General features: G+C 62.8%; 54 protein-coding genes and 1 pseudogene (2 of these 55 cut by a window edge). 25 read left to right on the top strand and 30 right to left on the bottom strand.

What is annotated here, in order from left to right:
• The 5 genes from ACPWR9_RS03760 to ACPWR9_RS03740 all read left to right on the top strand — a co-directional run.
• Window positions 1-740, top strand: partial view of an ABC transporter ATP-binding protein gene (locus tag ACPWR9_RS03760; RefSeq protein ID WP_426296401.1) — the 3' portion only. Its footprint begins 292 nt before the window's first position; only the last 740 of its 1,032 coding nucleotides appear in the window; the start codon falls outside the window, past its left edge; its stop codon occupies window positions 738-740.
• Window positions 737-1,783, top strand: coding sequence for a peptide ABC transporter ATP-binding protein (locus ACPWR9_RS03755; RefSeq protein ID WP_426296402.1), 1,047 nt, complete (start codon window positions 737-739; stop codon window positions 1,781-1,783). Before ACPWR9_RS03760 ends, ACPWR9_RS03755 begins: the two co-directional genes overlap by 4 nt.
• 50 nt (window positions 1,784-1,833) lie before the next feature.
• Complete coding sequence (locus tag ACPWR9_RS03750; protein ID WP_426296403.1) at window positions 1,834-2,781, top strand: TraB/GumN family protein; 948 nt, start codon at window positions 1,834-1,836, stop codon at window positions 2,779-2,781.
• A 145-nt stretch (window positions 2,782-2,926) separates the two neighbouring features.
• The gene (locus ACPWR9_RS03745; RefSeq protein ID WP_426296404.1) at window positions 2,927-3,208 is read left to right on the top strand and encodes a hypothetical protein; all 282 of its coding nucleotides are present in this window, start codon (window positions 2,927-2,929) and stop codon (window positions 3,206-3,208) included.
• On the top strand, window positions 3,205-3,492 hold the full coding sequence (locus ACPWR9_RS03740; protein ID WP_426296405.1) for a type II toxin-antitoxin system RelE/ParE family toxin: 288 nt from the start codon (window positions 3,205-3,207) through the stop codon (window positions 3,490-3,492). The genes ACPWR9_RS03745 and ACPWR9_RS03740 overlap by 4 nt, the downstream gene beginning before the upstream one ends.
• 112 nt (window positions 3,493-3,604) lie before the next feature.
• Here the strand turns inward: ACPWR9_RS03740 and ureG are convergent, their stop codons facing one another.
• From ureG to urtA, 17 genes and pseudogenes are all read right to left on the bottom strand, one after another.
• Window positions 3,605-4,243 (bottom strand): urease accessory protein UreG, encoded by a 639-nt coding sequence (gene ureG, locus ACPWR9_RS03735; RefSeq protein WP_426296406.1) that lies wholly within the window; start codon window positions 4,241-4,243, stop codon window positions 3,605-3,607.
• A 75-nt stretch (window positions 4,244-4,318) separates the two neighbouring features.
• Entirely contained in the window at window positions 4,319-5,044 is a 726-nt protein-coding gene (locus tag ACPWR9_RS03730; RefSeq protein ID WP_426296407.1) for an urease accessory protein UreF, read from the bottom strand.
• Complete coding sequence (gene ureE / locus ACPWR9_RS03725; protein WP_426296632.1) at window positions 5,013-5,834, bottom strand: urease accessory protein UreE; 822 nt, start codon at window positions 5,832-5,834, stop codon at window positions 5,013-5,015. Before ureE ends, ACPWR9_RS03730 begins: the two co-directional genes overlap by 32 nt.
• Before the next feature lie 111 nt (window positions 5,835-5,945).
• A complete protein-coding gene (gene ureC, locus ACPWR9_RS03720; protein ID WP_426296408.1) occupies window positions 5,946-7,646 on the bottom strand; it encodes an urease subunit alpha in 1,701 nt (566 codons plus the stop codon).
• Window positions 7,643-7,948 (bottom strand): urease subunit beta, encoded by a 306-nt coding sequence (locus ACPWR9_RS03715; RefSeq protein ID WP_150679699.1) that lies wholly within the window; start codon window positions 7,946-7,948, stop codon window positions 7,643-7,645. Before ACPWR9_RS03715 ends, ureC begins: the two co-directional genes overlap by 4 nt.
• 35 nt (window positions 7,949-7,983) lie before the next feature.
• The gene (locus tag ACPWR9_RS03710) at window positions 7,984-8,619 is read right to left on the bottom strand and encodes a HupE/UreJ family protein (RefSeq protein WP_426296409.1); all 636 of its coding nucleotides are present in this window, start codon (window positions 8,617-8,619) and stop codon (window positions 7,984-7,986) included.
• 88 nt (window positions 8,620-8,707) lie between these two features.
• The gene (locus tag ACPWR9_RS03705; protein WP_426296410.1) at window positions 8,708-9,010 is read right to left on the bottom strand and encodes an urease subunit gamma; all 303 of its coding nucleotides are present in this window, start codon (window positions 9,008-9,010) and stop codon (window positions 8,708-8,710) included.
• Window positions 9,011-9,196: 186 nt separating this feature from the next.
• Window positions 9,197-9,919 carry an amino acid ABC transporter ATP-binding protein gene (locus tag ACPWR9_RS03700; RefSeq protein ID WP_426296411.1) on the bottom strand — a complete coding sequence of 241 codons (723 nt, stop codon included), beginning with the start codon at window positions 9,917-9,919 and terminating at the stop codon, window positions 9,197-9,199.
• Window positions 9,906-10,556 (bottom strand): amino acid ABC transporter permease, encoded by a 651-nt coding sequence (locus tag ACPWR9_RS03695; protein ID WP_426296412.1) that lies wholly within the window; start codon window positions 10,554-10,556, stop codon window positions 9,906-9,908. The genes ACPWR9_RS03700 and ACPWR9_RS03695 overlap by 14 nt, the downstream gene beginning before the upstream one ends.
• Window positions 10,553-11,233, bottom strand: a complete 681-nt coding sequence (locus ACPWR9_RS03690) for an amino acid ABC transporter permease (protein ID WP_426296413.1) — start codon at window positions 11,231-11,233, stop codon at window positions 10,553-10,555. Before ACPWR9_RS03690 ends, ACPWR9_RS03695 begins: the two co-directional genes overlap by 4 nt.
• An 82-nt stretch (window positions 11,234-11,315) precedes the next feature.
• Window positions 11,316-12,086, bottom strand: a complete 771-nt coding sequence (locus tag ACPWR9_RS03685; protein ID WP_426296633.1) for a transporter substrate-binding domain-containing protein — start codon at window positions 12,084-12,086, stop codon at window positions 11,316-11,318.
• A 402-nt stretch (window positions 12,087-12,488) separates the two neighbouring features.
• A complete protein-coding gene (locus ACPWR9_RS03680) occupies window positions 12,489-13,355 on the bottom strand; it encodes an urease accessory protein UreD (protein WP_426296414.1) in 867 nt (288 codons plus the stop codon).
• Window positions 13,356-13,428: 73 nt separating this feature from the next.
• Complete coding sequence (gene urtE / locus ACPWR9_RS03675) at window positions 13,429-14,130, bottom strand: urea ABC transporter ATP-binding subunit UrtE (RefSeq protein WP_426296415.1); 702 nt, start codon at window positions 14,128-14,130, stop codon at window positions 13,429-13,431.
• 2 nt (window positions 14,131-14,132) lie between these two features.
• Window positions 14,133-15,011: an urea ABC transporter ATP-binding protein UrtD gene (gene urtD, locus ACPWR9_RS03670; RefSeq protein ID WP_426296416.1), complete on the bottom strand. Its 879-nt coding sequence runs from the start codon at window positions 15,009-15,011 to the stop codon at window positions 14,133-14,135.
• The gene (urtC, locus tag ACPWR9_RS03665) at window positions 15,008-16,216 is read right to left on the bottom strand and encodes an urea ABC transporter permease subunit UrtC (protein ID WP_426296417.1); all 1,209 of its coding nucleotides are present in this window, start codon (window positions 16,214-16,216) and stop codon (window positions 15,008-15,010) included. Before urtC ends, urtD begins: the two co-directional genes overlap by 4 nt.
• The gene (gene urtB / locus ACPWR9_RS03660; RefSeq protein ID WP_426296418.1) at window positions 16,217-17,848 is read right to left on the bottom strand and encodes an urea ABC transporter permease subunit UrtB; all 1,632 of its coding nucleotides are present in this window, start codon (window positions 17,846-17,848) and stop codon (window positions 16,217-16,219) included.
• 97 nt (window positions 17,849-17,945) lie between these two features.
• A pseudogene (gene urtA / locus ACPWR9_RS03655) lies at window positions 17,946-19,112 on the bottom strand (urea ABC transporter substrate-binding protein); the annotation flags it as partial.
• A 485-nt stretch (window positions 19,113-19,597) separates the two neighbouring features.
• Between urtA and ACPWR9_RS03650 the strand changes: the two are divergent.
• From ACPWR9_RS03650 to ACPWR9_RS03615, 8 genes are all read left to right on the top strand, one after another.
• Window positions 19,598-20,878, top strand: coding sequence for an MFS transporter (locus ACPWR9_RS03650; protein WP_426296419.1), 1,281 nt, complete (start codon window positions 19,598-19,600; stop codon window positions 20,876-20,878).
• A gap of 13 nt (window positions 20,879-20,891) precedes the next feature.
• Complete coding sequence (locus ACPWR9_RS03645) at window positions 20,892-21,887, top strand: GlxA family transcriptional regulator (RefSeq protein WP_426296420.1); 996 nt, start codon at window positions 20,892-20,894, stop codon at window positions 21,885-21,887.
• A 245-nt stretch (window positions 21,888-22,132) separates the two neighbouring features.
• Window positions 22,133-22,291, top strand: coding sequence for a hypothetical protein (locus tag ACPWR9_RS03640; protein ID WP_426296421.1), 159 nt, complete (start codon window positions 22,133-22,135; stop codon window positions 22,289-22,291).
• Between the two features lie 82 nt (window positions 22,292-22,373).
• Window positions 22,374-23,543, top strand: coding sequence for a radical SAM protein (locus tag ACPWR9_RS03635; protein WP_426296422.1), 1,170 nt, complete (start codon window positions 22,374-22,376; stop codon window positions 23,541-23,543).
• On the top strand, window positions 23,544-24,533 hold the full coding sequence (locus tag ACPWR9_RS03630; protein WP_426296423.1) for a hypothetical protein: 990 nt from the start codon (window positions 23,544-23,546) through the stop codon (window positions 24,531-24,533). It abuts the gene before it with no gap.
• Between the two features lie 23 nt (window positions 24,534-24,556).
• On the top strand, window positions 24,557-25,810 hold the full coding sequence (locus ACPWR9_RS03625) for an HlyD family secretion protein (protein ID WP_426296424.1): 1,254 nt from the start codon (window positions 24,557-24,559) through the stop codon (window positions 25,808-25,810).
• Between the two features lie 15 nt (window positions 25,811-25,825).
• Window positions 25,826-27,982: a peptidase domain-containing ABC transporter gene (locus tag ACPWR9_RS03620; protein WP_426296425.1), complete on the top strand. Its 2,157-nt coding sequence runs from the start codon at window positions 25,826-25,828 to the stop codon at window positions 27,980-27,982.
• The gene (locus ACPWR9_RS03615) at window positions 27,982-29,541 is read left to right on the top strand and encodes a TolC family protein (RefSeq protein ID WP_426296426.1); all 1,560 of its coding nucleotides are present in this window, start codon (window positions 27,982-27,984) and stop codon (window positions 29,539-29,541) included. Before ACPWR9_RS03620 ends, ACPWR9_RS03615 begins: the two co-directional genes overlap by 1 nt.
• Here the strand turns inward: ACPWR9_RS03615 and ACPWR9_RS03610 are convergent.
• Complete coding sequence (locus ACPWR9_RS03610; protein ID WP_426296427.1) at window positions 29,465-30,913, bottom strand: PLP-dependent aminotransferase family protein; 1,449 nt, start codon at window positions 30,911-30,913, stop codon at window positions 29,465-29,467. The genes ACPWR9_RS03615 and ACPWR9_RS03610 overlap by 77 nt on opposite strands.
• Window positions 30,914-31,136: 223 nt before the next feature.
• On the opposite strand from ACPWR9_RS03610, the gene ACPWR9_RS03605 reads away from it, so the two are divergent.
• Together ACPWR9_RS03605 and ACPWR9_RS03600 are read left to right on the top strand one after the other, a co-directional pair.
• Window positions 31,137-32,465: an aspartate aminotransferase family protein gene (locus ACPWR9_RS03605; RefSeq protein WP_426296428.1), complete on the top strand. Its 1,329-nt coding sequence runs from the start codon at window positions 31,137-31,139 to the stop codon at window positions 32,463-32,465.
• An 84-nt stretch (window positions 32,466-32,549) separates the two neighbouring features.
• Window positions 32,550-34,076, top strand: coding sequence for a CoA-acylating methylmalonate-semialdehyde dehydrogenase (locus tag ACPWR9_RS03600; protein ID WP_426296429.1), 1,527 nt, complete (start codon window positions 32,550-32,552; stop codon window positions 34,074-34,076).
• A 140-nt stretch (window positions 34,077-34,216) separates the two neighbouring features.
• Here ACPWR9_RS03600 and ACPWR9_RS03595 read toward each other — a convergent pair whose 3' ends face one another.
• The 6 genes from ACPWR9_RS03595 to ACPWR9_RS03570 form a co-directional block, all read right to left on the bottom strand.
• Window positions 34,217-35,017 carry a CmcJ/NvfI family oxidoreductase gene (locus ACPWR9_RS03595; RefSeq protein ID WP_426296430.1) on the bottom strand — a complete coding sequence of 267 codons (801 nt, stop codon included), beginning with the start codon at window positions 35,015-35,017 and terminating at the stop codon, window positions 34,217-34,219.
• 11 nt (window positions 35,018-35,028) lie between these two features.
• Entirely contained in the window at window positions 35,029-35,421 is a 393-nt protein-coding gene (locus ACPWR9_RS03590; protein ID WP_426296431.1) for a VOC family protein, read from the bottom strand.
• 187 nt (window positions 35,422-35,608) lie between these two features.
• Window positions 35,609-36,349, bottom strand: coding sequence for a 5-oxoprolinase subunit PxpA (pxpA, locus tag ACPWR9_RS03585; RefSeq protein ID WP_426296432.1), 741 nt, complete (start codon window positions 36,347-36,349; stop codon window positions 35,609-35,611).
• A 36-nt stretch (window positions 36,350-36,385) separates the two neighbouring features.
• Window positions 36,386-37,396, bottom strand: a complete 1,011-nt coding sequence (locus tag ACPWR9_RS03580; RefSeq protein ID WP_426296433.1) for a biotin-dependent carboxyltransferase family protein — start codon at window positions 37,394-37,396, stop codon at window positions 36,386-36,388.
• Window positions 37,393-38,046: a 5-oxoprolinase subunit PxpB gene (pxpB, locus tag ACPWR9_RS03575; RefSeq protein WP_426296434.1), complete on the bottom strand. Its 654-nt coding sequence runs from the start codon at window positions 38,044-38,046 to the stop codon at window positions 37,393-37,395. Before pxpB ends, ACPWR9_RS03580 begins: the two co-directional genes overlap by 4 nt.
• 3 nt (window positions 38,047-38,049) lie before the next feature.
• Window positions 38,050-38,754 (bottom strand): 5-formyltetrahydrofolate cyclo-ligase, encoded by a 705-nt coding sequence (locus ACPWR9_RS03570; RefSeq protein ID WP_426296435.1) that lies wholly within the window; start codon window positions 38,752-38,754, stop codon window positions 38,050-38,052.
• Window positions 38,755-38,778: 24 nt separating this feature from the next.
• Here ACPWR9_RS03570 and ACPWR9_RS03565 point away from each other — a divergent pair, with 24 nt between their 5' ends.
• The 4 genes from ACPWR9_RS03565 to ACPWR9_RS03550 all read left to right on the top strand — a co-directional run bounded on the left by ACPWR9_RS03565 (window position 38,779) and on the right by ACPWR9_RS03550 (window position 43,783).
• Entirely contained in the window at window positions 38,779-40,794 is a 2,016-nt protein-coding gene (locus tag ACPWR9_RS03565; RefSeq protein ID WP_426296436.1) for a transglycosylase SLT domain-containing protein, read from the top strand.
• 51 nt (window positions 40,795-40,845) lie between these two features.
• Window positions 40,846-41,796 (top strand): complex I NDUFA9 subunit family protein, encoded by a 951-nt coding sequence (locus tag ACPWR9_RS03560; RefSeq protein ID WP_426296437.1) that lies wholly within the window; start codon window positions 40,846-40,848, stop codon window positions 41,794-41,796.
• A gap of 92 nt (window positions 41,797-41,888) precedes the next feature.
• Complete coding sequence (locus tag ACPWR9_RS03555) at window positions 41,889-42,533, top strand: glutathione S-transferase family protein (protein ID WP_426296438.1); 645 nt, start codon at window positions 41,889-41,891, stop codon at window positions 42,531-42,533.
• On the top strand, window positions 42,530-43,783 hold the full coding sequence (locus ACPWR9_RS03550; RefSeq protein ID WP_426296439.1) for a multifunctional CCA addition/repair protein: 1,254 nt from the start codon (window positions 42,530-42,532) through the stop codon (window positions 43,781-43,783). Before ACPWR9_RS03555 ends, ACPWR9_RS03550 begins: the two co-directional genes overlap by 4 nt.
• Window positions 43,784-43,796: 13 nt before the next feature.
• Here ACPWR9_RS03550 and ACPWR9_RS03545 read toward each other — a convergent pair whose 3' ends face one another.
• The 4 genes from ACPWR9_RS03545 to ACPWR9_RS03530 all read right to left on the bottom strand — a co-directional run bounded on the left by ACPWR9_RS03545 (window position 43,797) and on the right by ACPWR9_RS03530 (window position 47,623).
• On the bottom strand, window positions 43,797-44,897 hold the full coding sequence (locus ACPWR9_RS03545) for a YopJ family acetyltransferase (protein ID WP_426296634.1): 1,101 nt from the start codon (window positions 44,895-44,897) through the stop codon (window positions 43,797-43,799).
• A 129-nt stretch (window positions 44,898-45,026) separates the two neighbouring features.
• Window positions 45,027-45,932: a glutamate/aspartate ABC transporter substrate-binding protein gene (locus ACPWR9_RS03540; protein ID WP_426296635.1), complete on the bottom strand. Its 906-nt coding sequence runs from the start codon at window positions 45,930-45,932 to the stop codon at window positions 45,027-45,029.
• 251 nt (window positions 45,933-46,183) lie between these two features.
• On the bottom strand, window positions 46,184-46,378 hold the full coding sequence (locus tag ACPWR9_RS03535) for a DUF2905 domain-containing protein (RefSeq protein ID WP_426296440.1): 195 nt from the start codon (window positions 46,376-46,378) through the stop codon (window positions 46,184-46,186).
• Window positions 46,379-46,408: 30 nt separating this feature from the next.
• Complete coding sequence (locus tag ACPWR9_RS03530) at window positions 46,409-47,623, bottom strand: class I SAM-dependent methyltransferase (protein ID WP_426296441.1); 1,215 nt, start codon at window positions 47,621-47,623, stop codon at window positions 46,409-46,411.
• 227 nt (window positions 47,624-47,850) lie between these two features.
• On the opposite strand from ACPWR9_RS03530, the gene ACPWR9_RS03525 reads away from it, so the two are divergent.
• The 6 genes from ACPWR9_RS03525 (at window position 47,851) to ACPWR9_RS03500 (ending at window position 54,306) form a co-directional block, all read left to right on the top strand.
• Window positions 47,851-48,696: an SDR family oxidoreductase gene (locus ACPWR9_RS03525; protein ID WP_426296442.1), complete on the top strand. Its 846-nt coding sequence runs from the start codon at window positions 47,851-47,853 to the stop codon at window positions 48,694-48,696.
• Between the two features lie 21 nt (window positions 48,697-48,717).
• Complete coding sequence (locus ACPWR9_RS03520) at window positions 48,718-49,113, top strand: dihydroneopterin aldolase (RefSeq protein ID WP_150679726.1); 396 nt, start codon at window positions 48,718-48,720, stop codon at window positions 49,111-49,113.
• Window position 49,114: 1 nt separating this feature from the next.
• Window positions 49,115-50,089 carry a tRNA 2-thiocytidine(32) synthetase TtcA gene (gene ttcA, locus ACPWR9_RS03515; protein ID WP_426296443.1) on the top strand — a complete coding sequence of 325 codons (975 nt, stop codon included), beginning with the start codon at window positions 49,115-49,117 and terminating at the stop codon, window positions 50,087-50,089.
• A gap of 111 nt (window positions 50,090-50,200) precedes the next feature.
• The gene (glmU, locus tag ACPWR9_RS03510; protein ID WP_426296444.1) at window positions 50,201-51,562 is read left to right on the top strand and encodes a bifunctional UDP-N-acetylglucosamine diphosphorylase/glucosamine-1-phosphate N-acetyltransferase GlmU; all 1,362 of its coding nucleotides are present in this window, start codon (window positions 50,201-50,203) and stop codon (window positions 51,560-51,562) included.
• A 97-nt stretch (window positions 51,563-51,659) separates the two neighbouring features.
• Entirely contained in the window at window positions 51,660-53,489 is a 1,830-nt protein-coding gene (glmS, locus tag ACPWR9_RS03505; RefSeq protein WP_426296445.1) for a glutamine--fructose-6-phosphate transaminase (isomerizing), read from the top strand.
• A gap of 235 nt (window positions 53,490-53,724) precedes the next feature.
• Complete coding sequence (locus ACPWR9_RS03500; protein WP_426296446.1) at window positions 53,725-54,306, top strand: hypothetical protein; 582 nt, start codon at window positions 53,725-53,727, stop codon at window positions 54,304-54,306.
• A 217-nt stretch (window positions 54,307-54,523) separates the two neighbouring features.
• On the opposite strand, the gene ACPWR9_RS03495 is transcribed toward ACPWR9_RS03500, so the two are convergent.
• Together ACPWR9_RS03495 and ACPWR9_RS03490 are read right to left on the bottom strand one after the other, a co-directional pair.
• Window positions 54,524-55,282: a hypothetical protein gene (locus tag ACPWR9_RS03495; RefSeq protein ID WP_426296447.1), complete on the bottom strand. Its 759-nt coding sequence runs from the start codon at window positions 55,280-55,282 to the stop codon at window positions 54,524-54,526.
• 202 nt (window positions 55,283-55,484) lie between these two features.
• Window positions 55,485-56,321: the 3' portion of an asparaginase gene (locus tag ACPWR9_RS03490; RefSeq protein ID WP_426296448.1), read on the bottom strand. Its footprint extends 261 nt past the window's final position; 837 of the gene's 1,098 nt are visible here — the last part of the coding sequence; its start codon lies off the right edge, out of view; it ends in the stop codon at window positions 55,485-55,487.

Raw genomic sequence — 56,321 nt, 5'->3', positions numbered from 1 at the left:
TGAACCCGAGCTATTCCATCGGCTATCAAATTGGCGAAGTGCTGCGTCGCCACATGGGGCTGCGCGGCCGTGCGCTGCGCGAGCGCATTGTCGAGTTGCTCGAGCAGGTGGAAATTCCCGACGCGGCGAACCGGCTCGACGCGTATCCGCATCAACTCTCGGGCGGCATGAACCAGCGCGTGATGATCGCGATGGCGATTGCCTGCCAGCCGAAGTTGCTGATCGCCGACGAACCGACGACGGCGCTCGACGTGACGATTCAGGCGCAGATCATGGCGCTGTTGCTGCGCTTGCAGCGCGATCACGGCATGTCGCTGGTGCTGATTTCACACGATCTGGCCGTGGTGGCCGAGGTCGCGCATCGCGTGGCGGTCATGTACGCGGGGCAGGTGATTGAAGTGCAACAGGTGCCAGCGCTGTTCGACGCGCCGCATCATCCCTATACCGAGGCACTGCTCGCCGCGATTCCCGAACACAACCGTGGTGTGCGGCGACTGTACACCTTGCCCGGCGTCGTGCCGGGGCGCGACGACCGCCCGGCCGGGTGTTTGCTGTCGCCGCGTTGTCCGTATGCCGATGACCATTGCCGCACGGTGCAGCCGGCGCTTGAGCCCTACACGGGCCCGAGTGCTGTCGGGACGCCGTGGGTACGTTGCTTCAAGCCGTTGCCGCACGGGGTAGGCGGCGCGGCAGGCGTGATGGGTAAGGCAGGTGATCTGGCTTCGGGAGGTGCGCAATGAGTGAAACCGTTTTCGCGACGCCGCCCGGTGGCCCGGACGCGCCGCAGGCCACGCCGCAAGCGCATGAGCCGAACCGCACGGTGCTTGCCGCGCGCGATCTGAAGCGTTTCTATGCCGTGAACCGCGGATTATTCCGTGGCGAAGCGACCGTCAAGGCACTCAATGGGGTGTCGTTCGAGCTGTCGGCGGGCCGCACGCTTGCTGTGGTTGGCGAGTCGGGGTGCGGCAAATCGACGCTGGCCCGGGTGCTGACATTGATCGAGCAGCCGACGTCCGGCACACTCGCCATCGACGCGACCGAGACTACGGGGGCGTCGGCGGGCGATCTGGCGCCGCTGCGCACGCGGGTGCAGATGGTGTTCCAGAACCCGTATGCGTCGCTCAATCCGCGCAAGACGGTCGGTCAGGCGCTCGACGAGCCGCTGGCCATCAATACGGCGCTCACCCGCGCGGAGCGGGGCGAGAAGATCGCCGCGATGATGCGCACGGTGGGGTTGCGCCCCGAGCATGTGGCGCGGTATCCGCATATGTTCTCGGGCGGGCAGCGGCAGCGGGTGGCGATTGCCCGGGCGATGATCTTGTCACCGGCGATCGTGGTGGCGGACGAGCCGGTCTCGGCGCTGGATGTCTCAATTCAGGCACAGATCCTGAATCTTTTCATGGATTTGCAGGACCGGTACGCGACGAGTTACGTATTCGTGTCGCATAATCTCGCCGTGGTCGAGCATGTGGCCGACGACGTGATGGTGATGTATCTCGGCCGCGCGGTCGAACACGGTCCTAAGGCCGCCGTGTTCGGCAAGCCGCTGCATCCGTACACCAAGGCGTTGATGTCGGCGACGCCGGCGATCAAGGCGAGCGAGCGGCGCGTGAAGATTCCGCTGATCGGCGAGTTGCCGTCGCCGCTGCGCCCGCCGCCGGGGTGTGCGTTTGCACCGCGCTGCCCGTATGCCGTCGACCATTGCCGTGAGGAAGTGCCGCAATTGCGCAAGCTCGAGGGACGTCTGGTGGCGTGCCATCGGGTTGAAGACATTGAGGGATGACGAGATTGGGTGGACCACCACGCGCGACGCATGTCCGTCGGGGCGTCGCTTTGACCGGTTGGCTGCTGGGCTGCCTGCTGATGACGCTCGCCGTCACGCTCGATGCGGCATCGACGGTGACGCCGCGCGTCGTGGCGCCGCGTGCGATGCCGCTGGTGGTGCCCGAACCCGGCGAATCGCCGCCGGGTGCGAATCTCCCGTTCTACGAAGCCCGCAAGGGCGACATGACGATCTACGTCATGGGCACGCTGCACGTCGGCAAGCCCGACGATTACCCCTTCCGCAAAGTCGTGGTCGATGCGCTGCGCGTATCGAAGGTGGTGGCTTTCGAGCTGTCGCCCGACGATCTGACGATGTCGCAGGACGACGTGCAGAAGTACGGCATGTGTACGCGCGCGTGTCTGCCGAGGATGATTCCGGCGCCGTTGTGGCGTAAGTTGCGCGATCGCCTGAAGGGCAATCCGGCGATGCTCACCGAGATTCGCCATATGCGGCCGTGGCTGGCGGCGCTGCTCGTGGAGACGCTCGACTCGATGGGTGCCGACCTGCAAACGGAGTACGGCACCGAGAATCAGTTGGAGAACATCTACCGGGGGCGCATTGTCGGGCTGGAGTCGCTGGCTGAGCAGATGGATGCGTTCACGGGGCTGTCGGCGGCGCAGCAGAACGAGTTGCTGGCGCAGGAGTTGGTGCTGACGCCGAAGAAGGCCACGGCGCAGGTGGAAGAGTTGCACCGGTTGTGGCGTGCGGGCGATGCGGAGTTGGTGTTCGACTGGTCGCAGGGCAAGGCGGCGCAAGTCCGTCGTAATGTGGCGTTGGCCGATGCTATCGACGAGCGCATTCTCTATTCACGCAACCGACGCTTTTTAGCGCGGATGTTGTTCCTCGCGGACCCGGGCAAGCCGGTGTTCGTCGCCATCGGCACGCTGCATCTTGGCGGCCCGCACGGCGTGCTGCAATTGCTTCGGGAACACGGCTTCTCGGTCGCGCAGCGATAGTCTGAAGCTTGCTTTGGACTTGCGGGCGGTTCATTTGGGAATCGCCCGAGATATCCCCGACCTGCATTGACTCGACCTATCGCGGACGTTAATTTGTGATGACTCGCTTGAGTGGCCCCCCAGCCAACGGAACGCCGTAATCACGATGCAAACCTCGACACAATTCCCCGCTCAGCCGCTAACGCAGATTCCCTCGCAATTACCAGCGCCATACCCCGACGACCACCACCACGAAGATCCGTCGATCGACGACGATTTTCTCTCTCCGGAAATTCTTGAATCACTTGCAGTGCTCGAAGATGAGCGAATTCTTCGAGAGAAAGTGATGCGTGGCCTCGCGAATATCGCGGCGGGACGCTTTAAGTACGGTGAAGCTGTCGAGGCAGAGTGTGATGCCCTGTTTACAGCCGAAGAGAGGGTGGAATGAATTGTCGGTCGATTCTGTGGGACGTTGACGCGGTACACGAACGAATCCGCATCTTGCGCAATATCGCCGAGAAAAATCGATCGGCCGCTTGGCGCATGAACTTGCTGTTCAAAAAATCTGTTGAACGACTGCAAACATTTCCTGCGTTTGGCCGCCCAGGTTTAGTCAAGGGAACGCGTGACCTGAGCGTCCACAAGAACTACCGCATCGTCTATACGATTGAAGACGAGTATCTGGAGGTGCTCGCGATCGATCATGTCAAACGACAGTCGGCATTCGCCTAATAACTGATCTCAAAGGGCGGGGGCGTTTTGCAGCTATCGAGACGCCCCTTGCCCGCAACTCGCTTCGCCGGTGCCCGTAACGGGTAGGCCATTCGGCTACCGACAATCCCCCTCAAGCCAACATCCCTCGCGCTTCAATAAACTGGATGATTTCCTGAAGACCTTTGCCTTCCTTCATGTTGCCCATGACGAAGGGGCGCATGCCGCGCATCTTCTGGGTGTCTGCGCGCATGATGTCGAGCGACGCGCCAACGTACGGTGCGAGATCCGTTTTGTTGATGATCAGCAGATCCGACTTGGTGATGCCGGGGCCACCCTTGCGTGGAATCTTCTCGCCACCGGCCACATCGATCACGTAAATCGTCAGATCGGATAGCTCGGGGCTGAACGTCGCCGCAAGATTGTCGCCACCCGACTCGATGAAGACGACATCCGCATCCGGGAAGCGCTCCAACATGCGATCGACCGCTTCGAGATTGATCGACGCGTCTTCGCGAATCGCCGTATGCGGGCAACCCCCGGTCTCCACACCTAGAATCCGTTCGGGTTCCAGCGCACCGGCTACCGTCAGCAGCCGCTGATCTTCCTTCGTATAGATGTCGTTGGTAATGACGACGAGATCGTAACGCTCGCGCATCGCTTTGCAGAGCATCTCGGTCAGCGTGGTTTTGCCGGAGCCGACCGGGCCTCCGATACCGACACGCAGCGGCGGATTCTTCTTGGTACGACGGGCGTTGGAAGATGTCGTCATAGCGAATGTGGTGAGTGGCGCAGAGTGATGAGGGTCCAATTGGGGGGCGAAGGTGTGCCGCTTAGCGGTGGCACCTCACGAACGGAATAGCCTTGAGTACTGCGTCTCGTGGCGCGACGCGAGGATCGCGAGCGCCGGGGAAAACGTATTGATTCGGTCGTCGGGCAACGCGGCCGCGCGATGCGCTGCATCGATAATGCGAGGCCGCAGTGCCACGATCACGCGTTGCGCAGCGAGTTGCCCCAGCGGCACGGCTTTGAGTGCGCCTGCGACCTGATTCTCAAGCCAGCTAAACGCGTAAGCGACGAGCATGTCGGCGAGCGGTGCACCGTGCGTGAGTGCAGCAAAGGCGAACGCCGTCGGCAACGCAATCGGGCGAATCGACGCCAACTGCTCGCGTTGCACCGCCGTTCCCCATTCGAGCGACATCGCCAGTTGCGTGAGCGACCAGCCCATTTGCTCAGTTTCGGCACGCAACTCGGCGGCTTCCCGCGTCGCCAACAACCAGTCGTTGACGCGGACCAGCGCCGTGAAATCATTCGCCTGCCAGTGTCGCCATTGCCTCGCGAGCAATGCCATCTCGCCGGTGGTGAACACCCCGTCGAGCTGACTCGCGATCCACCGCTGCGCGCTGGGGGCATCCGTGATGATGCCGTGCTCGACCGCGGCTTCCAGTCCTTGCGAATAGCTGAACGCCCCGATGGGCAGCGCAGGCGACGCCAGGTGAAGCAGCGCCGCAAGCGATTGCAGCGACGCTACCGCAACGGGTTCAGTGAGAGGACTGGCCAGACTTGCCGTCATCGGAGGGACTCGGAGGTGTGGCGGGTTGAATCAACGCGGCACCGTCATCGCTGGACGGTTGCGTCGAATGTGAGTGATCGTGTCCGCAACCCGGGCCATGAACATGTCCGTGATCGTGATCGTGATCGTGGACGCACTCAGCCGTGTGCACGTGCCCATGCGAGTGGTCATGTCCGCAATTCGGCCCATGCACGTGTCCATGGCTGTGATCGTGCCCGTGGTCATGACCATGCGAATGCCCATGGTCATGCGAGTGCCCATGGTCATGCGAGTGCCCGTGATGCTCGTGGAACACCTGCTGCGCGAGCGCATAGTCTTCGTCGAAGGTGGCGTCGTGCCCGTGCTTGTGACCACCACCATAAGCCCCGGCTTCCGGTTCGAACGGCATCAACGCTTCGGCCACATCGACATCGAGTCGCAGCAGCATATCGCGCAGCACCGAATCGAACTCGAGCTTGAGATACCCGTCGCCGACTTCCACCGGCGTATGACGATTGCCAAGGTGGTACGCCGCACGCGTGAGCGCGAGCGGCGTGGCGGCCGTCACCAGCAGCACCGTTTCCGGGGCGGCTTCCACGCGAATCATGCCGCCGTCGTCCGCGACCAGCACGTCGCCGCCGCGCAGTACCGTGCCGCGTGGCAGAAACAGGGCGACTTCTTCGCCGGTCTCCAACGTCGCGCGCAGACGGCTTTTGCCGCGTGCATCGAAAGGCAATACCAGCGCAGGGGCTCGGCGCGCGAGCGTGGCCGCAATGCGTCCCGCTTCGAAGCGCTTCTCGACGCGGCGCAGCGATGCCGACGCAGAGGTCGTCGCGCCCCCAGACTGATCCGAAGGAGAAGCGGAATCCGCCGCAGGGGCTGCGTGCGAATGGGAAGAAGAATCGGCGTCGTGCGACATGGTCTAGAAAAGAAAATAACGTTGCGCCATCGGCAGCACGGTCGCTGGCTCGCACGTCAGCAGTTGCCCGTCGGCGATGACCTGATAGGTCTCGGGGTCGACGCTGATCTGCGGCAGCCAGTCGTTGTTGATCATGTTGGCCTTGGTCACCTGCCGGATATTGCGCACCGGCACGATGCGCTTGGACAGGCCGTAACGGCCCGCCACGTCGCCATCGTACGCCGCTTGCGACACGAACGTCAGCGAGGTGCGCGCCATCGCGCCAGCACGTGCCCCGAACATCTCGCGGTAATGCACCGGCTGCGGCGTCGGGATCGACGCATTCGGGTCGCCCATCAGCGCCGACGTAATCATGCCGCCCTTGAGAATCAACGACGGCTTCACACCGAAAAACGCCGGTTCCCACAACACCAGATCCGCCCACTTACCCACTTCGACGGAGCCAATTTCATGCGCCATGCCGTGCGTAATGGCGGGATTGATCGTGTACTTCGCCACGTAGCGCTTCACCCGGAAGTTATCGGCTTGCGACGTGTCCGTGCCGAGCGCGCCGCGCTGCACCTTCATCTTGTGCGCCGTCTGCCACGTGCGCAGCACCACTTCGCCCACGCGCCCCATCGCCTGCGAGTCCGACGAAATCATCGAGAGCGCGCCGAGGTCATGCAGGATGTCTTCCGCGGCAATCGTCTCGCGCCGAATCCGCGACTCGGCGAACGCGATGTCTTCCGCGATGGCGGGGTCGAGGTGATGACACACCATCAACATGTCGAGATGTTCGTCGAGCGTATTGATCGTGTAGGGCCGCGTCGGGTTGGTCGACGACGGCAGCACGTTCGGCTCGCCGCACACCTTGAGGATGTCGGGCGCATGACCGCCACCGGCACCCTCCGTGTGATACGTGTGAATCGTTCGCCCGCCAATGGCCGCGACTGTCGCCTCGACGAAACCGCCTTCGTTGAGCGTGTCGGTGTGAATGGCGACCTGCGTATCGGTGGCATCGGCGACCGACAAGCACGCATCGATGGCCGCCGGTGTCGAACCCCAGTCCTCGTGCAGCTTCAACCCGATGGCACCGGCTTCGATCTGTTCGGTCAGCGGCTCGGGCTGACTGACATTGCCCTTGCCGAGAAAGCCGAGGTTGATCGGCCAACCGTCCGCCGCTTGCAGCATGCGTTCGATATGCCACGGCCCCGGCGTGCAGGTGGTGGCGTTGGTTCCCGTTGCCGGGCCGGTACCGCCGCCGAGCAGCGTGGTGACACCCGACGAGAGCGCCTCCTCGATCTGTTGCGGACAGATGAAATGGATATGCGAATCGATGCCGCCCGCCGTGACGATCATGCCTTCCCCGGCGATGACTTCAGTCGCCGCACCCAGAGGTATCGTCACGCCCGGCTGAATGTCGGGATTACCGGCCTTACCGATCCCCCAGATGCGCCCATCTTTCAGCCCGATATCCGCTTTGACGATCCCCCAGTGATCGACGATCACGGCATTGGTAATCACCGTATCGACGACATCGGCGCGCACGCGTTGCGACTGCCCCATGCCGTCGCGAATCACCTTGCCGCCGCCGAACTTCACTTCCTCGCCGTAGATCGTGTAATCGCGTTCGATCTCGATGATGAGTTCCGTATCGGCCAGCCGCAGCCGATCGCCCGTGGTGGGGCCGAACATCTCCGCATAAGCGCGGCGCGAAATCTTCATAAGGCCCCCATGACACGCCCGGCGAAGCCGAACACTCGGCGATCGCCCGCCAGCGCAACCAACTCGACCGTACGCTGCTGACCCGGCTCGAACCGCACCGCCGTACCGGCGGCGATGTTTAAGCGAAAGCCGCGTGCGGCCTCGCGATCGAAGTGCAGCGCATCGTTGACTTCATAGAAATGGAAATGCGAGCCGATCTGAATCGGCCGGTCGCCGGTGTTGGCGACCGTCACGCTGATCGTGGGGCGTCCCACGTTCAGTTCGATCTCGCCCGCGGCGGGAAGCAGCTCTCCGGGAATCATGCGTGTCTCCTCAATGGGCAATGGCTGACCTGCGATCAGGCCGCCACGGCCAGCAACGACACGCCATAGGCCAGCACACCAGCGCCCAGCAGACGCGGCACCCACACCGTGCGCTCACGAAGCGCAACCCCCGCTGCGATGCCAATGCAATGCAGCGTGCCTGTGGCGAGCAGGAAACCGGCCATGTAGTGCATGGCGCTGGCCTCGTCCGGCAGTTCGGCACCGTGCGCGAAACCGTGGAAGATGGCGAAGGCACCCACCACTGCCGCACCGGCCCAGCCCGGCAGCTTTGCACGCGTGGCGAGCATCAGGCCGAGGACGAGCAGCGAGACGGCGATCATCGGCTCAACACCTGGCAGCGAAAATGAGTGCGACATCCCGAGCAAGCCTCCTGCGGCGAGCATCGCAACGAAGGCGATAGGCGCGAGCCAGACACGGCGCGAGGTCAACGCGCTCCAGAGGCCAACGACGATCATGGCGCACAAGTGGTCGGCGCCCGTGAGCGGATGCACGAAGCCTGCGACGAAGCTGCTGGCGGCGTCATGGCCGGGATGGCCCGGGTGCGCCAACGCGGCACTTGAAGCGGCGAGCAACGCGAGGCCGGTGGCTGCGCGTGCCCAACGACGTGCGTGGGAAGAACCGGAGACGGAGAGAGTGCGATCGGCTGACATGGTGCGTCCTTCGGGGCTGTTATTGGCTTTATGGGCGTTATCGACGTTTCTGACAGGTGAAACAAATACGATGTACGGCGCGTGTTCGTTACGGAATCGGGTGATGCACGGTCACGAGCTTCGTGCCGTCCGGGAATGTGGCTTCCACCTGAATATCGGGAATCATTTCTGGCACGCCGTCCATGACGTCGTCGCGCGTGAGCAGCGTCGTGCCGTAGTGCATGAGTTCGGCGACGGTCTGTCCATCGCGGGCGCCTTCCATGAGTGCAGCGCTGATGAAGGCCACCGCCTCCGGGTAGTTCAGCTTCAAGCCGCGTGCGCGCCGGCGTTCAGCGAGCAGGGCGGCAGTGAAGATGAGTAGCTTGTCTTTTTCGCGAGGAGTGAGCTTCATCTTGATGAGTGAATGTCAGTGCGAAGTGTGCGAAAGGTGCGAAAGGTGCGAAAGTGGGCGGCGCTGCGCGCCGTTGCCGCTCATCATAAGCAGGACGATAACGCCGCGCCACTGCTCTTTGAGACGATTAGAGTGCGCACCAAAATCGTGCGAATGAGCGTTCATTCGAGCCTTTTTACGAGTGTCTTATTGGCAGATAAAACGCTGCAATTCCGGCGTCGTCGGATTCGTGAACAGCGCCTCGGGTTCGCCCGATTCCCAGATCTTCCCTTGATGCATGAACACCACCCGGTCCGACACGTGACGGGCAAAGCGCATCTCGTGCGTAACCAGAATCAGCGTCATACCTTCGGCGGCGAGATCTTCCAAGACCTTGAGAACCTCCGCGACCAATTCCGGGTCGAGCGCCGAGGTGATTTCATCGCACAGCAACACCGACGGTGACATCGCGAGCGATCGTGCAATCGCCACACGCTGCTGCTGCCCGCCTGAGAGTTGCGACGGATAGCTGTCGAACTTGTCGGCCAACCCGACCTTGGCAAGCATCGCGCGAGCGACTTCACGCGCTTCGCCGGAGGCGGTCTTCTTCACGACCTTCTGCGCGAGCATCACGTTCTCGCCAGCGGACAGATGCGGGAACAGGTTGTACTGCTGGAACACCATGCCGACCTTCAGGCGCAGCGCGCGCAAATCGGTATCGCGCGCGCCGACGTGCACGCCGTCGACGGCCACGCTGCCCGCATCGAACGATTCCAGGCCGTTGAGCGTGCGCAGCAACGTGCTCTTGCCCGAGCCGCTTTTGCCGATGATCGACACCACCTGACCGCGCTCGACATCCATGTCGATCCCCTTGAGCACGGGGTTTTCGCCGAAGCGCTTTTGCATGCCCCTGACTTCAATGAGCGACATGGAGTTTCCTTTCGAGATTACGCGCCCATAACGACAGCGGATAGCAGGCAGCGAAGTAGAACAGCGCGACCAGACCGTAGACCGTGAACGGTTGGAAGGTCGCATTCGTGAGCATGGTGCCGGTCTTGGTCAGCTCGTCGAAACCGATGATCGACGCGAGCGCCGTGCTCTTGACCACCTGCACCGAGAAGCCGACCGTCGGCGCGATAGCGATGCGCAGCGCCTGCGGCAGAATCACGTGACGAAGTTGCTCGCCGAAACGCATGGCGAGACTGGAGGAGGCTTCCCATTGCCCATGCGGAATGGCGTCGACACAGCCACGCCAGATTTCCGTGAGATACGCGCTGGTGTACAGCGTCAGACACACTGCCGCAGCCACCCATGGTGAAACTTCGAGACCGAGTAACGGCAACCCGAAGAAGACCAGAAACAACTGCATGAGCAGCGGCGTGCCTTGGAACACTTCGATGTACAGCGCGACAGCGCGCGCGGCCCATTGCACGCGGCCCACGCGTATCACGAGCAGCACCAGCGCCACGAGCCCGCCGCAAACGAAGGCGATGGCCGAGAGGGCGAGCGTCCAGCGTCCGGCCAGTAGCAGGCCGCGCAGCATGTCCCAGATCGAGAATTCGATCATCGCGCGCCTCCCTTGACCGTGCCGCGAAACAGACGTCGTGCGCAACGCATCAACACGCGCCGCAACACAATCGCCAGCACGAGATAAACGGCGGTGACGATCAGATAACTCTCGAACGCGCGGAACGTGCGCGACTGTACGAAGTTAGCCGCATACGAGAGATCAGGTACTGAAATCTGCGACACAACGGCCGAGCCGAGCATCACGATGACGATCTGACTGGCGAGGGCGGGGAACACCTTCGCGAACGCTTGCGGGAGAACCACGTGACGCAGAATCTGCGCGCGCGTCATCGCGAGCGACTGCCCGGCTTCCGACAGGCCACGCGGCACAGCACGCATCCCCGCGCGGATGATCTCGGTCGCATAGGCGCCGAGGTTCACGCTCATGGCGATGACGGCCGCCGTGGTTTCGTCGATATGAATGCCCAGACTTGGCAGCCCGAAGAAGATGAAAAACAACTGCACGATGAAGGGCGTGTTGCGAATCAGTTCGACGTAGAGACCCGCAATGGCTTTGAGCCAACGCGGGCCTTCTTCGCGAGCGACGGCGCACAGCGCGCCGACGACGACACCGATCACCGTGGCGACGGCGGTCAGCGCCACCGTCAACGCGGCACCCTTCACGAACAGCATCAGGTATTGCCGCAGGTCGGCAAAGTCGAGAACGTAGTGCATCAGAAGTGCATCAGAAGTGCATCAGAAGCGCAGCACAAGCAAAGCGAGGGGTGAGCGAGTCATACGATCGCTCACGGACAAATCAAAGATCGGCGGGCAGCGGTGCGCTCAGCCACTTCTGCGAGATCTTGTTCAGCGAGCCGTCTTTCTTCGAGGCCGTCAGAATGTCGTTGACCTTGGCGAGCAGGCGCGGCTCGTTCTTGTTCAGGCCGACGAAGCACGGCGAGTTCTTGATGAGGAACTTCGGCTCCGGCAGCTTCGGCGGATGCTTGGCAAGAATGGCCGCCGCGACGACATTGCCCGTGGCCACCAATTGCACCTGACCCGAGAGGAAGGCCGAGATCGTGCCGTTGTTGTCTTCGAAGCGCTTGATGGTCACATCTGCCGGGGCGACTTTCGAGAGTTCGAGGTCTTCCACTGCGCCGCGCGTCACACCGATGGTCTTGCCCGAGAGATCGGCGGGCTTAGCGACAGCGATGTCTTTCGGACCGAACACGCCGTTGTAGAACGGCGCATAGGCTTCGGAGAAGTCGATGACCTTCTCTCGCTCGGCGTTCTTGCCAAGACTCGAAATCACCAGGTCGGCCTTGTTCGTCGTGAGGTAAGGCACGCGATTGGCGCTGGTCACCGGCACGAGTTCGAGCTTCACGCCCATGCCTTTGGCGAGCAGAGCGGCCGTGTCGATGTCATAGCCGACCGGCTTCATGTCGGTACCGATCGAGCCGAACGGCGGGAAGTCGGCGGGCACGGCAACACGCAGCGTGCCGCGCTTGGTGATGTCGTCCAAGCCGTCGGCATGGGCCGCACGCGGCATGGCGACGGCGAGCGCAGCAATGGCGCTCATCGAGAGCATCAAGGCAGTGAAGGCACGACGGGCGCGAGCGCGCGCGCCGACGGTAGCAACGACGGCATGGTGCGGGACGGCAGTACGGGTGAACGGCAGCATAGCGGCAACCTCGGTTCGGTGTATCGGGGGCGAGTGATCCGGCGACAGGAGCGTCCCGGCGGCCGGATCATCTGGTCTGACCGGTCGATACAGTGAGGAAGCAGGAATCGTGCCCGAGGCGGGCATAAGGCGGGCGTGAGGCGGCGAGGCCGTGCCGACACGGGGTGCCGGCCAGCGTATGACCGCACGCGCCCCGATGTGGTGCGCGCGCGTCGTGGTTAGCAGAGGGGTGTCACCAAGTTGGTGCTTCGAACTGACGGCGTGAGCGGTGGCACTGGTGAATGCCGCAGCACGCCGTCATGCAGAGGTTCACGTCGCCCAGAGCCGCAGCGGTTCGGCCGCGACGCCGTGCACGAGCGGACGCAGCGCCAGCCAGTGCCGGATCATCAACTGACGCACGGTTTCCATGTCGTGTCCGAGCACGCGCAACACGAGCACGTTGCCGGGCAGGCAGGTTACGCCCGCACGCAAATCGTCTTGAAACGGCAGATCGGCGGCGAGCGTTTCGGCAAGTTCGCGCGTGCACGCCGGACCGACGGCCCACAGCGTCGCAAATACCGGAAAGCCCGCAAGACCTGTCGCCCCTGTGCGCTGCGCGTCGTCGGCCCCGAGGACAGCTTGCTCTGCCCATAGCAGACGATCCTGCGCGTCCCGGAGTTCAAACGTGGCGCGCCACTGTCCTTGCGTCCACTGCTCGCCCGCCGCCTGACGGCCGAGCAACGTGGCATCCCAGCCAATGACGGTGGCATCGGCAGCCAGCTTCACGCGGATGCTCTGCCGTGCGTCGGCTTGCTCGAACACGATGTTCTCGAGCGGCAGCCAGTCGAGTTTGGCGCCTGCGCCGAGCGTGAGCGCGATAGCTTGCGTGCCGACGCGGCCCTGCGACTTGTACCACTTCGTGGCGCCCGGCGTGGTTAGCACCGCGTGCGTCTGCGCTTCGAGGTTCACGTCGATGTCGAGACTGTCGCCGCCCGCGATGCCGCCGGGCGGATGCACGATCACCGCATGGCAAATGCCCGGCCCTTCGGGATGCAGCGATTTCTGAACGACGAGCGGACCGTGGTGACGGCGCGTCGCCAGCACCGTGCGCTCGCCGGTATGTGCGAAGCCTAGCGTCAGCGACGCGTGCCAGCCAGTCGCGCTAGTGGGGGAAGAAGACGGGGCGTTCATAACCATCGGCGAAATCGGATTGCTCGCAATCTAGCACGCGCAATACCGTTTCTCTTCATCCGTTGTTCGCACGCTGACGTCAAACCGCCACCATATGGCGCACACCATCCGCTTCCATGTCTTTGCCAAGGCCGCTGGCCACGATCGCACCGCGGCTCATCACGCGATAGTGATCGGCGAGTGCGAGGGCGAAGTCGTAGTACTGCTCGACGAGCAACACTGTCATGCCGCGCTCATCGACCAGACGTCGAAGCGTCGCGCCGATGTCTTTGATGATCGACGGCTGAATGCCTTCGGTCGGCTCATCGAGAATCAACAGTTGCGGATCGCTCATGAGCGCACGGCCGATAGCGAGTTGCTGTTGTTGTCCGCCTGATAAGTCGCCGCCGCGCCGTTGCTTCATGTCGCGTAATACGGGGAACAGATCGTAGATGTGGTCGGGCACGCCACGCTTGGCTTCCTTTGCGGGCTTGCTTGCCGCGCCGATCAGCAGGTTCTCCTCGACCGTCAGACGCGGGAAAATCTCACGCCCCTGCGGCACGTAGGCGAGCCCGTTGGCTACGCGTGCATAGGAGGGTGCTGACGTCAGCGCCTTGCCGCGCCACGCGATGGTGCCGGACTTCACCGGCACGACGCCCATCAGACATTTGAGCAAGGTGGTTTTGCCGACACCGTTGCGACCGAGCAGCACGGTGAGTTGCGCGTCCGGCACGGTGAACTCCACGTTGCGCAGAATGTGGCTGCCGCTGTAGTACTGATTGAGTGCGTGAATTTCCAGCATGATCAGCGTCCCAGATACGATTCGATCACGCGCTCGTCGCGCTGCACGACGTCGAGCGTGCCTTCGGCGAGCACGCGGCCCTCGGCCATCACCGTCACGAGTCCGCTCTCGCCCGAGAGCGCGGCGACGAACGCCATGTCGTGCTCCACCACCATCATCGAGCAGTGGCCGCGCAGACGATTGAGCAAGTCGGCGAGCTGCGCCGTTTCCTCGTCGGTCATCCCGGCGGCGGGTTCGTCGAGCAGCAACAGTTGCGGCTGCTGCATGAGCAGCATGCCGATCTCGAGCCGCTGCTTCTGACCGTGCGAGAGTTGGCCCGCTTGCACGTGCGTTTGATGTTCCAGATGCGTGAGGGCCAGCACTTCTTCAATGCGGCGGCGAATCGCCGGCGTGAGCGTGGCCCATAGCGCGCGGAACCAGCCCTTGTCGCCTTTTTCTCCCGTGTAAGCGAGTTCGAGGTTTTCCCAGACGCTGTGCTGCTCGAACACGGTCGGCTTCTGGAACTTGCGGCCCACACCGGCTTGCGCAATGGCGGGTTCGTCCAGACGTGTGAGGTCGAGCGTTTGTCCGAGAAATGCGCGCCCGGCATTGGGGCGCGTCTTACCGGTGATGACATCCATCATCGTGGTTTTCCCCGCGCCGTTCGGTCCGATGATGCAGCGCAATTCGTCGGTGTGAATCGACAGCGACAGATCGTTCAGCGCGCGAAAGCCGTCGAACGAGACGGAGATGTTCTCGAGATAGAGAATCAGTCCGTGCGACGTATCGATTTCGCCGGGTACAACGAAGTGCGACATGCCGGTCGTGTCGCCGCTTACCGACGTTTCTTTGGATGCGCGGACCTCATCGGCCTGCGGGGAGGCGTCGATCGCGGGGATCATGCGCGGTCTCCAGTGGCGGTGTGGGGGGCATCGCCCTCAGCGTGCGCCGGGGCGTGCTGTGCTTGATGACGCTTGCGCGAGAGTTGTGCGACAAGCCCCATGACGCCCTGCGGCAGCAGCAACGGCACGAGCACGAACATCGCACCGAGGAAGAACAGCCAGTACTCGGCGAAGTACGCCGTGAAGTAGCTTTTCGCGCCGTTCACGAGGAACGCGCCGACGATCGCGCCCACGAGTGAACCGCGCCCGCCGATGGCCACCCAGATCGCCATTTCGATCGAGTTCACCGGTGCCATCTCGTTCGGATTGATGATGCCGACTTGCGGCACGTACAGCGCGCCCGCAATACCGCACAGCATGGCCGAGAGCGTCCAGACGAAGAGCTTGTAGCCCAGCGGCCGATAGCCGAGGAACATCGCCCGCGACTCGCCGTCACGAATGGCCGTGACGACACGGCCGAACTTCGAGACGACCAATGCACGGCACAACAACAACGCGCCGACCAACACCGCAAAGGTGATGAGGAACAGCACGGTGCGCGTGCTAGCCGATGTGACCGAGTAGCCGAGAATGCGCTTGAAGTCGGTAAAGCCGTTGTTCCCGCCGAAGCCGGTTTCGTTGCGATAGAAGAGCAGCATTGCCGCGAAGGTGAGCGCCTGCGTGATGATCGACAGATACACGCCTTTCACCCGCGAGCGGAACGCCAGATAGCCGAAGATCCATGCGACCACGCCGGGCAGTGCCACGACGAGGAACATCGCCCACGCGAAGTGTTCCGTGCCGGTCCAGTACCACGGCAGCGACTTCCAATCGAGGAACACCATGAAGTCGGGCAGGTCGCTGTGATACACGCCGTCGCGGCCGATGGAGCGCATGAGATACATCCCCATCGCGTACCCGCCAAGCGCGAAGAACAGGCCGTGCCCGAGGCTCAGAATGCCGCAATAGCCCCAGACGAGATCGAGTGCGAGTGCGGCAATCGCGTAGCACATGATCTTGCCGATCAACGTCATGGCGTAAGCCGACAGATGCAGCGGATGCGAAGGCGGCAGCACCAGCGCACACACCGGCACGAGGATCAGCACGGCCAGCACGAACGCGAACAACACCGGTGCCACATGCTTCGGCAGTAAGCGCGCACGCGACGGCACATCGAGCGAGCGCGACGGCGTGATGCCAGGCGGCAGAAAGTTAGGTGTCTGCATTCACGCCTCCGCGCTGCGCCCTTTGAGCGCGAACATGCCCTGCGGGCGTTTCTGGATGAACAGCACGATCAGAATCAGCACGGCGATCTTCGCGAGTACGGCACCCCACATCGGTTCGAGCAGCTTGTTCGCAACGCCAAGACCGAAGGCCCCGACGATAGTCCCGGCCAGTTGTCCGACGCCACCCAACACCACCGCCATGAACGAATCGATGATGTAGCTCTGGCCGAGATCCGGACCCACGTTGCCGATTTGAGAGAGGGCGCAACCACCCAGCCCGGCGATGCCCGCACCGAACGCGAACGCGTAGCTGTCGACGCGTCCGGTCTTGACGCCGACACACGCGGCCATCTTCCGGTTCTGCGTGACTGCACGGATGAATAGCCCCAGCCGCGTGAGATTGAGCACGGCCCACGTGAGCGCCACGACGACCAACGCAAACACAAGAATCACGATGCGGTTGTACGGCAGGATTAGGTTGGGCAGCACGGCAATGCCGCCACTCATCCATGTGGGATTGACGACTTCCACGTTCTGCGCGCCGAACAGCGTGCGCACCGCTTGAATCAGCAACAAGCTGATACCGAACGTGGTCAGCAGCGTTTCGAGCGGACGACCGTACAAATACTTGATGACGGTGCGCTCCAGCACGAAGCCAAGGGCCGCCGCCACGAAGAACGCCGCAGGCACGGCAGCGACGAGATAGAAGTCGAATGCACCGGGGGCGAAGCGATGGAAGAGCGTCTGCACCACGTACGTGGCATACGCGCCCACCATCAGGAACTCACCGTGCGCCATGTTGATGACACCGATCAGGCCGTAGGTGATGGCCAGCCCAAGTGCGGCGAGCAACAACACGCTGCCCAGCGACAGCCCGGCGAAGATCGTGCCGAAGAACTCACTGCGGCGTTGTGCTGCGGCGAGTTGTGTGAGGGCGATGTCGGCGGCGCTGCGCACGTTGGCATCCGGTTCCGCATAGCTGCCGTCGGGTTGCTTGGCCACGATAGGCAGCAGCAGGTCGCGCATCTGCGGGTCGCCAGCCGAAGCGATCAGATCGATGGCCTCGCGTCGTTTGGCAGGCGACGAATCGTGCAGTGCCGATTGCGCCCAGAGCTGGTCGAGCCGCTTTTTCAGTGCGGGATCGGATTCCTTTACGCGCGCCTGTTCGATGATCGTCTTGAACGCCGGCGACGGGTTTTGCAACATCGTGTCGATCGCTTGCGCACGTGCATCGTGATCGGCGGAGAGCAATGCACCAGCGGCAGCGGCAGTCGCCACCTTCGCGCGCAGCACGTTGTTCAGCGTGAGCGATTGGGCGTTGTCGGCATTGACCGCCGCACCCGTGATCGGATCGACGTACTTGTCGCCGCTTTGAATGGCTAGGCGTGGATTCGCGTCGCCTACGGTCACAGCCGAGTCGTCGGCCAAGGCTTTGAGGAGCGCGACGGCTTGCGGCGATGCGTCGGCCGCGAGGTGGTCGATGGCTTGTGCTTTGGCGTCGAAGTCGTCACCGGCGAGCGCGGCAACATCGGCATCGGTCACCGCAGCACGCGCGGCCAGCGGCGTTATCAGCGCAGCACCCAGAGAAAGCAGGACAAGGGTGGCAGCGGTCCAGCGTCTTATCGTTATCATCGAAACGTCTCCGTGCATGGGCAACATGCACCGGTGCCCAGCGCGAACAATGGATGCGGCGCGCCAACCGTTACGGGTCGGCGCGCAGGAGTCGGCGTCAGACCTTGTCGGGCTTGCCTTCGTTACCCGCGATGAACGGGCTCCACGGCTGGGCGCGGATCGGGGCCTTGGTCTTCCACACGACGTTGAACTGACCGTCCGGGCGGATTTCGCCGATCATCACCGGCTTGTGCAGATGGTGGTTGCCATCCATCACCATGTCGAAGCCGTCCGGCGACTTGAAGGTCTGGCCGATCATGGCCGTGCGGACCTTGTCCACGTCGGTGCTGCCCGCCTTCTCGATGGCCTGCTTCCACATGTGCATGCCGACGAAAGTGGCTTCCATCGGGTCGTTGGTCACACGTTTGTCGCCGCCCGGCAGGCCCTTCGCCTTCACGTAGGCAAACCATTCCTTCTTGAACGCGTCGTTGGTCGGGTTCTTCACCGTCATGAAGTAGTTCCACGCGGCGAGGTGGCCCACCAGCGGCTTGGTATCGATACCACGCAGTTCCTCTTCGCCCACCGAGAAGGCGACGACCGGCACGTCGGTGGCTTTGAGCCCCTGGTTGCCGAGTTCCTTGTAGAACGGCACGTTCGAATCGCCGTTGATGGTCGAGATGACCGTGGTCTTGCCGCCCTGAGCGAACTGTTTGATATTCGCGACGATGGTCTGATAGTCGCTATGACCGAACGGCGTGTAGACCTCTTGGATGTCCTTATCGTCGACACCCTTCGAATGCAGGAACGCGCGCAAGATCTTGTTCGTGGTGCGCGGGTAGACGTAGTCGGTGCCGAGCAGGAAGAAGCGCTTGGCGCCGCCGCCTTCTTTGCTCATCACGTATTCGACGGCCGGAATGGCCTGTTGATTCGGTGCGGCGCCCGTGTAGAAGACGTTCTTCGACATCTCCTCGCCTTCGTACTGCACCGGGTAGTACAGCAAGCCGTTTAGTTCTTCGAAGACCGGCAGCACCGATTTGCGCGAGACGGAGGTCCAGCAGCCGAACACGGCGGAGACTTTGTCTTTAGTGAGCAACTGGCGGGCTTTCTCGGCGAAGAGCGGCCAGTTCGAGGCCGGATCGACCACTACCGCTTCGAGCGGGCGGCCCATCACGCCGCCTTTGGCGTTGATGTCGGCAATGGTCATCAGTGCGACATCCTTGAGCGACGTCTCCGAGATGGCCATCGTGCCCGAGAGCGAGTGCAGGATGCCAACCTTGATGGGCTGCTTGCTCTGTGCGAACAAGTTGGGCGCCATGCCGGTAAGCGATGCGGCGCCCGAGAGGGCCGCCATCTGGAGTAGCGTGCGTCGTTTCATGATACGTCTTCCCCTTTCCTGGTTAGTCCGGTAGATCCGGTACCCGAGGACTTACGCAAGGGGCGTGCCAGCGGCACGTATTCGGCGTGCTTATTGGTATCCACACGTCAGACCGGCCGCACCAGTGCGTGCGCGCGGCAACCGCTATCGGACTTTCGGCTGATGGCTGGCGCCTCCCGCGAGGCACGTTGGTGCGGGCGCGCGCTGATTTGGTGCGCACTGAGTTGGCGCGTGCCGGGGGCGGTGTGGCACCGGTTGGGGGCGCGCATGGGTCGGGCGTCGTCTGTCACCACGTGGCATTTTTTGATGCATGATTGGCATTCGTGCCAAATCGGCCGACGGCAAGATGACGACTTCCGAAGTCCAACCTCTCGCCAAAACATAGCGACAAGCCTATGACCGATGCCATCGCAGGGCGCAGCACACCGCCCATTCAACCCGAACACGACGAATCCGCTGCACGCCGCCGGTTGGGACGCCGCTATGCCGCGGTGCTGGCGGCGTGTCAGGCGCTCTATACGGCGGCGCTGTCCGTCGATCTCACCCTCACGGGGCTGGTCGGGTACATGCTGGCGTCCGACAAGGGCTACGCCACATTGCCGTTCTCGCTGATTACCGTGGCGTCGGCCATCACGACGATCTTCGCGTCGATGTTGATTCAACGCATCGGCCAGCGCTTCGGGTTCGCCTTGGGCGCGGCTTTTGGTACGGCAGGCGGGCTGGTCTCGGTGATGGCGATCTATCAGCAACACTTCGCCATGTTCTGTGCAGGGACCGCGTGTGTGGGCGTGTTTCAGGCGTTTGCGCGTTACTACCGGCTGGCGGCAGCCGATGTTGTTCCCGTCGAAGACAAGCCGCGTGCGATTTCTATCGTGCTCACCGGGGGCGTGCTTGCCGCTGTCGTCGGTCCGGCGCTTGCGGCGGGGAGCAAGGACTGGCTGGCACCTGTGACGTTTGCGGGGTCGTACCTTGTCGTCACGTTGCTGTCGGGTATCTCGTTGTTGCTGCTGTTGGGATTTCTGCGCGACCTGCCCGTGCATGCGGCGAGCGGTGCCGCCGGTGATGCGGCTGCGCTGCCTGCGCGCGGGCTAGGCGAGATCATGCGCCAGCCGATCTATCTGGCCGCGCTGGCAAACAACCTGATCGGCTTCATGGTGATGATGTTCGTGATGACGGCGACGCCTATCGCGGCCGTGGCGTGCGGGCACAGCATCGACGATGGCGCGCACATCATCGAATGGCACCTCGTGGGGATGTACGCGCCGTCGTTTTTTTCCGGGCATCTGGTCAAGCGCTGGGGCGTGGTGCCGGTGTTGTTCATCGGCATCGGCATGAGTGCACTGTGCGGCGTGCTGGCACTCACGTCGACGAGTCTGCCGTACTTCTATGCCGCGCTCGCTTTCCTCGGCGTGGGCTGGAACTTCATGTTCGTGGGTGGCACGACGTTGCTCACACTGTCGTATCGACCGGCCGAGCGTGCACGTGCGCAGGCAGCCAACGAGTTCATCACGTTTGCCGGTACAGCGCTGGCGAGTCTGTTTGCAGGGCAACTGCTGGCGCGCTTCGGCTGGGCGACCATCAATCAGGCGACATTCCCGTTGCTCGCCCTCGCGGCATTGGCGACGCTTTGGTATGCCGTCGACGCGCGTCGTCGTACTGTCGCGGCGACGGCTTGAAATCCAATGACCTATGACTGAACTTCGCGAACCTCGTCTCATCGCTTTTTTGATCGTGCCGCCGTTCGTGCTGCTCGATCTGGCTGGACCGCTCGATGCGTTTCACGCGGTCATCCGGAACGTGACGGAGATGGGGCAGCCGACACCGTATCGCACGGTCGTGGTGTCGGCGCACGGCGGGCCGGTGGAGACAGGGTCGGGCATCACACTGCACACGGAGGCGATGCATGCGCTCGCCGACATGGACGTCGACACGTTGATTGCGGTGGGTGGCGCGGTGATGCACCGGCCTGCGGTGCCTGATGCGGTCGGTGAGTGGCTGCGGGCGTACGCGCCGCGCGTGCGTCGCGTGTGTTCCGTCTGCGTAGGGGCTTTTATTCTGGGCGCGGCGGGTTTGCTCGACGGGCGTCGCGCGACGACGCACTGGCTGGACACCGCAATGTTGCAGACGTGCTATCCGAGTGCCCGGGTCGAGTCGGACCCGATCTATGTGCGCGAAGACCCGGTGTGGACGTCTGCCGGTATTACGGCGGGCATCGATCTAGGGCTGGCCCTCGTGGAAGACGATCTCGGCGTGGATGTTGCATTGCAGGCGGCGCGCCGCCTCGTGGTGTTTCTCAAGCGCGCCGGTGGACAGTCGCAGTTCAGCCCGCCGTTACAGGAGCAGTTCGCCGCGGGGGCGCCGTTTGGCGAGTTGCACGGATGGATGGCCGATCGCCTGGACGGCGACCTGTCGGTGGTGCGTCTGGCAGAGCAAGCGAATATGAGTCCTCGCACGTTTGCACGCAGCTATCTCGCGAAAACCGGCTCGACGCCTGCGAAGGCGGTAGAACGCATGCGTCTGGAAGCGGCGCGCTTTGCGTTGCTCGACTCCGAAGCGCCGCTCAAACGCATCGCCGCGCGTGTGGGGTTCGGTGACGAACAGAATCTGCGCCGCGCGTTCGTGCGTCAGTACGGGGTTACGCCCGCTGCGTATCGAGAAAGGTTTGGGATGGCGGCGGCCGTCTAGTCCCGAGTCTGCCGCTGCCGATCTGATCCCCGCAAGAACCGCATGCCACGTGCCGAGAGAACCGGCGCGTGGCATTGCACGACAGTTTTCGGAATTCGCCGATATCAAGTGCTTCGTCATCAGGTCAACATGTCTGCCTGACTGACGCCCCTCTGCTGTTTCTCCAGTCTCCCCTGCACGACGTCTCGCTGGTGGCCCGCAGCCAGCGAGGCGACTTTTCTCGCGGGCTATCAGGAGATGTGTCCATGACGAAGCAAGCACTCATCGCGCAGCTGACCGAAAAACAGAAGGCCGCCAAGAACGACGGTGCGATCAAGGAGATACCGCAAAGCGAGCTTGACCGTATCTCCGGGGCCGGTGGCGGCAACGTGTTTGTGAACGCGACGTGGAGCCGTGCGATGTAACGCACGGTTGGGAAGCGAGCTGAGTGAACTGGGCGGGCGGAGATCGAAATTTCCGCCCGCTCGCAGCGGGAGGACGCAGGTCGTGAAACGGTATGTCGAAGTGATTCTCAAGATATCCGAGCGGTGCAATATCAACTGCACGTATTGCTATTTCTTCAACAAGGAAAACAAGGATTACGAAGCCAATCCGCCATACATGTCTAGCGCGACGGCGCGGCATTTCGTGAGGTTTTTGACATCGTCGCCGGATCTTAAAGACACCACGTTTCAGATCGATTTGCACGGCGGCGAGCCGTTGATGATGAAACCCGAGCGCTTCGAGGAACTCGTCACCCTCCTGCGCGACGGGCTCGCCGAAGCCGAGGCGGTGCAGTTCACGGTGCAAACGAATGCGATGCTGGTCAACGAGACGTGGCTGGACTTGTTTGCACGGCTGGGTATCTATGTTGGCGTCAGTATCGATGGGCCGAAGATCTATCACGACGAGAACCGCATTGATAAAAACGGCGATGGCACATTCGACCGAACGGCGGAGAAGGTGGCGCTCATCAGGCGGGCGGTCGAGGAGGAGCGAATTCCGGGGCTGGGCGCGATCTGCGTCATGAACCCGAAGTTCGATGCGCAACAGGTCTACGACACGCTGACGCGCTCGCTCGGTATCACGCAGTTGCAGTTTCTGTTTCCTGACGAGACGCACGATTCGATAAATCCGGCGGATGTCGCGGCTTTGACGCGATTCAGCCGGGCGCTGTTCCAGTGTTGGATGGACGACGAACGCGGCACGGTGCGTATCCGATCGTTTGACCGCGTGCTGGACGCGATATTGGCCGATGGTCCTCGCCAAGCGGCGATTCGCGGTGAGGCGGCGCACAGCACGGTTTTCACGCTTTCCAGTGCGGGTGATATCGGGCATGACGACACGCTGCGCAATGTGATTCCGGAGATCTTCTACGCTGGGATGAACGTGGCGGACGTCAATTTCCCCGAGTTTCTCGCGTGGCACGGTACCGTCAGCGCGCTATTGGCGCGGCAAACGGTAGCGGGCGTTTGCCGTGTTTGCGTGTGGCGAGACATTTGCGAGATGGCCACCCGTGCCGACACCGCGTTGCATCGCTGCAAGGATGGCGTGGCGGACCAACACACCGTGTATTGCGATTGCGTCAAAGCGACTTACGAGAAGGGGGCCGAGTATCTCGCGCTGCGAGGTGTGCCCATTCGAGACATTTCGAAGAATTTTTTGGAGACGCCGTAAATGACGGGCAATCATCAGAGCCGTGACTTTTTACGGCGGTGCGTGTGTCGCGGCACGTTTGCCGTGTCGTGCCTCTTGGCGTGGGGAGGCGGTGCCCACGCAGGCATGTGCAGTGCACCGTGGCCGGAGGTGAAGCCGGTGCTTGAATCGGCCATCGGGTATGGCGACGCGACAAAGAAGTCGGACCCTTTCGTCACACTCACGACGCGTGGCAGGCGGGTGAGGTTGCTGCTCGACACCGGATCGAATGCGCACGTGATTTGGGACAAACGGCTGCTGGCCGATCCGGCTGCGGAATCTGGAAATGCCGATACGTCTCGTCAATCCGATGCACGCGCGGACGGCGCTGAAGCTGGGGAAACGCTTCACGCCATTGCGTCATCCACGCATGCCCGACCCGCTGCGCTCGATCTCGTCGACATGCAAGGCAACCGGGTGACGCAACAGTTCTACGTGATCGACGCGACGCCGCTGATGGCAGACGGGTTCTCCGGCATTCTCAGCCCGCAGTACCTCGCGCAAGAAAAGGTATCCATCATCGACTTCAAGCGAGACTGCTTCTTCGTCAGTGAGCGATTCGATCCTGAAGCGAATGGGCAGTTTTCGCTGTCTTCCGGGGGCACGCTCCCCAATCCTTACCGAGTCATGGCGATTCCACTGGGTGTGGCGGGGGCGCGCGTTCCCGTCGTTGTCGATTCCGGTGCGCCCTTTACCAAGCTGCTGGCCGCAGTGATCGAACGGTCACCCGCCGGTCCACGCCTTCCCATGAACATCGATTTGTTAGGCAACCCCATTGCCAGCGACGAGCGCACCCGACTCGTCGACTTGACGATCAATGGCGAGACGGTGAAACGACACCCAGTGATGACGGCGGCGACGCTCAGCGACAAGGGCATCGTGAGCATGGGAGCGATTGGCATGGACTTGCTAAGAGACCGCGTGCTGTTTCACGACGACGATCGCCACCGCTTCGTCTTTCTTGAGCAATGACGTTAACGTGACCCGAGTCCGCCATGTTTCGCAAAGCAGCACTTGCGGCTGACCGTCCGGCTTGGCTCGGTGAGGTCCTGCTCATTCCACCACTTTCCCTGCGAATTGCCGCGATGGCGGCGGCGCTCGTCGCCACGGCGACAGTGGCGTTTCTGATCTGGGGGACATACACGCATCGCGCGACCGTCGTCGGACGGTTGGTGCCGTCCGCAGGGCTCGCCAAGCTGTATGCGCCCGAAGTCGGCGTCGTGACGCAACGGAATGTGTCGGAAGGGCAGCGTGTGAATGAAGGCGACGTGCTGTTCGTGCTGTCTGCCGAGCGTCAGAGCGGGACGGGCGATGGCATACGCACGCAGGTGGCGCGACGTATCGAGGCACGAGTGACTTCGCTACAAAGTGATTTGGACGACATCAGACGTATGCATGCGATGGCCGAGGACGCACAGCGCAAGGCCATTGCTGCGCGCTCGGAGGAGCTGGTCACGCTCGACGGCTTGATCCAGAGTCAGCGAGAGCGCGTCGCGCTCGCCAGCGTGAGTAAGGAGAGGTATGCGCGTCTATTGGCCAAGTCGTACGTCTCGCGCGAGCAAAGTCAGGAGAAGCACGCGCTGTATCTGGAGCAGCGCTCGCAATTGCAATCGCTGCAACGAGAGCGCGTCGTCGTGGCACGTACGCTGAGCGCCGATCGGCAGCGACTTGCCGCGATGCCTCACGCACAACGTCGCGAACTGGCACAGCGCACGCGCGAACTCGGCTTGCTGGAACAGGAGTTGGCGGAGAGCGAAAGCAAACGCGAGTTTTCGGTGATCGCACCCACGAGCGGCACGGCCACCGCTGTTGTCGTGGAAGTTGGGCAAACCGTCGCGCCGTCCAAGGCACTCATGTCGGTGGTGCCGACCGATTCGCCACTGCGCGCCCACTTATACGTGAAAAGCGATGCCGTGGGCTTCATGAGACCGGGCGATGCGGTTCGCCTTCGCTATCGCGCCTTCGCACATCAACAGTTTGGTCAATTCGGCGGCACGGTCACATCGATTTCATGGGCGGCACTGCCGCATACGGACCTTGCCGATGTCGATCCCTACGAGGGCGTGAATGGCGCCGGTACGCCGCTTTACCTAGTCAACGTCAGATTGCATGCGCAATCGATCCGTGCCGGTGATCGGACGCTGCCGTTGCGGGCAGGCATGCTACTCGAAGCCGACGTCAAGCGCGAGACGCGGCGGCTCTACGAGTGGGCGTTTTCGCCGCTGCGGAAATTGCAAAAGTCATGGTGAGGCGCTCGTTGTCCTATGTTCGATAGCTTCCGGCTCGACGACGAATTCAGACGGCGCGTGCCCTCGGTACTTCAAACCGAGGCCAGCGAATGCGGTCTGGCGTGTCTGGCCATGATTGCCGGCGCCCATGGCTATCGGATCGACTTGCCGTCGCTACGTGCACGCTTCCCTGTGTCCCAGATGGGCGTGACCCTCGCCCATCTGGTCGGCATTGCCAGAGGCCTGCACCTTGCCAGCCGTCCGGTCAGTCTCGACCTCGATGCGCTCGGTCAACTGAAGCTGCCTTGCATCCTCCATTGGGAATTCAATCACTTCGTGGTATTGGTGCGCGTCGGCTCGCGAGGCATTTCGATTCACGACCCAGCGCAAGGTCCGCGCTTCGTCAACATGGCGGACGCTTCCAAGTCATTCACCGGTGTGGCGTTGGAATTGTGGCCGCATGAAGCGTTCGTCGCCCGTGACGAGACAAAGACCACGCGTGTCACGGACTTGCTCGGCACGGTGACCGGCCTCATCCCAGCCATGGTGCAGGTGTTGGTGCTGGCGGTATCGCTGGAAATCTTCGTACTAGTCTCACCGTTTTACCTTCAATGGGTCATCGATCACGCGCTTGTCTCCGGTGACCGGGACCTATTGCTCACGCTGATGCTGGGCTTCTCGTTATTGCTTTTGTGCCAACACGGCGTGGCCGCGCTCCGGTCATGGGCACTTATGCGTCTTGGCGCGAACTGGAATCTCCAGTGGCGCGCCAATCTGTTCTCGCATCTCGTGCGTCTGCCCGTGCAGTACTTCATGCGCCGTCATCTTGGCGATGTCCTTTCGCGATTCGGCGCGGTCGATGAGATTCAGCGCACGCTGACCACTTCGTTTATCGAGGGCGTGCTCGATGGCGGCATGGCGCTGCTGACGCTGGCGCTCATGTTTATCTACAGCCCCTTGTTGGCGGCAACGGCACTCGGATTCATGGGGGGCTACGCATTGCTGCGACTCGGGATGTTTCGGCCGCTGCGCCACGCCACCGAGGCGCACCTGGTACATGCGTCACGCCAGCAAAGTCACTTCCTGGAGACGCTGCGCGGCATTAAGACCATCAAGCTCTTTTCCCGAGAGGACGACCGGCGCTCGACGTGGTTAACGTTGCTCGTTAGGCAAATCAATGCCGATATCCGGATTCAACGACTGACCATGGTCAGCAAACACGCCAACGGCTTCTTAATGGGCGCGGAGAACATCCTGATCGTGTGGCTGGGGGCCAGCTTTGTCATCGACGGGCGTTTCACAGTAGGTGCATTGATTGCGTTGCTCGCGTACAAGCTGCAATTTCAGACGCGCATGAGTGCGTTGATCGACAAGCTCGCCGAATTTCGAATGCTGGGGCTTCAAGCGTCACGGCTGGCCGATATTGCGTTGACTGCGCCGGAGACGGTCACGAACGCCACGCCTGCCGAGCCGATCGACACAACACCCGGTACGGCGCTCAAGGTCACGCGGCTTTCCTTTCGCTACAGCGACTGCGAGCGTCCCGTTCTCGAAGACGTGACGTTCTGCATTCGCCAAGGCGAGTCGGTGGCCATTGTCGGTCCCTCGGGCTGCGGAAAGTCGACGTTGGCGCACCTGTTGCTCGGCATTCTGACGCCCACCTCGGGAACGATCTCGCTCGCTGGTCGGCCTCTGGGTGTGCTGGACGTCGGCCGCCTGCGACATGCCGTGGGAACCGTCATGCAGGACGACACGCTGCTGGCGGGCTCGCTTGCCGATAACGTGAGCTTCTTCGATACGCAGGCCGATGACGGCTGGATTCGGGAGTGTGCGCGACTGGCTTGTGTCGACAAGGAGATCGAAGCCATGCCGATGGGTTACAACACCCTAGTGGGTGATATGGGAACGGTACTCTCCGGCGGGCAGAAGCAACGAATCTTGCTTGCCCGCGCGTTGTACAAACGCCCTCAAATACTGCTGCTCGACGAGGCAACGAGTCACCTCGATGCGGCTAACGAAAGACAGGTGAATGCGGCGGTTCGCTCGCTTCGGATGACGCGTCTGATCATTGCGCATCGAGCGGAGACAATCGCGACAGCGGATCGTGTCATCGAAATTCGTCACGGGCGAATCGTTTCCGATCGGCAACAGACGAAGTGTCCCGAATCCGGCGCGGCCGAGCGCCGAGGTTGATGTCGATGCGTCACTGGCTCGTGCGGGTGTTGTCATTACTCATCTTGATCGGCGGTGACGAGTGCGTCGCGACTTGCTTGCCGACTAGTGACACGTCGCCAACGGCCCCCACACAATCCGCCACCGCCACCGCCACCGCCACCGCCACCGCCACCGCCACCGCCACCGCCATCTTGCCCTCTAGTTCCGAGGAAGCCGGGATGGCGTTGTCGCTGCAAGAGGCGATACGTCTGGCGTTGGCGTTCGATCCCAGCATCCGCCAGACGTGGGCTACCACCGCGCGTCGGACCGCAGAGGTTGGCGTCGCTCGCGCGGCGTATCTCCCCTTGATCGAGGCGAGCGCGTCGGTGTCGCGCGTCAAACGTCGTTCGCGCGCTGAGGGTGAGTCGGGGAGCGCTACAGGCCGCGCGGAGAACGAGGACGACCAAGGCATCAATCTCACTTGGTTGTTACTCGATTTCGGTGCGCGCGGCGCTCGTCTGGACGAAGCCGGTCACCGGCTCACCGCTGCCACCGCGGCACAAGACGCCGATCTTCAACGAGTGGCATTCGATGCGGCGCATGCCTACTACGCGGCGTTAGAGGCGCAGTCGCTATGGAGAGCTGCGTGGAGGGTCGAGCAACTCTCGCTCGATAGCGTCGCGGCGGCCTGCGCGCGATATGACGCGGGTGCTGGCACGCTGGCAGACGTGTTGCAGGCGAGCACGGCACACGGCCGCGCCGAGCTGGCTCGGCTTCACGCCGCGACAAGCGCGGTGTCGCGGATGGGGCGGCTTGCGGCCCTGATCAATGTCGATATGCGTACGACGTTCGTTCTAGAGGGGGGCGCGGCAGGGGAGATGGGGGCGGAAGGGGAGCCCGATGGCACCTTCGATGCGATCTCGCCAATGCAATCGGTGGACGCGCTTCTCGCACTCGCCAAGCGGCAGCATCCTGCGTTACGTGCAGCAAGCGCGGAGGTGGAGGCGGAGCAAGCGCGGCGTGATGCGATTGCGCGTGCGTGGGCGCCGAGCATCACACTAGTGGGTGGCGTCAATCGCGAGACGCGTCATGGGGCGTTCGCGTTCGATGGCCCTGCGACCGCCGCGAGTGTCGGCATTCAACTCACGATTCCGCTCTATGACGGCGGCGACCGACGGTATCGCACAGCAGCGGCGGCAGCGTCGATCGGCGTGGCGCGAGCGAAGATGATGCAGACCGAGCGGCGCATCGCGGTGGACGTTTGGCAACACTATCAGGGCCTGCGCGCACTGTCTTCCCGGCGTGCTGTGGAGCGACGGCTGCTCGCGCACGCGAGGCAATCGTTCGACATGTCGCGCGGCAGGTATCGCGAAGGGGCGGGCAGTATGGAGGCATTGGTCACCGCGCAGGCGGCGCTCGCAGACGCGGAGCATGTGATCGTCGCGTCGCGCATCCGGTGGCTCACCCTTCGGCTTCGTCTGGCACTCAGTCTCGGACAACTCGACGTCCGGTTTCCCCGCGCTAAGCCGCTTGCGTCCCCGCTGCTGCCCGGTCAAGAAACCGGAACAGACGCGCATCGTCCGAATACGCCACATTGAAGCGGAACCATCGGCAAGGCTCGTTATGTGCGAGAAAGAACTCGCCCGGTGCGAGCATGATGCTCTCCGACAACGCCGCCTCCGCCAAGTCGCGCGCCGGTAACGCCGTATCGGGCAGACTCCCGCACACGAACATGCCGCCTTCGGGCTGTGCGAGCAACGTTACCCCGTGCGATTGCAACTGAGTGATGAGACGAGCACGCGAGCGGGTGAGCCGATCCGTCAATCGTTCGATGTGTTTGCGATGGCGTCCTTCGGTCAGAATCGAGTGCACGATGCGCTCGTTGATTTCCGACGACGTCAGCCCCGCCACCATCTTGCTGCGGGCAATCTCATGCGCCAGTTCCCGCGCGCAAGCGAGATAGCCCACTCGCACCGATGGCGAAATCGTTTTCGAGAAACTCGAGACGTAAATGACGCGCGAAAGACCATCCATGGCCGCCAGCGACGGGGTACCGGCTGGCGCCAACTCGCGGTAGATATCGTCCTCGACGATCCAGAAGCCATGCTGCTCGGCGCATTGCAGAATCCGATGCGCACACGCCGGAGTCAGCGAGGTACCCAGCGGGTTCTGCAATGCCGGATTCACGAACAGGGCGCGCGGCCGATGCGTTTGCGCCGCTTGCTCCAGTGCTGTCAGATCGAGACCAGCCTCGGTGCGGGGAATGCCGACGACGTTCAACCCGGCGAGTCGCAACACTGCCAACAGATTGCAGTACGCCGGTGCTTCGACCAGTACAGTGTCACCCGGCTTGAGCAACGTGCGCACCACAAGGTCGAGTGCCTGCGTCGCCCCCTGTGTGAGCACGATGTGCTCCGGCGGCGCGTCGATGGACAGTTCGCCCAGCCGCCGGGCGAGCCACTGTCGCAGCGGCCCGTAGCCGTGTGGGTGGCCGTAGTGCGCGAAATGGGCGCCCGGACCTTTTGAGAGCGTACGTAGCGCGCCGTGCAGGCCGTCCTCGTCCAACCAACTGTCCGGCAGCCAGCCGCAGCCGCTTTTCACGGCGATGCTGTCGTCGGCAAAAATCTCGGAGAGCAACCACGCGTTGGTGACTTCGCTGGCCGCCGCACTGGTCGCCCGTGTGCCGCCAGGGCTGGCGCCCCCGGTGTCGCGCGCATCGGGTGATCCGGCGACGAAGAACCCCGCACCGCGTCGCGCGACCAGCGTGCCGTTCGCCACCAACCGGTCGTAGGCTTCCACCACCGTAAACGTACTGATGCCGTGGGCCTTCGCCAACGAACGGATCGACGGCATGCGCATGCCCGCATGCAAGGTCTGGCGTTGCAGCGCCCGATCGACCTCGCGCACGAGCTGGTCGACCAGCGCTTCAGGCTGGGCACGGTTCAGGGAAAAGGCGAGCGGTTGGACCATGGCAACGAAGTGGGGGGAGCAAGTGCGTTCGGGGGTGACGCCCTATCGGCTGTTGCCAATACAGTTGAGGCGATTGACCGATACAGAATATACATTTTCCGAGTCACTGTACATGTCTGTACCGGTCGGGCTCTCGTAGGATCGCTCCATCTACCCGAAGCGGCGCACGCGTGACGTGCGGGCGACGGGATTCCTGATCGAGAGAGACTGGGGGAGACCCGCGATGAACATGAATGAACTGAACCTCGACATGACGGCGTTCTGGATGCCGTTCACCAACAACCGCCAGTTCAAGAGCGGTCCGCGCCTGCTTGTCGGTGCCGAGGGCATGTATTACACGTCGTCGGACCAGCGCAAGATTCTCGACGGCACCGCCGGTCTCTGGTGCGTGAACGCGGGCCATTGCCGCACGGAGATCGTCGAGGCGATTCGCAAGCAGGCCGGGGAAATGGACTTCGCACCGACGTTCCAGATGGGCCACCCGAAGGCCTTCGAAGCCGCCAGCAAGATTGCCGAAATCACGCCGCAGGGCCTCGACCGAGTGTTCTTCACGAACTCGGGATCGGAGTCGGTGGACACGGCACTGAAGATGGCGCTTGCGTACCACCGCGCCCGTGGCGAAGGCCAGCGCACGCGCCTCATCGGCCGTGAGCGCGGGTATCACGGTGTGGGCTTCGGCGGTATCTCGGTGGGCGGCATTTCGCCGAACCGCAAAGCCTATTCGGGCCAACTGCTGCCCGCGGTCGACCACCTGCCGCACACGCTCAACATCAAGGAAGCCGCCTTCACCAAGGGGCAGCCGACCTGGGGGGCACATCTCGCCGACGACCTCGAGCGACTGGTGACGCTGCACGATGCGTCGACCATCGCGGCCGTCATCGTCGAACCGCTGGCCGGCTCGACCGGCGTACTGGTACCGCCGCAGGGGTATCTGCAAAAGCTGCGCGAGATTTGCGACAAGCACGGCATTTTGCTGATTTTCGACGAAGTGATTACGGGCCTCGGCCGTCTGGGCAAGCCGTTTGCGGCTCAGTACTTCGGTGTGACGCCGGACATCATCACGATGGCCAAGGGCGTGAACAACGCCGCTGTGCCGATGGGCGCCGTCGCTGTGAAGACCAGCGTGCACGACACCATCGTCAATGCCGGTAACGCCGGTGCCATCGAGTTCTTCCACGGCTACACGTACTCGGGCCACCCGCTGGCGGCGGCGGCTGCCTGTGCCGCGCTGGATCTGTATAAGAGCGACGGCCTCTTCGAGCGGGCCGCAAAGCTGGCACCGCACTTCGAAAAAGCGATCCACGGTTTGCGCGACCTGCCGAACGTTGTCGATATCCGCAATCTGGGGATGGTCGGGGGCATCGAGCTGTCCTCGCGCGACGGCAAGCCGGGCGCACGCGCTCACGAAATCTTCGTGAAGTGCTTCGAGAAGGGCGCGCTCGTGCGTTACACGGGCGACATTCTGGCCTTCTCGCCGCCGCTCATCATCAGCGAAGCCCAAATCGACGAGCTGTTCGGCATCGTTGCCGAAGCCATCCGCGAAACGGCGTAACGCCGTCGCCAGACACGCACGACGAACAACACCGGCCAGCGCTTTGCGGCGCTGGCTGGCGACACGGAATTTACGGAAATCGACATGAATCAACGAGTCAGCACGGAACGTATCGAGCATTGGATTGGCGGCGCGAGCGTGGCGTCGGATGAGGCAGAACAGCGCTTCGGCGAAGTGACCAACCCGGCCACCGGCGAGGTCATCCGGCAAGTGGCGCTGGGCGGTGCGACGGACGTTGCACGCGCTGTGGCCGCTGCACGCGCCGCGTTGCCCGGCTGGCGTGCGACGCCGCCGATGAAGCGTGCCCGCGTGATGATGAAGTACCGCGAGTTGCTCGATGCGAATCGCGAAGCCATCGTGCAACTGATTACGCAAGAACACGGCAAGACGCTCGATGACGCACGTGGCGAAGTCACGCGCGGCGTGGAAGTGGTGGAGTTCGCCATCGGCATTCCGCACTTGCTCAAGGGCGAAATCGCCCCGCAAGTCGGCACGGGCGTCGATACTTATTCGATTCATCAGCCGGTGGGCGTTTGCGCGGGTATCACGCCGTTTAACTTCCCCGCCATGGTGCCGCTGTGGATGTTCCCGATGGCTGTGGCGTGCGGTAACACCTTTGTGCTCAAGCCGTCGGAGAAGGTGCCCTCGGCCGCGCTGTTGCTGGCGCGTTTGGCGAAGGAAGCCGGGTTGCCGGATGGCGTGCTGAACGTGGTCAACGGTGATAAGGCCGCCGTGGATGCGCTGCTCACGCACCCGGACGTGAACGCCGTGTCGTTCGTCGGCTCGACGCCGATTGCACAGTACATCTACAGCACCGCGTCGGCGCACGGCAAGCGCGTGCAAGCACTGGGCGGCGCAAAGAACCACGGTGTCGTGATGCCGGACGCCGATCTCGATTTCACGGTGGATGCGTTGATCGGCGCGGCTTACGGTTCGGCCGGTGAGCGCTGCATGGCGATCTCCGTCGCGGTGGCCGTCGGTGATGTGGCCGACAAGCTGGTCGCACGGCTGGCCAATGTCGCGAAGTCGCTGCCCGTGGGCGACGGCACCGACCCGGTGGCGCAAATGGGGCCGCTGATCACGCGAGCGCATTGCGATAAGGTGCGTGGCTTCGTGGACGCCGGTGTCGACGAGGGCGCAAAGCTCGTCGTCGATGGGCGCGGGCTGAAGGTCGCGCAGCGCGACGACGGCTTCTTCATCGGACCGTGCTTGTTCGACAACGTCACGCCGGAGATGTCGATCTACCGCAACGAGATCTTCGGACCGGTGCTCTCGGTAGTGCGCGTCGATACGCTGGAAGAGGCTATCGCGCTCATCAATCGCAATCAGTACGCCAACGGGACGGCGGTGTTCACGACGTCGGGTGGTGCCGCGCGCCGCTTCGAAGACGAAATCGAAGTCGGGATGGTCGGTGTGAACGTACCGATTCCAGTGCCGGTGTCGTACTTCTCGTTCGGTGGCTGGCGCAACTCGCTGTTCGGCGATCAGCATATTTACGGGCCGGAATCGGTGCGCTTCTACACGCGCTCGAAGGTGGTGACGCGCCGCTGGTCGGAAGGGCGTCCGGCCAATGCCACGTCGTCGCTCGTGATGCCAACGCTGGGGCAATAACCGTAACGACACGAAACCCGGTGGGCGCTGACCACCGAGTGTTCGAGAAAATGCCGCGTGTGAGCGTCGTCTCACTCGCGGCATTTTTATTGGCGGCAGGACGGTCGTTTCGTCGCGTGCGCCGCTGTGTTCAGATCACGTCATTCGTCGAATAGCGCCAGCACGCGGTACTCGATACTTGCGCGCGGCGGCACGGGCGCAACGGCATGCAGATCGTCGAAGGCACCATGCGGGACGAACCGTGTCGGTGCACTCGAATCGTAGCCAACGAACAGCAACATTTCCTCCGGCTGCATATCGCTGACGTAATGCCAGCGCTGCGTGTCTCGGTGCAGCACTTCATAGACTTGCCCGGCGCGTCCACCCGCCTGCTGGATGTCGATGGGGTGAAGATCGTCCGGCGCGACGCTACGGGTATCGCACAGCGCCAGCGGGTTGTCTCGCAACGGACCGATCAGCGGATGCCAAGCATTGAAAATCGCATAGCGCGCGGGCAGCGCGACGCCCGGTGCATGATCGGCGAGAATTTCTGCCGCCCGGCGCGGTCCCGATACGGCCGTGTAATCGCAATGCGCCCGGCGATCCGCCTTGCGTTTCACGACCTCGCCGCTTTCATTACGTTCGAGTGGCATGCCGCTCTCGCCCTGTCCCGCACCGCGCATCGTGAAGTCGAACACGATGACGCGCGTGGCGCCGATGGCCGCTTTGACCGTTTCGGCCACGGCTTCGAGTGCGGTGCCGGGAATGTATTCGGGAGGCAGGCCGAAGTTAGCCGCGGGCGTATGCAGCAGCACCGCAAAGCCTTCCCGATCAATGGATGGCGGCAGCGGCAGCGACCGGATATCTTGCACACGGACCGTGCATGGCAGCGACGCCGTTGCACCGTCGCCTGTCGGCGGCACGAAGAGCATGGTGCCGGTTGTTCCCTGCGTCGAAAGCATGGAGGCCGGACTCATTCGGAATCGCTACCGAAGTGCAGGGCGCCGATTTTGTTGCCGTCAGGGTCGCGAAAGTAAGCCGCATAAAGACCGGGCACACAGTCGCGCGTACCCGGCTGGCCTTCGCATGTCGCCATACCCGTCGCCATCGCGGCGGCGTAGATGGCCTGCACCTGCTCGGGACTGCTTGCGTCCAGACCCACCATGACGCCGTTGCCATTCGACGCCGGGGCGCCATTGTGCGGTGTCATGAGCATGAGTTCCGGCATCGGGCCGTCACTCGCACTAAAGGCAAGTGCGTGCTCATCGTCGTGCACGATGGTCGCGCCCAACGGGGCAAGCACCGCGTTGTAGAACGTCTTCGAACGGGCCAGATCGCTCGATCCGAGCGTGGTGTAAAGAATCATCGTGTGTCCTTGGATCGCCTGAGAGTGATTGTCTGCGCGTGGTGCATGGCATCGCGCGAGGAAAACCGAGTCTACTGAGCGGACACAGCGTTGTGCGGAAGGGAATTCCTAAACGGCTTTAGGGAGTCGCCTTGGTTTTGCAGACAATCGCCAGCAAAACCAAGGGAGATGGTGACGTCGGCAATGCTTATCGCACCGGGGCGATTTCGATGCCTTCGTCGAGTAGGAACGTGCGAATGCGTTGCGCGAATTCGAGCGCGTGATCGCCGTCGCCGTGCAGGCAAACGGTTTGTGCGTTGATCGGCACCAGCGTGCCGTCAATCGCGCGCACGCGTTGATCGCGCACCATCATCAGCGTTTGCGCCAGCGCGTCCTCTTCGCGTTCGATGAGTGCGCCCGGCGTGCCGCGTTTGACGAGCGAACCGTCCGCGTTGTATCCCCGGTCGGCGAAGACTTCCTCGACGGCATGCATACCGGCGGCGCTCGCGGCTTTCACCAACTGGCCACCCGCCAGGCCGAACACCGCCAAATCGGTGTCGAACGCACGAATCGCCTCGACAATCGTCTCGGCAAGCGCCGGATCGCGTGCGGCCTGGTTATAGAGCGCACCGTGCGGTTTCACGTGCGAGAGCCAGCCGCCTTGCGCGCGCACCATCGCCGCGAGCGCGCCGATCTGGTACAGCATGCCGGCGCGAATCTCGTCGAGCGGCAATTGCATCTCGGTGCGGCCGAAGTTCTCGCGATCGGGAAAGCTCGGATGCGCGCCGATGGCCACGCCGTTGGCAAGTGCCCAGCGCACCACTTGCTGCATGGTGCCGGCGTCGCCGGCGTGCCAGCCGCATGCAACATTGGCCGAACTGACAAGGGCGAGCAACGGCTCGTCGTAATCGCAACCTTCGCCAAGGTCGACGTTGAGGTCGATTTTCATCGTGGGGTTCTCCTGCGGGGACGCGGGGGCCGAGGGTCAGCGCTTACGCGAAATGGCCGGCCGGCGTGAAGTGTCCAGAATGCCGCGGTCATGCCACGCGAGGGCGCGCTCGATCTGCGCAAGGTAGCGCAATTGCTCTCGCCACGCCTCACGTGCTTCAGCCTGCGTGCACTCCGAGAAATAGAGGGTGCTGCCCAGCCGTGCTTGGCCCAGGCGCCATAGGTCGGCACTGATGACGGTGCCAATTTTGGGATATCCCCCGGTGGTCTGCGCATCGGCCAACAAAATGATCGGCTGGCCCGAGGGCGGCACCTGAATCACACCCGGCAGCACACCGTGCGAGGGCAGGTCGTGGGCGCGATTTTTCTTGCGCGCGAGCGCCTCCGGGCCGGCAAGCCGATAACCCATGCGGTTGCTGTTCGGCGTGACTTGCCACGGGTTTTCCCAGAACGTTTTGTGCGTGGCGGCCGTGAAATCGTCGTACTCGGGGCCGGGCAGTACGCGCACGCGATGCGCCAGCGGATCGGAGAGCCACAGCGGCGGACGCACACCCAACGGCCCGACGTTGTGGGTGGCGGCGCTGGCGTGGCCGATGCTTAGGCGATCGCCATCGTGCAATGCGCGGCCCTCATGACCGCCGAAACCGGCCGCCAGATCGGTGCTACGCGAACCGAGTGCCACAGGCACGTCGATGCCACCCGCCACCGCGAGGTACGTCCGCATACCGAAGCGAGCGGGGCGCAAGGTGAGCGTCTGGCCGCGTGCGACGGGAAAACGCCACCATGACCAGACGGGAACGCCGTCGAGATCGGCGTGGCAGTCGGCCCCGGTGAGCGCAACGACGGTGGCCGACGAGAAGCGCAGCGCGCACGTGCCCATCGTGATTTCGAGGGTGGCAGCGTTCAGGTCGTTGCCGACAAGTCGATTGGCGACAGCGCAGGCGAGCGGGTCGATGGCGCCGCCGCTGGCGACCCCGAATTCACGCTGACCGGTTCGGCCCAGATCCTGAACCGTGGTGAGCAGGCCGGCACGCAGGATATCGATCACAGGTCGAGGCTCGCGATAGTAAAGCGCACGCGATCGCCCGGCGCCAACAAGGCAGGCGGGGTCGCAGCGGGATCGAACAGGGCGCTCGCGGTGTGGCCGATGATCTGCCATCCGCCGGGCGATGTCAGGGGATACACGCCGGTCTGACTGCCGCCGATACCGACGGAGCCCGCCGGCACGGCCAGCCGGGGCTCGGCGCGCCGTGGCATGGCAATCGATTCGTCGAGCCCGCCCAGATACGGGAAGCCCGGCTGAAAGCCCAGGAAGTACACGATGTATTCCGGCGCGGTGTGGCGTTGTACGACGGTCTTGGGTTGCAGCCGCGCATGTTTGGCGACGTCATGCAGATCGGGGCCGTGTTTGCCGCCGTAATGCACGGGAATTTCGATATCGCGCCCGACGTCGCCCGCTGGCGGTTGGGATTGCCACGCTTCGCGCAGGCGTTCGCCGAGGGCTTCCTGATCGGTGGCGAGCGGGTCGAACAGCAGCGTGAGGTTGTTCATGCCCGGCACCACTTCGCGCACGTCGGGCCAGTTGCGCGCGAGCGACGCCACGTGCCAGACGCGGCGCTGGGCGCCAAGGCTGGGGGCGGTGCCGGCTTCGCAAACAAGGGCGCTGTCGCCGAGCGGCAGAATCTTGAGCGTCGTCATGAATTAGCGGGTAGTGCCGTGAGGGCGGTCGGCGGGATGGGAGGCGGGCGGCGCGTCGGGGCCGCGGTAGGTGGCCGATTCGGTCACGATGGCATCGAGTGCGAGATCGTGGGCTTCAGCGGTGAGTTCGGCGACTTCGAGCGCGTCGTAGGCGATGCCGAGCGTGCGAGGCACGGGCGAGAGCGAATGCAGGGTGCGGTCGTAGAAACCGCCGCCGTAGCCCAGGCGCAGGCCGGTGCGCGTGAAACCGACGCACGGCACCAGGAGCAGGTCGGGTACGAGCACTTCGGTGTCCTTCGGCACGGGAATTCGGTAGTGGCCTTCGGTCATGAGCGTGTCGGGCGTCCAGCGATGAAAGACCAGCGGCGTGGCGGGGGCGGTAACCACCGGCAGCGCGGCTAGGCGCACTGCGTTGGCGGCGTTCGCGGTGCCCGTTGCGCCCGTTGCGATTGAGGCGGTGGCTGCCTCGGCAAGCCAGTGGCCGACCACGCCTCGCGCATCGAATTCGCCCTGAATGGGCCAGTAGAAACCGATACAGCGCGGGGCGCACCGGGCGATCTCGTCGGCGAGCCGGTGCGCGAGCGCGGCATCGAGCGCGTCGCGCTCGGCGAGCGACTCGCGTGTGGCCAGCAGCGTACGGCGCAGCGCCCTTTTCTGGTGGGCGTTGGCCGCCGATTGGGCGGTGTCCCGTGCTATGCTTGAATCCACTTTTTACCCGACGCTCCCCCGAAGATGTCCGAACGTTTGACCCGAGTATATCGCGCCGCCGCGCTTGCCCTGAGCGCCGCGGCGCTTGTCGCGTGCAGCACCACGCAGGCGACCGGCCGCCCCAAGGCGCAACCGGCGGCAAGCCGCTCGGCACCAACGGCCACGTCTGCCGACGCGCTCTCGCAGCGTTCGCCGGACGACATCTTCGTCCAGCTTCGCGAAGCCGCCCGCACCAACGATGCCCCGCGTGCCACTGCGCTCGCGGCGATGCTCTCCGATTACGACGTGCCGTCGTATGTCCAGTACTTCCAGATCAAGTCGCGCATGTTCGATCGCTCGGGCAAGGCGCTGATCGACACCCCCGACGACGATATCCGTGCCTTCTTGCGCACATATGACGGTCAGGCGATTGCCGACCGTATGCGCAACGACTGGCTGCTGGTACTGGGCAAGCGTCACGACTGGCAGACGTTCGACACGGAATACCCGAAGTTCGCGCTCGACGACGACACGCAGGTCAAGTGCTATGCGTTGATGTCGCGCGCGGCGCGTGGCGAGAACGTGACGCAAGCAGCGACCGATCTGCTGACCACGCCGAAGTACTACGGCGAAGGTTGCGTCGACATGATCAATACACTGGCCGCGAACGGTCAGTTGCCGCGTAAGGAAGTCTGGCATCAGATGCGTCTGGCCTACGAGGAGAACTACACCTCGCTGGGTAAGCAGATTGCCGATGCTCTAGGTGCCGTTCGACCGGACGACAGCCTGCTCGATATGGCCGCCAACCGCCCGACGCAGATCCTTGCACGTGGCGTCGATGGCTCGGAGCAATCGCGTCAGCTCGCGTTGCTGGCCACCGTGCGCATGGCACGCTCGGACGCCGGTCTGGCCGCGAGCAGCTTTGCGGGCGTGGCAGGCAGCCTGTCGCAGGACGAGCGCGCCATCGGTTGGGGCGCGATCGGCATGCGCGGTGCGCTCTCGCAGAACCCGATGGCGATCAGTTGGTACCGCCAGGCGGGCACGGCCAAGCTCTCGAACACGGCGCAAGAATGGAAGATTCGCGCAGCCCTTCGCGCGGGTGACTGGAATCTCGTGCGCACCGGCATCGAAGCCATGCCGTCCGGCTTGCGCGACGACGGCGTGTGGACGTACTGGTACGGCCGTGCGCTGCGCGAAGCGGGGCAGGGCGATGCGGCGCGCACGCAATTCCAGAAGATTGCGATGCAGCCGAATTTCTATGGCCAACTGGCCAATGAAGAACTGGGCAACAAGACGTCTGTGCCGCCGCGCACCAGCGTTACGCAGGCCGAGATCGATGCCAATCGTGCAAACCCGGGCTTCCAGCGCGCTGCGAAGTTCTATGCGCTGGGTCTGCGCTTCGAAGGTAATCGCGAGTGGAACTGGGAGCTGCGCAACATGACGGACCGGCAATTGCTGGCCGCCGCGCAGTACGCCAAGAACATCGAGCTGTTCGATCGCACGGTCAATACGGCGGATCGCACGAAGGTCGAGCACGACTTCACGCTGCGTTATCTGATGCCGTTCCGCGATGTGCTGGAGCGCAACGCCGCTGCCGTCGATCTCGACGAAGCGTGGGCTTACGGTCTGATTCGTCAGGAATCGCGCTTCATCATCGATGCGCGCTCGTCGGCCGGTGCCGGTGGCCTGATGCAGATCATGCCCGCGACGGCGAAGATGGTCGCCAAGAAGATCGGCATGGATTACGAGCCGGGCATGATGCACGACATCAACGTCAATATTCGTCTGGGCACGAGCTATCTGTCGTCGATCTATAACCAGTTCGACGGCTCGGCCGTGCTGGCCTCGGCCGGTTACAACGCCGGTCCGGGCCGTCCGCGCACGTGGCGCTCCACGCTCGATCGCCCGGTGGAAGGCGCGATCTTCGCCGAGACGATCCCGTTCAATGAAACGCGGGCTTATGTCGAGAATGTGCTGTCGAACACCACGTATTACTCGGCCCTGATTACGGGCCGTCCGCAATCGCTCAAGGAGCGGCTTGGCGTAATCCTGCCCCAGTGACGTACCCGGGGCGCGGGCCGCGCGCCCAAGGTCATGACTCGGAGGTGACGCATGCGCTATAACGTTTGTGTCGTCGGTGGCACCGGTTTCATCGGTGGCCATCTGGTCGCCCGGTTAGTGTCGTCGGGGCACGCAGTGCGGCTGCCGACACGGCGCGTCGAAGCCGCCAAGGCCCTCGGTGTGCTGCCGGGCGTGGAACTCGTCGAGTGCGATGTGCACGACCCCCGCGCGCTGGAGCGCGTGATCGCGGGCAGCGACGCGGTGATTAATCTGGTCGGTGTGTTGCACAGCGACCGCGGCACGCCCTACGGACGAGCCTTCGCCCGTGCGCACGTGGAGCTGCCGCGCAAGATTGCGCAGGCATGCAGCGATCGCGGCATCAGTCGCTTGCTGCATATGAGCGCACTGGGTGCCGATTCCAACGGCCCGAGCATGTATCAGCGCTCGAAGGGCGATGGCGAGAAGGCAATCCGCGAGACAGGGATTCCCGTCACGATCTTCCGCCCCTCGGTTGTCTTCGGTCCCGGCGACAACTTCCTCAATACCTTTGCCCGTTTGCAACGCCGCTTACCGGTGGTGCCGCTCGCGAGTGCGAAAGCGCGCTTTCAGCCGATCTATGTCATCGATGTGGCGCAGGCGTTTGCTGGGGCGCTCGACAACGATGCGACGCTCGGCAAGACATATGAGTTGGGCGGTCCGCAGGTGTACACGCTCGAAGAACTCGTGCGCTTTGCTGGCGCGGTGTGTGGCTGCGAGCGTCCGATTCTGCCGCTGACCGAGGGCGCGGCGCGCTTGCAGGCGGCCGTCTTCGAGAAGCTGCCCGGCGACCCGGTCATCACACGCGACAATCTCGATTCGATGCGCGTCGATAACGTGATGACAGGACCGTTGGCTCCCGAGCTGAACCTCACGCCCAATGGTCTCGAGATCGCCGTCGATTATCTCGATGGCGACAACTGGGAGCGGCGGTTGTCGGATTACCGGCGCTACGCCGGCCGCTGAAGGCGGCGCGCGGGCGCTGCGCTACCCCCTCAATCGTTTTCGCAAACTGATCGTTATCGCGTGCGTATCGTGTGCGCGCAAGGAAAGTCCTCATGCAACTGATCGTCGCCAACAAGCGCTATTCCTCGTGGTCGATGCGCCCGTGGGTTCTGCTCAAGCATTTCGGCATTGCGTTTGAAGAGTGCAACGTGTGGCTCGCCCAGCCCGACTCACGTGAGCAGATTCTTCGCTACTCCCCCACCGGCAAAGTGCCGTGTCTGATCGATAACGGCATCACCGTGTGGGACTCCCTCTCGATTTGCGAGTACCTCGCCGAGAGCTATCCGCACCTGCCGCTGTGGCCGTCGTCGCGCGAAGCTCGTGCACACGCTCGCAGCGTTTGCGCCGAGATGCACAGCGGGTTCGGCGCACTGCGCAACAGCATGTTCATGAACGTGGGCGCGCATTGGCCGGGCGCTGCGGCAACGCCTGAGACGCTCGCCGATGTGCGCCGCATCGAGGCCATTTGGGAAGACTGTCTCGCGCGTCACGACGGCCCGTTCTTGTTCGGCGATTTCACGATTGCCGACGCGTTCTATGCCCCGGTAGTGATGCGTTTCGCCACGTTCGAACCGGCCCTCTCGGCGCACGCACAGGCTTACGCCGACCGCATCCGCGAAGTGCCTGCGGTGCAGGCGTGGGTGGCGGCGGGCAAGGGCGAGGCGCAACGTGTGGCTTACTACGAATCGCGTCCATGAAGATTTACGCCGTCGGCGGCGCCATTCGCGACGCCATGTTGGGTCTGCCGGTCAAAGATCGCGACTACGTTGTGGTGGGCGCGACGCCCGAGGAAATGGTGCAACTGGGCTATAAGCCGGTTGGCCGCGACTTTCCGGTTTTCCTGCATCCGAAAACGCGTGCCGAGTACGCGCTTGCGCGCACCGAGCGTAAGACGGCGCGCGGTTATCACGGGTTTTCGTTCTATTTCGCCCCCGAAGTTACGCTGGAAGAAGATCTGATTCGGCGTGATTTCACGATCAATGCGATGGCGCGCGAGGTGCTGTCCGACGACAGCCTGTCCGACACGCTGGTCGACCCCTACGGCGGTGCGCGTGACCTGAAGGCACGTCTGTTTCGTCACGTTGGCCCGGCATTCGCCGAAGACCCGGTACGTATTCTTCGTTGCGGACGCTTTGCGGCGCGCTTCACCGACTTCTCGGTCGCTGACGAGACGCTCGACCTGATGCGCGAGATGACCGCAAATGGCGAAGTCGACGCGTTGGTTGCCGAGCGCGTCTGGCAAGAACTTTCACGCGGATTGATGGAAAACCGACCGTCGCGCATGTTCGACGTGTTGCGCGATGCGGGGGCCCTGGAGCGGATCCTGCCCGAGTTGGCTCGCCTATGGGGTGTGCCGCAACGTGCCGACTATCACCCGGAAGTCGACACGGGCGTGCACGTGATGATGGTGTTGGACTTTGCCGCGGCGCAGGGGTATTCGCTGCCGGTGCGTTTTGCGGCGCTCACGCACGATCTCGGCAAAGGCACCACGCCTGACGACGTGCTGCCGCGTCATATCGGCCACGAAGGGCGTAGCGTCGATCTGCTTGGCCCGTTGTGCGCACGTTTGCGCGTGCCGGTCGAATGTCGTGAATTGGCGCAGGTAGTCGCGCGCGAGCACGGCAACATTCATGCAAGTGGGAAGTTCGGCGCATCGGCGCTGGTGCGCTTGCTTGAGCGTTGCGACGCGTTGCGCAAGCCCGAGCGATTTGTCGAGATTCTGCAAGCGTGTGAAGCGGATGCGCGTGGTAGAGGCGGGGATTTTCCGAAGGTGCCTTACGCGCAACGAGACCGTCTGATGGCGGCGCTCGAAGCCGCCCGGTCCGTCGATGCCGGCGCCGTTGCGCGCCAGTATGCCGACAATCCGGCGAAGATTCGTGAAGCGGTGCAAGCCGCACGGATCGATGCAGTCGAGGCCGCAGGTCTCGCCGCCAAGGACGACGCCTGAGACGGCACGTTCTTTATCTTGACGGCTTTTCGAGTGACGCCGGGTGGGGGCTTGCCGCCGCGGTATCGGGCCGGTCGTCGATCTCCCGAAGAAACGTTTCCTCCAGCAAATCGGCCGACTCGGGCAGTGGCGGTAACGCACGGCCCGAGATCTTGATGCGCTCCATCTCGATGGAGACGCTGTAGCTTCGTCTCTCGCGATGGCACACATGGTCTCGCTGGCGATCGACGATGTGTCGCATTTCTGCGGCTTCTTCCGCCGTGGTGCACGAGTGGCGTCGTACGTAATCGGCAAGACGGCCTCGTGACTGGGTGTGCCGCATGATCGAGGGCGGCAGCAAGGCGTCGCTTTGTTTGAACGAGAGGTGATGAAACTCGACGGCGTCGTCGAATTCGCCGGCGCGGAGTCGCCGGTGGAGCGATTCGAACGTGCTCGCCTGTTTGAACATGGTCGTGCAGGCCACCAGACTAAATATGCCGCAGTCGATTGCGCTTTGTTGAGTGCGGGTCTCGAAGATGAGCAGGTTGCGGTTGGGCCAATCGAATCCAGCGGGCTTGTGGTGCGCCAGCGCTTGGCACAGGCGTATCGCGAGCTTTGACGCACCCTCACCGTTCATTGATCCGGACTCGAGCAGAATCACCGATGGCTGAGCGTCGAAAAAGGCCAAATCAAAGGCGGCGAAGTGAATACCGTCAGCTCCCATATTGACCACGCCCTGCTCCCGGCCCTCGGCTTCCGGCAGTCGATAGCGCTGCAATATGTGTTCCACCAACGCCTCTGGATATTCGAAGTACGACGCGCGCATGCCTGGGCGGCGGGCGCACTCGGAGGCGATGAGTTGAGGCAGGAATTTCCCGTCGACACAGGCCATGCTCGGGCATTGCTTATCCGCCGAGAGAAAACTCACGGCGAAGTTGTAGTAGGCGTGTAGCGTTCGTGGGAACGAATAACGCAATGCTTCGGGGCCACTGGCATCGATTGCCGAGCGAATCTCGGCGAATGGAAAATGATTGGGTGGGCTGACTCGGCGGGGGCCGTCATCCTGTGCCGCGCCCGGGACGGGGGCTGGCAAAGAGACGCTCCTGGTGAGCGACCAGTGAGATATCGGGTGCATAGGCTCTGGAGAATAGAAAAAGCCGCCATGATGGCGGCTTCCCCGTCTCGCTCGCTTCACTGCTTTACGCGAGGGTTTCGGTATTCCATCGAATCCGAAACGAAACCTCCGCGCAATCTTGGTACCGACTTACTCAAACGCGTGATCGTTCGGATTCGCGTAGAGCTGCTTGAGCTGCTCGCTCATCGGGAAGTTGAAGTTGATGTTCTTCGGCGGCACCGGCGACTCGAACCACTTCTTGTACATCGTGTTGATTTCGCCGCTCTTCATCACACCGGCGAGCGTGTCGTCCACGAGCTTTTTAAACTCCGTGTCGCCGTGTTTCATCATGAAGCCGTACGCTTCGAACGATTGCGGCGTGCCGGTCACGACCCAGTCGTCGGGGTTGCGGCCCATGGTGCGCGCACCGGCGAGCAGCACGTCGTCCATCATGAAACCTTGCACGCGCCCGCCTTGCAGCATGATGAACGACTCGCCGTAATCCTTGCCGGCGATCACGCTCATGTTCATCTTCTTGTCGTTGTTCATCTTGTTGAGGATGCGCTCCGACGTGGTACCCGCATTGGTCACGACGGCCTTACCCGCGAGATCCGGGAAGTCTTTGACGCCCGAATTCTTGTTCACCAGCAAACGCGTGCCGGCCACGAAGAAGGTATCCGAGAAGTTGACCTGTGCCTGACGGGCTTTCAGGTTCGTAGTCACACCGCACTCGATGTCGACCGTGCCGTTTTGCACCAGTGCGATGCGATTCTGCGACGTCACGGGGATGAAGCGCACTTGCAGATCCGGCTTCTTGAGCTTGGTCTTCACCGCGTCGACGACCTTGTTGCAGAGGTCTTGCGAGTAGCCGATGACGTTGTGATTGTTGTCGTAGTACGAGAACGGGATCGACGACTCACGATGGCCGATCGAAATGACACCGCTGCTCTCGATCTTTTGCAGCGTTTCCGATGCGCTCTGTGCTTGCGCTGCGCCCGTAGCGATGCTCATCGCCACGCCCAGCACTACCCCGGTCCATCGCGCCTTGGTCTGCATCTTGATCATGCCCTGCTCCTGAAAAGGTCTCACCGTGATTCACGACTGAATCGTTTGTTTCATACTAATTTTTTTGCAACAAATGATCAAATACTTGTTAACCCTAGCGATGATGGGGTTAAGCGGGCGCAGTGCACGCGCGTTGGCCAGCGCGTCCTGTGCGGCGGCGCAGGGCGTGACGTGACGGTATGACTAGGAGGGAAGTTTGCCGCTCGACTGTGACTGCAACAGCTGTTGCAGGTGGGCAGCGCTCAGAGCAGGCGAATCAGCAGATTGAAGACGAGCGACAGGAGGACCGTCGAGCCGAACGGGAAGAGCATTTCCCGGCCGCGCCAGCGCACGCGCAAATCGCCGGGCAGGCGGCCAATGCCGAGTTTGGACAGCCAGGGAGAGGCCGCCGAGAGGATGCAGACCGCGATGAAGATCGTAAACATCCAGCGGAACATCGGCGTGGCCTTAGTAGAAGAGAGGGACGATCAGAGCGCGTGACTGCGGTCGCCAGTGGCAAAGCCGATGAGTCCGGCCCATTCGTCCATGCCGCGTCCGAAGGCGATCACCTTGAAGAGCTCGCCCATTTCCGCTTCTGAGAGCAGCTTCTGCGCGGCATTGGCCGCTGGCAGGAACGTGGCCGGGTCGGTCGGGTCGAGCGCACTCATCAGATCGACGATGCCCGCATTGAGCAGGAATCGCGCCTGCGACGTGAAGCCCAGCAGGTCGAGGCCCGCTTCCACGCCCGCGTCGGCGATGCCGGAGAATTCCACGTGCGCGGTGATGTCTTGCAGGCCCGGGTAATAGAACGGATCGTCGTGCGCGTGATGGCGGTAGTGGCACATCAGCGTGCCTTGTCCGCGCTGCGGGTGGTAGTACTCGCGCGCTGGGAAACCGTAATCGATGAGCAGGAGCACGCCGCGCGCGAGCAACGGGGCTACGCTGCGCACGAAGGCCATTCCGGCTTCATGCGTTTCGGTCAGGTATTCCTGTGTAGGCGGCAAGCCGTCGAGGGCGGCGAGCGCTTCAGGCAACAGGCCGGTGTGCAACCGTTCTTCCCACGCGAAGCCGTCGTCGCCCACGACCACACCGCGCTCGAACCAGACCGGCTGACCGTGGGCGTCCGGACGGCGTGCCCAGAGTCGCACGGGCATGGCGTCGAGCACTTCGTTGCCGAGCATCACGCCTTGGAAGGCGTCCGGCAGTTGGTCGAGCCACGTGACTTTATCCAGCAGATGCGGTGCGATGCGGGCGATAGTGTCGCGCTGACGGGCTCGCAGTTCGCCCGAGAGCTCCATGATCGAGTAGCGCTCACAGGGCGTGCCGTCCGCTTCCAGCGCGAGCAGGAGGTCGGCGGCAAGGCGTCCCGAGCCCGCACCGAACTCCAGCACCTGCGTGTCGCCGGTCTGTTCGAAGACTTCGGCGATCTGGCGCGCGAGCGTGCGGGCGAAGAACGGCGTGAGCTCCGGCGCGGTGACGAAGTCGCTGCCATCGGCCGCGAGGCGCCCGAATTTGGCGGCTCCGGCGGCGTAATAGCCCAGGCCGGGTGCGTAGAGTGCGAGTTCCATGAAGCGATCGAACGGCAGCCAGCCGCCGGCCGCGTCGATGGCGTCGGCAAGATGGGCCGTGAGGCGGCGCGAGTGTTCGAGCGCGTCGGCCTCTGGAACGGGTAAACTATGGGGTTTCGGTGCGGCCTGATTCATGCCGGCATTGTAACGGAGTCCGCGCAGACTATCTGCCGCGCCTTGTCATCTGGCGCGAGGCCCCGCCAATAGGCCGTCTTCAGCCCATTTGCGCGTGTTTTCGAGGTGACCGGGCTTGGCTGCACAAGCCACTTCGTCATTCGATGCCCCGAGGGCCCTTGGGCCGCCGCCGTCGAAAGTGCCTGCATCACCCAGATTTCACCTGCCCCCTGACAGGAAACCGACGCATGACCGTTGCACCCACGCCACGCTTCTCGCCCGCTCCCGGCGACGCCAATGCCCGCACGCCTGCCGTGCCGCGCGTGGCGCTTGTCACGGGCGGCGCGCGCCGTATTGGCCGCGCCATCGCGTTGCGGCTGGCTGGCATGGGCTGGGACGTCGCGGTGCATTACGAGCGTTCGCACGACGAGGCGCTCGAGACGGTCGCCGCGATCGAAGCCTTGGGTCGTCGTGCGGTGGCCTTGCAGGCATCGCTGGCCGACGAGGCCGCGACAGTGGGCTTGATTGCCCGCTGCACCGAGGCGCTGGGCGTGCCGGGCTGTCTGGTGAATAACGCCTCGCGCTTCGAGTACGATAGCGCCGCAGATTTCGGCTATCAGGCGCTCGAGCGCCATATGCGCGTGAATGCGGGCGCACCGTTGGTGCTTGCCCGCGAGATGTACACGGCGTTGGGCGAGTCGGGGCGCGGGGTTGTCGTCAATCTGCTCGATCAGAAGCTGGCGAACCCGAATCCCGATTACCTCTCCTACACGCTGTCGAAGGCGGCGCTCGATGTTGCCACGACACTGCTGGCGCAAGCCTTCGCGCCGCGACTTCGTGTAGTCGGTGTGGCGCCGGGGGTAACCCTGCTGTCGGTCGATCAGACCCCGGCTGGCTTTGCCGCCGCGCACGCCGCGACGCCGTTAGGCGCCTCGTCGACGCCGGAGGACATTGCGCAGGCCGTGGCCTATCTGGCCGATGCGCCGGCGGTGACCGGCACGGTGCTGTATGTCGATGGCGGACAGCATCTGGCGGCATCGTCGCGGGACGTAAAATTTCTGACCGAGCCGGCCGACGCCGACCGGTCTCGTTGATTGTCTTTAAGAGTTTTCAAAATGCATAGCGCTCTTTCCCACCCTCGCCTGATGGACTGCCGTCGCATGTTCCTGCGCGACTATGAAGTGTTCATCAACATCGGCGTGCACGATCACGAGAAGCGTGGCGAGCAGCGCGTGCTGATCAACGTGCAACTGTTCGTGCCGCTCGCCGAGAGCACGCCCGTGGCCGACAAGCTCGATGAAGTGGTCGACTACGACTTCATGCGCGAGACCATCGCCAAGCGCGTGGGACAAGGCCACATTCACTTGCAGGAAACGCTGTGCGACGATGTCGCCGCAGCCCTGCTGGCCCACCCGCGCGTGCGCGCCGTGGGCGTGTCGACCGAGAAGCCCGATGTCTACCCCGATTGCCACTCGGTGGGCATCGAGGTGTTCAAGATGAAGGGTGCCTGAAATGAGTGCCGTGATTTCCGAGACCGACGCCGCAGCGGCCTCGAGCGCTGCGACCGCATCGAGCCCTAACGTCGCCACCGACAGCGTCAAGAAGGCGCAGAAGCTCGCCTTCGAGAACAACAAGCTGGAGAAGCGTCTGTTCCGGCTGACGGGGCAGGCCATCGGCGACTACAACATGATCGAGCAGGGCGATCGCGTGATGGTGTGCATGTCGGGCGGTAAAGACAGCTACGCCATGCTCGATATCCTGCTCAAGCTGCGCGAGCGCGCGCCGATCGACTTTTCGATCGTCGCGGTGAACCTCGATCAGAAGCAGCCGGGTTTTCCGGAGCATGTGCTGCCCGATTATTTCCGCGCCATTGGCGTGGATTTTCATATCGAGAATCAGGACACGTATTCCATCGTCAAGCGCGTGGTGCCCGAGGGGAAGACCACCTGCTCGCTGTGCTCGCGCCTGCGCCGCGGCATTTTGTATCGTGTGGCGGGTGAGCTCGGCGCGACGAAGATTGCATTGGGCCATCACCGCGACGACATCATCGAGACGCTCTTCCTGAACATGTTCTACGGCGGCAAGCTCAAGGGCATGCCGCCTAAGTTGCAGTCGGATGACGGCAAGAATGTGGTGATCCGTCCGCTCGCGTATGTGCGCGAGCCGGATCTCGAGCGCTACGCCGAGTACAAGCAATTCCCGATCATTCCGTGCACGTTGTGCGGCAGCCAGCCGAACCTGAAGCGTGCGGAGATGAAGGCGCTGATTCGCCAGTGGGAGAAGCAACACCCGGGCCGCATCAAGTCGATTTTCAGTTCGCTGTCGAACGTGATCCCGTCGCATTTGATGGACGCGGGCATTCACGACTTCAAGAATCTGCGTGCCACCGGTCAGCCCGACCCGCTGGGCGATACGGCATTCGACGAAGTGCCGTGCGGCGACGAGAACGACGCCGGCATTATTCGCATCGCCAGCTTCGACGACTAAGACATCTCAGCTCGACGAATGGCCTAACCCCCATCGTGCGCATCGAAAGACGCGATGCGCACGACAAGAATTCCACAGAAGAATTTCTACTTTTCGACTCGTCACCTCGCCATGAATATTGTGATTCTCGCGGCCGGCATGGGTAAGCGCATGCGCTCCAAGCTGCCCAAAGTTCTGCAACCGCTGGCTGGCCGCCCACTGCTTTCGCATGTGATCGAAACGGCGCGCAAGCTCTCGCCGGGCAAGCTCATTGTGGTGGTCGGTCATGGCGGCGAAGCCGTGCGTGAAGCGGTGGCCGCCGATGACGTTTTCTTCGCAGAGCAAGCCCAGCAACTGGGCACTGGTCACGCGGTGCAGCAAGCGGTAGCGTTGCTCGATGAGTCGGTGCCGACGTTGGTGCTGTATGGCGATGTGCCGCTCACGCGCGCCGAGACGTTGCAGGGCCTGCTCGATGCCGCAGGCAGCGAAAAACTCGGCGTGTTGACGGTCGATCTTGAGAATCCCACCGGATATGGCCGAATCGTGCGCGATGCGGCGGGCAACGTTCTGCGAATCGTCGAACAGAAAGATGCCAACGATGCCGAGCGTGCCATCCGTGAAATCAATACCGGCATCCTCGTGGCCCCGACGCGTCACCTCAAGGGCTGGCTGGGCGGCCTGAAGAACCAGAATGCCCAAGGCGAGTACTACCTGACCGACGTGATCGCATGCGCCGTGGCCGACAACGTGCCGGTGGTGACCACGCAGCCCGCATTCGCCTGGGAGCCCAACGGCGTGAACGACAAGGCGCAGCTCGCTGAACTGGAGCGCGACTATCAACGCAACGCCGCAGCGGCGCTGCTGACGGCGGGCGTTACGCTCATCGATCCGAATCGTTTCGACTTGCGCGGCGAGATCGCCTGCGGCACCGACGTGTCGATCGACGTGAACTGTGTTTTCGAAGGCAAGGTTGTGATTGGCGACGGTGCGACGATTGGCGCGAACTGCGTGATCCGCAACACCACGATTGGCGCGGGCACGCGTATTGAGGCATTCAGCCATCTCGACGGTGCTGTGGTCGGCGCCGATGCCCACATCGGCCCCTACGCTCGACTGCGTCCGGGGGCGGATTTGGCCGATGAAGTCCATATCGGCAATTTCGTGGAAGTGAAGAATGCCACGCTCGCGAAGGGTTCCAAGGCGAATCACCTGGCGTATGTGGGCGATTCGACCGTGGGCGCACGCGTGAATATCGGTGCGGGCACGATCACCTGTAACTACGACGGCGCGAACAAGCACCGCACGGTGATCGAGGACGACGTCTTCATCGGATCGGACACGCAACTGGTCGCGCCAGTGACCGTGCGTCGCGGTACAACCATCGCGGCGGGCACGACGGTGTGGAAAGACACGCCGGAGAACGCGCTGGTGATGAACGGAAAAACGCAGGTGGCGAAAGACGGTTACGTTCGCCCGCGTAAGCAGAAGCAGTAAAATCGGCAGTTATGTGCTGGCGCGCGGGGCAGGCGCGCGCGCCGGTGGGTCACGAAAATCGAATAGGCCAGTGCATCTGGCGTAAGGGAAAGCGAATATGTGCGGCATTGTCGGCGCGGTTGCGCGACGTAATGTAGTACCGGTGCTGGTTGAGGGTTTGCGCCGTCTTGAGTATCGCGGTTATGACTCCTGCGGCGTGGCCGTGTTGCAGGGTGGCGTGCCGCAGCGCGCGCGCAGTGTGTCGCGTGTGGCCGATCTCGACGAGCAGGTCCAGCAGACGCAACTGTCGGGCGAGACGGGCATTGCCCACACGCGTTGGGCGACGCATGGCGCCCCGGTGACGAACAATGCACATCCGATCTTCTCGCGCGACGACGTGGCGCTGGTGCACAACGGCATCATCGAGAACCACGAAAGCTTGCGCGACGAGTTGCGCGGCCTGGGTTACGAGTTCGTGTCGCAAACCGACACGGAAGTCATCGCGCACTTGATTCACCATCTGCTGACGAACGGTGCGGCGGGTGACCTGTATCAGGCCGTGCGTCTGGCGACGCGCCGCTTGCACGGTGCTTACGCCATTGCGGTGTTCCGCAAGCAAGAGCCGCATCGTGTCATCGGCGCGCGCGCCGGGTCGCCGCTGGTGGTGGGCGTGGGCGAGGGCGAGAACTTCCTCGCGTCCGATGCGCTGGCGCTGGCAGGCACGACCGATCAGTTCATCTATCTGGAAGAAGGCGATGTGGCCGAACTCACGCTCGAAGGTGTGAAGATCGTCGATCGCAACGATGCGGCTGTCGAGCGTGAAGTTCGCACCGTGCAGGCCTATTCGGGCGCGGTGGAGCTGGGCCCGTACCGCCATTACATGCAGAAGGAAATCTTCGAGCAGCCGCGCGCCATCGGCGACACGATGGAAGGCGTGGAAGGCATCTCGCCGACGTTGTTCGGCGAGAAGGCCGAGGCGATGCTGAGCAATGTCGATTCGATTCTGATTCTGGCGTGCGGCACGAGCTACTACTCGGGGTTGACGGCGAAGTACTGGCTCGAAGCGCTGGCAAAGATTCCGACGCAGGTCGAAGTCGCCAGCGAGTATCGCTATCGCGAGAGCGTGCCGAACCCGAAGACGCTGGTGGTTACCATTTCGCAGTCGGGCGAGACCGCTGACACGATGGCGGCGCTGCAACACGCGCAGTCGCTGGGCATGACCAACACGCTCGCGATCTGCAACGTGGGTACGAGCGCGATGGTGCGCCAGACGGCGCTGCACTACCTGACCCGCGCAGGCACCGAAATCGGTGTGGCGTCGACGAAGGCATTCACGACGCAACTGACAGCGCTGTTCCTGCTGACGCTCACGATTGCGAAGCTGCGCGGCCGTCTGAGCGAAGCGCAAGAGGCTGAGTATCTGACGCAGTTGCGTCACTTGCCGGTGGCGCTGCATAGCGTGCTCGCGCTGGAACCGCAGATTATTGCGTGGGCGGAAGACTTCGCTCGTCGTGAGAACGCGCTGTTCCTGGGCCGCGGGTTGCACTATCCGATCGCTTTGGAAGGTGCGCTCAAGCTCAAGGAAATCTCGTACATCCACGCGGAAGCGTATCCGGCTGGCGAGTTGAAGCATGGCCCGCTGGCGCTGGTGACGGATCAGATGCCGGTGGTGACGGTGGCGCCGCACGACGCGCTGGTCGAGAAGCTCAAGTCGAACATGCAGGAAGTGCGCGCGCGAGGCGGTCAGCTTTACGTGTTTGCCGATTCGGACACGCAGATCTCGAATGCCGAAGGGCTGCACGTGATTCGCATGCCGGAGCACTACGGTCAGCTCTCGCCGATTCTGCACGTCGTGCCGCTGCAACTGCTGGCGTATCACACCGCCTGCGCACGCGGCACCGACGTCGACAAGCCGCGCAATCTGGCGAAGTCGGTGACGGTCGAGTAAGTTGCCCCGGGGGGGCTCGCGAGGGCGTGTGCTCACGAAATGGGATGTGCTCCATTTCTTAAAAGTGAGTTCTTCGCGAACGGGCGCGTGAATCCCCGAAAGTACTATTAAGGAAGGCCAGGCACGCGCAGCGTGACCTGGTCTTTTTTATGAGTCATGTTATTGAAGTAATGGTCATGTACTTAGGATGCCGAGACAGTAGAATGCCCTGCTTTCCAAATAAGAGCATGTGCCGATGTTGTTGGTTGAGACTCGTGACGAAGACCCGGCGCAAGCGTCGACGCAACCGTTCGGAACGGTCGTCTTTCGTGGAGTCCTTTGGGATTTAAGTCACCTGAAGCCGTTCGTCTTCAAGACGGAAGTCTCGGCAGGTCTTGAAGTGTCCGTGCTCGTTATCTTTTCCTGCCACTGCTTCACTAAGAGTCTTCGCTGGGACGAACGGCCCGCGTTGCAAATCCCCCACGACGAGTTTTACGTCGACGACCGAGAGCGGCGAGTGTTGTGCGAGCGGCGCTACAACCTTTCGCGACAGCTGCTTCGTGACATCGTGATGAGCCTGCACACGCGCCGCATCACGCTGGCAGATGACCGTCGCGCCAACTTCATGACGGTTGAGCACGTTGAGCTGGGAAGAACCGTTCTCTACGCGGTGTTTTTTGAAGTAGAAAAGGACAAGTTACGCAAGCGCCTTGTGTTGCGGGTGCAATCAGCTTACGTCCTGAATAGCGGGTTGACGAAGCGACAGAGAGACGCGAAGAAAATCGCTCTCGCGACGTTGCTTCGCAACGTGTATAACGGGAAGCCGATTCGAGCGTAAATGGCTCGAGAGCGGCGGAGCCAGAAAGACCAACGGCCACCTCTCGGTGGCCGTCGCATGCGGGATTCTCTATCCACATTTCTGTGGAACTCCCACTCCAGGTGGGACCTAGTTGCCTAGGCGGCGCTACGTTTTTCGCACCCGCTTGTACGTAGTTTTCAGGCTGAATACTAGTATGAAGGCCTTCGCGACGTCAAGCCGGCAGGATGGCCCATTGCTAGTGCGCTTTCGCCGCCGCCCGCTGCCTCACCAGCAACAGACTGGTCAGAATAAACGCCAGCAGCGCGAATGACGCCGAGTACCGGCTGAGCGCAAGTCCCCCGGCGCTGATCGGTTTATCCAGAAAGTCCCCAACGACTGCGCCCAGCGGTCGCGTCAGAATGAACGCCGCCCAGAAGAGAAACACGCGCGACGTCTTCGTCCAGAAGTACGCCCCCACAAGAATCAGCAGCAGCGCGCCGAATACTACAGCCGCGCCGGTATAGCCGAGCCCTGCGGTGTCTGCCGTCCAGTCGCCTAGCGCTGTGCCCAGCGTCTGCGAAAACATGATCGTGACCCAATAAAACACTTCCGCCTTCGGGGAGTCGACCGTGTTCACCGACACCGATCCCATCGTGCGGTTCCAGAGCCAGAGCGATCCCAGTAGCAGCGCCAGCAAGAGTGTCGATCCGCCGGCATAGCCAATCCCCAACGATCGGTCGGCGAAATCCGCGAGCGTGGTGCCGACGGTTGTCGTGGCGATAATCGTGGCCCAGTACAACGCCGGATGAAATGTCTTCGCCCGGATCTGGGCCGAGACGAGCACGGCAAAGATCACGGCAAAAATGCCAGTGGCAACAAGGTAGCCAAGGTTCATCGACATCGACACCGCGTCGCCGCCCGTCTCGCCCAGCGTGGTCGCAGCAATCTTGACCACCCAGAACATCAAGGTGATTTCCGGCACCTTGGCGAGTGTTTTCTGCACATTTGAATTCATGTTCGCACCTGTAGTTAGGACACCCCGCACATGGCGAGGCGGTCACTATTGAACAAGTGAAGTGTCTCGCGGCTTTCTTAGTTCACACATAGTGCAGTGTAGACGGGGCCCTCGGGGCCGTACTTGCTGCGAAAGCACAACAAAAAAAGCGGGTTGCCAACGTGGCAACCCGCCCTTATAGCGACCTATTGAAGCCGCAGCGTCAGTACGTCACATCGAACGCTTTCTGCACTTTGTCCGCAGCCGTCACGCCATTGCCGATCAACAATTGCGTGAGCACCCGCGCCTTTTGCGGATTCAGATCGTAGGACACGACGAAACCTGTCTTGTCGTCCGAGACTTCGACGTTTCGATTAACGAAGCCGCTGCCCACTCGTGACGACCGAACTACCACGACCCCTTTACGTGCAGCCGCTTCCAACGCGTCGAGCGCCGCTTTCGACGCGTTGCCGTCGCCGACCCCTGCGAGCACGATCCCCTTCGCGTTGTGTTTGACGGCGTCATCGATCTGCACAGCATCCATGTCGGCGTGCGCGTAGACGATGTCCACACGCGGCAAACCACCCGTCGGCACGTTGAGCGCCTGCTGACGGCCTGCCGGCGCGGGGGAGAGATACCGAATCGAGGCCGGGTCGACGTAACCGAGGGGTGCAGCATTCGGGTTGTGGAACGTCTGTACGGACGTCGTGTTCGTCTTGGTGACCCAGCGCGGCCCGTGAATCGTGTCGTTCATCACGACGAGCACGCCACGGTTCTGCGACTGCGGGCTGGCCGCGACTTCCACCGCTTCATACAAATTGCCCGGGCCGTCTGCGCTCACAGCGGTGCTCGGGCGCATCGATCCCACCAGTACGACCGGCTTGCTAACGGCAAGCACGTTATCGAGGAAGAAAGCGGTCTCTTCCATGGTGTCGGTGCCGTGGGTAATCACGATGCCGTCGGCCTCGTCGCGCTCGAAGGCTTGTTTGATACGCGCGGCCAGTTGATACCAGACCTTGCTGTTCATGTCTTGCGAGCCGATGTTCGAGATTTGCTCGGC

This window comes from Pandoraea pneumonica, from assembly GCF_049918595.1.
Taxonomy (GTDB): Bacteria; Pseudomonadota; Gammaproteobacteria; order Burkholderiales; family Burkholderiaceae; genus Pandoraea; species Pandoraea pneumonica_A.
This window is presented reverse-complemented; position numbering and strand designations above follow the sequence as displayed.

Excerpts from the sequence above, each read along its gene's own strand:
- ttcA (WP_426296443.1), top strand. The coding sequence starts at position 49,115 with ATGAGTGCCGTGATTTCCGAGACCGACGCCGCAGCGGCCTCGAGCGCT.
- urtE (WP_426296415.1), bottom strand. The coding sequence starts at position 14,130 with ATGCTGGAAATTCACGCACTCAATCAGTACTACAGCGGCAGCCACATT.
- ACPWR9_RS03560 (WP_426296437.1), top strand. The coding sequence starts at position 40,846 with ATGCGCTATAACGTTTGTGTCGTCGGTGGCACCGGTTTCATCGGTGGC.
- ACPWR9_RS03755 (WP_426296402.1), top strand. The coding sequence starts at position 737 with ATGAGTGAAACCGTTTTCGCGACGCCGCCCGGTGGCCCGGACGCGCCG.
- ACPWR9_RS03605 (WP_426296428.1), top strand. The coding sequence starts at position 31,137 with ATGAACATGAATGAACTGAACCTCGACATGACGGCGTTCTGGATGCCG.
- ACPWR9_RS03550 (WP_426296439.1), top strand. The coding sequence starts at position 42,530 with ATGAAGATTTACGCCGTCGGCGGCGCCATTCGCGACGCCATGTTGGGT.
- ACPWR9_RS03495 (WP_426296447.1), bottom strand. The coding sequence starts at position 55,282 with ATGAATTCAAATGTGCAGAAAACACTCGCCAAGGTGCCGGAAATCACC.
- ureC (WP_426296408.1), bottom strand. The coding sequence starts at position 7,646 with ATGAAGATTTCGCGCCGCGCTTATGCGGAGATGTTCGGCCCCACCACG.
- urtB (WP_426296418.1), bottom strand. The coding sequence starts at position 17,848 with ATGATAACGATAAGACGCTGGACCGCTGCCACCCTTGTCCTGCTTTCT.
- ACPWR9_RS03640 (WP_426296421.1), top strand. The coding sequence starts at position 22,133 with ATGACGAAGCAAGCACTCATCGCGCAGCTGACCGAAAAACAGAAGGCC.
- ACPWR9_RS03695 (WP_426296412.1), bottom strand. The coding sequence starts at position 10,556 with ATGATCGAATTCTCGATCTGGGACATGCTGCGCGGCCTGCTACTGGCC.
- ACPWR9_RS03705 (WP_426296410.1), bottom strand. The coding sequence starts at position 9,010 with ATGAAGCTCACTCCTCGCGAAAAAGACAAGCTACTCATCTTCACTGCC.
- ACPWR9_RS03740 (WP_426296405.1), top strand. The coding sequence starts at position 3,205 with ATGAATTGTCGGTCGATTCTGTGGGACGTTGACGCGGTACACGAACGA.
- ACPWR9_RS03710 (WP_426296409.1), bottom strand. The coding sequence starts at position 8,619 with ATGTCAGCCGATCGCACTCTCTCCGTCTCCGGTTCTTCCCACGCACGT.
- ACPWR9_RS03630 (WP_426296423.1), top strand. The coding sequence starts at position 23,544 with ATGACGGGCAATCATCAGAGCCGTGACTTTTTACGGCGGTGCGTGTGT.
- ACPWR9_RS03610 (WP_426296427.1), bottom strand. The coding sequence starts at position 30,913 with ATGGTCCAACCGCTCGCCTTTTCCCTGAACCGTGCCCAGCCTGAAGCG.
- ACPWR9_RS03600 (WP_426296429.1), top strand. The coding sequence starts at position 32,550 with ATGAATCAACGAGTCAGCACGGAACGTATCGAGCATTGGATTGGCGGC.
- pxpA (WP_426296432.1), bottom strand. The coding sequence starts at position 36,349 with ATGAAAATCGACCTCAACGTCGACCTTGGCGAAGGTTGCGATTACGAC.
- ACPWR9_RS03590 (WP_426296431.1), bottom strand. The coding sequence starts at position 35,421 with ATGATTCTTTACACCACGCTCGGATCGAGCGATCTGGCCCGTTCGAAG.
- ACPWR9_RS03525 (WP_426296442.1), top strand. The coding sequence starts at position 47,851 with ATGACCGTTGCACCCACGCCACGCTTCTCGCCCGCTCCCGGCGACGCC.
- pxpB (WP_426296434.1), bottom strand. The coding sequence starts at position 38,046 with ATGACGACGCTCAAGATTCTGCCGCTCGGCGACAGCGCCCTTGTTTGC.
- ACPWR9_RS03565 (WP_426296436.1), top strand. The coding sequence starts at position 38,779 with ATGTCCGAACGTTTGACCCGAGTATATCGCGCCGCCGCGCTTGCCCTG.
- ACPWR9_RS03690 (WP_426296413.1), bottom strand. The coding sequence starts at position 11,233 with ATGCACTACGTTCTCGACTTTGCCGACCTGCGGCAATACCTGATGCTG.
- ACPWR9_RS03545 (WP_426296634.1), bottom strand. The coding sequence starts at position 44,897 with ATGCACCCGATATCTCACTGGTCGCTCACCAGGAGCGTCTCTTTGCCA.
- ACPWR9_RS03535 (WP_426296440.1), bottom strand. The coding sequence starts at position 46,378 with ATGTTCCGCTGGATGTTTACGATCTTCATCGCGGTCTGCATCCTCTCG.
- ACPWR9_RS03615 (WP_426296426.1), top strand. The coding sequence starts at position 27,982 with ATGTCGATGCGTCACTGGCTCGTGCGGGTGTTGTCATTACTCATCTTG.
- ACPWR9_RS03620 (WP_426296425.1), top strand. The coding sequence starts at position 25,826 with ATGTTCGATAGCTTCCGGCTCGACGACGAATTCAGACGGCGCGTGCCC.
- ACPWR9_RS03730 (WP_426296407.1), bottom strand. The coding sequence starts at position 5,044 with ATGACGGCAAGTCTGGCCAGTCCTCTCACTGAACCCGTTGCGGTAGCG.
- ACPWR9_RS03530 (WP_426296441.1), bottom strand. The coding sequence starts at position 47,623 with ATGAATCAGGCCGCACCGAAACCCCATAGTTTACCCGTTCCAGAGGCC.
- ACPWR9_RS03650 (WP_426296419.1), top strand. The coding sequence starts at position 19,598 with ATGACCGATGCCATCGCAGGGCGCAGCACACCGCCCATTCAACCCGAA.
- ACPWR9_RS03555 (WP_426296438.1), top strand. The coding sequence starts at position 41,889 with ATGCAACTGATCGTCGCCAACAAGCGCTATTCCTCGTGGTCGATGCGC.
- ACPWR9_RS03680 (WP_426296414.1), bottom strand. The coding sequence starts at position 13,355 with ATGGTTATGAACGCCCCGTCTTCTTCCCCCACTAGCGCGACTGGCTGG.
- ACPWR9_RS03700 (WP_426296411.1), bottom strand. The coding sequence starts at position 9,919 with ATGTCGCTCATTGAAGTCAGGGGCATGCAAAAGCGCTTCGGCGAAAAC.
- urtC (WP_426296417.1), bottom strand. The coding sequence starts at position 16,216 with ATGCAGACACCTAACTTTCTGCCGCCTGGCATCACGCCGTCGCGCTCG.
- ACPWR9_RS03645 (WP_426296420.1), top strand. The coding sequence starts at position 20,892 with ATGACTGAACTTCGCGAACCTCGTCTCATCGCTTTTTTGATCGTGCCG.
- ureG (WP_426296406.1), bottom strand. The coding sequence starts at position 4,243 with ATGACGACATCTTCCAACGCCCGTCGTACCAAGAAGAATCCGCCGCTG.
- ACPWR9_RS03715 (WP_150679699.1), bottom strand. The coding sequence starts at position 7,948 with ATGATTCCCGGAGAGCTGCTTCCCGCCGCGGGCGAGATCGAACTGAAC.
- glmS (WP_426296445.1), top strand. The coding sequence starts at position 51,660 with ATGTGCGGCATTGTCGGCGCGGTTGCGCGACGTAATGTAGTACCGGTG.
- urtD (WP_426296416.1), bottom strand. The coding sequence starts at position 15,011 with ATGATCCCCGCGATCGACGCCTCCCCGCAGGCCGATGAGGTCCGCGCA.
- ACPWR9_RS03500 (WP_426296446.1), top strand. The coding sequence starts at position 53,725 with ATGTTGTTGGTTGAGACTCGTGACGAAGACCCGGCGCAAGCGTCGACG.
- glmU (WP_426296444.1), top strand. The coding sequence starts at position 50,201 with ATGAATATTGTGATTCTCGCGGCCGGCATGGGTAAGCGCATGCGCTCC.
- ACPWR9_RS03540 (WP_426296635.1), bottom strand. The coding sequence starts at position 45,932 with ATGCAGACCAAGGCGCGATGGACCGGGGTAGTGCTGGGCGTGGCGATG.
- ACPWR9_RS03685 (WP_426296633.1), bottom strand. The coding sequence starts at position 12,086 with ATGCTCTCGATGAGCGCCATTGCTGCGCTCGCCGTCGCCATGCCGCGT.
- ACPWR9_RS03625 (WP_426296424.1), top strand. The coding sequence starts at position 24,557 with ATGTTTCGCAAAGCAGCACTTGCGGCTGACCGTCCGGCTTGGCTCGGT.
- ACPWR9_RS03595 (WP_426296430.1), bottom strand. The coding sequence starts at position 35,017 with ATGCTTTCGACGCAGGGAACAACCGGCACCATGCTCTTCGTGCCGCCG.
- ACPWR9_RS03745 (WP_426296404.1), top strand. The coding sequence starts at position 2,927 with ATGCAAACCTCGACACAATTCCCCGCTCAGCCGCTAACGCAGATTCCC.
- ACPWR9_RS03520 (WP_150679726.1), top strand. The coding sequence starts at position 48,718 with ATGCATAGCGCTCTTTCCCACCCTCGCCTGATGGACTGCCGTCGCATG.